The 57,671-nt window shown below is 72.9% G+C and carries 50 protein-coding genes and 2 tRNA genes (2 of these 52 only partly in view); 16 read left to right on the top strand and 36 right to left on the bottom strand.

What is annotated here, in order from left to right:
* Both F4692_RS01065 and F4692_RS20780 read left to right on the top strand, forming a co-directional pair.
* Positions 1-876: the 3' portion of an NAD-dependent epimerase/dehydratase family protein gene (locus tag F4692_RS01065; protein ID WP_179617805.1), read on the top strand. It extends 48 nt beyond the left edge of the window; only the last 876 of its 924 coding nucleotides appear in the window; the start codon falls outside the window, past its left edge; its stop codon occupies positions 874-876.
* Positions 877-883: 7 nt separating this feature from the next.
* On the top strand, positions 884-1,321 hold the full coding sequence (locus F4692_RS20780; protein WP_179617806.1) for an acyltransferase: 438 nt from the start codon (positions 884-886) through the stop codon (positions 1,319-1,321).
* On the opposite strand, the gene F4692_RS01075 is transcribed toward F4692_RS20780, so the two are convergent.
* On the bottom strand, positions 1,308-2,261 hold the full coding sequence (locus F4692_RS01075) for a Gfo/Idh/MocA family protein (RefSeq protein ID WP_179617807.1): 954 nt from the start codon (positions 2,259-2,261) through the stop codon (positions 1,308-1,310). The two genes, F4692_RS20780 and F4692_RS01075, sit on opposite strands and share 14 nt — an antisense overlap.
* A gap of 154 nt (positions 2,262-2,415) precedes the next feature.
* Between F4692_RS01075 and F4692_RS01080 the strand changes: the two genes are divergently transcribed.
* A complete protein-coding gene (locus F4692_RS01080; protein WP_218858119.1) occupies positions 2,416-3,399 on the top strand; it encodes a lysylphosphatidylglycerol synthase transmembrane domain-containing protein in 984 nt (327 codons plus the stop codon).
* A 24-nt stretch (positions 3,400-3,423) separates the two neighbouring features.
* On the opposite strand, the gene lhgO is transcribed toward F4692_RS01080, so the two are convergent.
* Positions 3,424-4,626: an L-2-hydroxyglutarate oxidase gene (gene lhgO, locus F4692_RS01085; RefSeq protein ID WP_179617809.1), complete on the bottom strand. Its 1,203-nt coding sequence runs from the start codon at positions 4,624-4,626 to the stop codon at positions 3,424-3,426.
* 74 nt (positions 4,627-4,700) lie between these two features.
* Between lhgO and F4692_RS01090 the strand changes: the two genes are divergently transcribed.
* Together F4692_RS01090 and F4692_RS01095 are read left to right on the top strand one after the other, a co-directional pair.
* Positions 4,701-5,276, top strand: coding sequence for a hypothetical protein (locus F4692_RS01090; protein ID WP_179617810.1), 576 nt, complete (start codon positions 4,701-4,703; stop codon positions 5,274-5,276).
* Complete coding sequence (locus F4692_RS01095) at positions 5,273-7,852, top strand: rhamnan synthesis F family protein (protein WP_179617811.1); 2,580 nt, start codon at positions 5,273-5,275, stop codon at positions 7,850-7,852. The genes F4692_RS01090 and F4692_RS01095 overlap by 4 nt, the downstream gene beginning before the upstream one ends.
* Here the strand turns inward: F4692_RS01095 and F4692_RS01100 are convergent.
* The 12 genes from F4692_RS01100 to F4692_RS01155 form a co-directional block, all read right to left on the bottom strand.
* Entirely contained in the window at positions 7,849-10,311 is a 2,463-nt protein-coding gene (locus F4692_RS01100; RefSeq protein ID WP_179617812.1) for a rhamnan synthesis F family protein, read from the bottom strand. The two genes, F4692_RS01095 and F4692_RS01100, sit on opposite strands and share 4 nt — an antisense overlap.
* Positions 10,308-10,838: a hypothetical protein gene (locus F4692_RS01105; RefSeq protein WP_179617813.1), complete on the bottom strand. Its 531-nt coding sequence runs from the start codon at positions 10,836-10,838 to the stop codon at positions 10,308-10,310. Before F4692_RS01105 ends, F4692_RS01100 begins: the two co-directional genes overlap by 4 nt.
* Before the next feature lie 20 nt (positions 10,839-10,858).
* Entirely contained in the window at positions 10,859-12,832 is a 1,974-nt protein-coding gene (locus F4692_RS01110) for a TIGR03960 family B12-binding radical SAM protein (RefSeq protein ID WP_179617814.1), read from the bottom strand.
* A gap of 121 nt (positions 12,833-12,953) precedes the next feature.
* A complete protein-coding gene (gene rodA / locus F4692_RS01115) occupies positions 12,954-14,126 on the bottom strand; it encodes a rod shape-determining protein RodA (RefSeq protein ID WP_179617815.1) in 1,173 nt (390 codons plus the stop codon).
* Between the two features lie 4 nt (positions 14,127-14,130).
* Positions 14,131-16,254, bottom strand: a complete 2,124-nt coding sequence (gene mrdA, locus F4692_RS01120) for a penicillin-binding protein 2 (protein ID WP_308645098.1) — start codon at positions 16,252-16,254, stop codon at positions 14,131-14,133.
* Complete coding sequence (gene mreD / locus F4692_RS01125) at positions 16,251-16,763, bottom strand: rod shape-determining protein MreD (RefSeq protein ID WP_179617816.1); 513 nt, start codon at positions 16,761-16,763, stop codon at positions 16,251-16,253. Before mreD ends, mrdA begins: the two co-directional genes overlap by 4 nt.
* Positions 16,760-17,698 (bottom strand): rod shape-determining protein MreC, encoded by a 939-nt coding sequence (gene mreC, locus F4692_RS01130; RefSeq protein ID WP_179617817.1) that lies wholly within the window; start codon positions 17,696-17,698, stop codon positions 16,760-16,762. The genes mreD and mreC overlap by 4 nt, the downstream gene beginning before the upstream one ends.
* Positions 17,698-18,741, bottom strand: a complete 1,044-nt coding sequence (locus F4692_RS01135) for a rod shape-determining protein (protein WP_179617818.1) — start codon at positions 18,739-18,741, stop codon at positions 17,698-17,700. The genes mreC and F4692_RS01135 overlap by 1 nt, the downstream gene beginning before the upstream one ends.
* A gap of 169 nt (positions 18,742-18,910) precedes the next feature.
* Positions 18,911-19,342: a nucleoside-diphosphate kinase gene (ndk, locus tag F4692_RS01140; protein WP_179617819.1), complete on the bottom strand. Its 432-nt coding sequence runs from the start codon at positions 19,340-19,342 to the stop codon at positions 18,911-18,913.
* 42 nt (positions 19,343-19,384) lie between these two features.
* Complete coding sequence (locus F4692_RS01145) at positions 19,385-19,780, bottom strand: DUF4233 domain-containing protein (protein WP_257029422.1); 396 nt, start codon at positions 19,778-19,780, stop codon at positions 19,385-19,387.
* Complete coding sequence (folC, locus tag F4692_RS01150; protein WP_179617820.1) at positions 19,777-21,135, bottom strand: bifunctional tetrahydrofolate synthase/dihydrofolate synthase; 1,359 nt, start codon at positions 21,133-21,135, stop codon at positions 19,777-19,779. Before folC ends, F4692_RS01145 begins: the two co-directional genes overlap by 4 nt.
* 103 nt (positions 21,136-21,238) lie before the next feature.
* Entirely contained in the window at positions 21,239-22,168 is a 930-nt protein-coding gene (locus F4692_RS01155; protein WP_179617821.1) for a GNAT family N-acetyltransferase, read from the bottom strand.
* A gap of 78 nt (positions 22,169-22,246) precedes the next feature.
* Between F4692_RS01155 and valS the strand changes: the two genes are divergently transcribed.
* The gene (valS, locus tag F4692_RS01160) at positions 22,247-24,865 is read left to right on the top strand and encodes a valine--tRNA ligase (RefSeq protein WP_179617822.1); all 2,619 of its coding nucleotides are present in this window, start codon (positions 22,247-22,249) and stop codon (positions 24,863-24,865) included.
* Positions 24,866-25,146: 281 nt separating this feature from the next.
* On the opposite strand, the gene F4692_RS01165 is transcribed toward valS, so the two are convergent.
* The 4 genes from F4692_RS01165 to F4692_RS01180 all read right to left on the bottom strand — a co-directional run bounded on the left by F4692_RS01165 (position 25,147) and on the right by F4692_RS01180 (position 28,801).
* Entirely contained in the window at positions 25,147-26,046 is a 900-nt protein-coding gene (locus tag F4692_RS01165) for a hypothetical protein (RefSeq protein WP_179617823.1), read from the bottom strand.
* A gap of 96 nt (positions 26,047-26,142) precedes the next feature.
* The gene (gene clpX / locus F4692_RS01170) at positions 26,143-27,423 is read right to left on the bottom strand and encodes an ATP-dependent Clp protease ATP-binding subunit ClpX (protein ID WP_179617824.1); all 1,281 of its coding nucleotides are present in this window, start codon (positions 27,421-27,423) and stop codon (positions 26,143-26,145) included.
* Between the two features lie 159 nt (positions 27,424-27,582).
* The gene (locus F4692_RS01175; RefSeq protein ID WP_179617825.1) at positions 27,583-28,191 is read right to left on the bottom strand and encodes an ATP-dependent Clp protease proteolytic subunit; all 609 of its coding nucleotides are present in this window, start codon (positions 28,189-28,191) and stop codon (positions 27,583-27,585) included.
* A gap of 4 nt (positions 28,192-28,195) precedes the next feature.
* Positions 28,196-28,801 (bottom strand): ATP-dependent Clp protease proteolytic subunit, encoded by a 606-nt coding sequence (locus F4692_RS01180; protein ID WP_179618959.1) that lies wholly within the window; start codon positions 28,799-28,801, stop codon positions 28,196-28,198.
* Positions 28,802-28,960: 159 nt separating this feature from the next.
* Here F4692_RS01180 and F4692_RS01185 point away from each other — a divergent pair, with 159 nt between their 5' ends.
* The 5 genes from F4692_RS01185 (at position 28,961) to F4692_RS21675 (ending at position 36,914) form a co-directional block, all read left to right on the top strand.
* Positions 28,961-29,809 (top strand): hypothetical protein, encoded by an 849-nt coding sequence (locus F4692_RS01185; RefSeq protein WP_179617826.1) that lies wholly within the window; start codon positions 28,961-28,963, stop codon positions 29,807-29,809.
* 90 nt (positions 29,810-29,899) lie between these two features.
* Positions 29,900-32,527, top strand: a complete 2,628-nt coding sequence (locus tag F4692_RS01190; protein ID WP_179617827.1) for a hypothetical protein — start codon at positions 29,900-29,902, stop codon at positions 32,525-32,527.
* A 42-nt stretch (positions 32,528-32,569) separates the two neighbouring features.
* Positions 32,570-33,559 (top strand): AAA family ATPase, encoded by a 990-nt coding sequence (locus F4692_RS01195; protein WP_179617828.1) that lies wholly within the window; start codon positions 32,570-32,572, stop codon positions 33,557-33,559.
* Complete coding sequence (locus tag F4692_RS21670; RefSeq protein WP_179617829.1) at positions 33,556-34,698, top strand: DUF58 domain-containing protein; 1,143 nt, start codon at positions 33,556-33,558, stop codon at positions 34,696-34,698. The genes F4692_RS01195 and F4692_RS21670 overlap by 4 nt, the downstream gene beginning before the upstream one ends.
* Entirely contained in the window at positions 34,695-36,914 is a 2,220-nt protein-coding gene (locus F4692_RS21675; protein ID WP_179617830.1) for a transglutaminase TgpA family protein, read from the top strand. Before F4692_RS21670 ends, F4692_RS21675 begins: the two co-directional genes overlap by 4 nt.
* On the opposite strand, the gene F4692_RS01210 is transcribed toward F4692_RS21675, so the two are convergent.
* Both F4692_RS01210 and F4692_RS01215 read right to left on the bottom strand, forming a co-directional pair.
* The gene (locus tag F4692_RS01210; RefSeq protein ID WP_179617831.1) at positions 36,907-38,466 is read right to left on the bottom strand and encodes a serine/threonine-protein kinase; all 1,560 of its coding nucleotides are present in this window, start codon (positions 38,464-38,466) and stop codon (positions 36,907-36,909) included. The two genes, F4692_RS21675 and F4692_RS01210, sit on opposite strands and share 8 nt — an antisense overlap.
* Positions 38,467-38,550: 84 nt before the next feature.
* Positions 38,551-38,979, bottom strand: coding sequence for a MarR family winged helix-turn-helix transcriptional regulator (locus F4692_RS01215; RefSeq protein WP_179617832.1), 429 nt, complete (start codon positions 38,977-38,979; stop codon positions 38,551-38,553).
* A 24-nt stretch (positions 38,980-39,003) separates the two neighbouring features.
* Between F4692_RS01215 and F4692_RS01220 the strand changes: the two genes are divergently transcribed.
* Positions 39,004-40,203 carry a phosphotransferase gene (locus F4692_RS01220; RefSeq protein WP_179617833.1) on the top strand — a complete coding sequence of 400 codons (1,200 nt, stop codon included), beginning with the start codon at positions 39,004-39,006 and terminating at the stop codon, positions 40,201-40,203.
* 315 nt (positions 40,204-40,518) lie between these two features.
* Here the strand turns inward: F4692_RS01220 and tig are convergent, their stop codons facing one another.
* The 13 genes from tig to F4692_RS01285 form a co-directional block, all read right to left on the bottom strand.
* Complete coding sequence (tig, locus tag F4692_RS01225; protein ID WP_179617834.1) at positions 40,519-41,940, bottom strand: trigger factor; 1,422 nt, start codon at positions 41,938-41,940, stop codon at positions 40,519-40,521.
* A 176-nt stretch (positions 41,941-42,116) separates the two neighbouring features.
* Positions 42,117-43,532, bottom strand: a complete 1,416-nt coding sequence (locus F4692_RS01230; protein ID WP_179617835.1) for a PepSY-associated TM helix domain-containing protein — start codon at positions 43,530-43,532, stop codon at positions 42,117-42,119.
* A 114-nt stretch (positions 43,533-43,646) separates the two neighbouring features.
* Entirely contained in the window at positions 43,647-44,312 is a 666-nt protein-coding gene (locus tag F4692_RS01235) for a hypothetical protein (RefSeq protein ID WP_179617836.1), read from the bottom strand.
* A 1-nt stretch (position 44,313) separates the two neighbouring features.
* A tRNA-Pro gene (locus tag F4692_RS01240) sits at positions 44,314-44,386 on the bottom strand.
* Between the two features lie 45 nt (positions 44,387-44,431).
* Positions 44,432-44,505 (bottom strand) — tRNA-Gly (locus tag F4692_RS01245).
* 73 nt (positions 44,506-44,578) lie between these two features.
* Complete coding sequence (locus F4692_RS01250) at positions 44,579-45,661, bottom strand: PP2C family protein-serine/threonine phosphatase (RefSeq protein WP_179617837.1); 1,083 nt, start codon at positions 45,659-45,661, stop codon at positions 44,579-44,581.
* Positions 45,662-45,677: 16 nt separating this feature from the next.
* A complete protein-coding gene (locus F4692_RS01255) occupies positions 45,678-46,562 on the bottom strand; it encodes an Fpg/Nei family DNA glycosylase (protein WP_179617838.1) in 885 nt (294 codons plus the stop codon).
* Positions 46,555-47,073 carry a ribose-5-phosphate isomerase gene (locus F4692_RS01260; RefSeq protein WP_179617839.1) on the bottom strand — a complete coding sequence of 173 codons (519 nt, stop codon included), beginning with the start codon at positions 47,071-47,073 and terminating at the stop codon, positions 46,555-46,557. The genes F4692_RS01255 and F4692_RS01260 overlap by 8 nt, the downstream gene beginning before the upstream one ends.
* Before the next feature lie 26 nt (positions 47,074-47,099).
* On the bottom strand, positions 47,100-47,885 hold the full coding sequence (locus F4692_RS01265) for a DUF3626 domain-containing protein (RefSeq protein WP_308645099.1): 786 nt from the start codon (positions 47,883-47,885) through the stop codon (positions 47,100-47,102).
* Positions 47,886-47,895: 10 nt separating this feature from the next.
* A complete protein-coding gene (locus F4692_RS01270) occupies positions 47,896-48,822 on the bottom strand; it encodes an alpha/beta hydrolase (protein ID WP_308645100.1) in 927 nt (308 codons plus the stop codon).
* On the bottom strand, positions 48,819-49,388 hold the full coding sequence (locus F4692_RS01275) for an LURP-one-related family protein (protein ID WP_308645101.1): 570 nt from the start codon (positions 49,386-49,388) through the stop codon (positions 48,819-48,821). Before F4692_RS01275 ends, F4692_RS01270 begins: the two co-directional genes overlap by 4 nt.
* Positions 49,385-51,190 (bottom strand): methionine--tRNA ligase, encoded by a 1,806-nt coding sequence (metG, locus tag F4692_RS01280; protein ID WP_179617840.1) that lies wholly within the window; start codon positions 51,188-51,190, stop codon positions 49,385-49,387. The genes F4692_RS01275 and metG overlap by 4 nt, the downstream gene beginning before the upstream one ends.
* 86 nt (positions 51,191-51,276) lie before the next feature.
* Positions 51,277-51,876, bottom strand: a complete 600-nt coding sequence (locus F4692_RS01285) for a mycothiol-dependent nitroreductase Rv2466c family protein (RefSeq protein ID WP_179617841.1) — start codon at positions 51,874-51,876, stop codon at positions 51,277-51,279.
* Between the two features lie 80 nt (positions 51,877-51,956).
* On the opposite strand from F4692_RS01285, the gene pepN reads away from it, so the two are divergent.
* Together pepN and F4692_RS01295 are read left to right on the top strand one after the other, a co-directional pair.
* Positions 51,957-54,509, top strand: a complete 2,553-nt coding sequence (gene pepN, locus F4692_RS01290; protein WP_179617842.1) for an aminopeptidase N — start codon at positions 51,957-51,959, stop codon at positions 54,507-54,509.
* A gap of 84 nt (positions 54,510-54,593) precedes the next feature.
* Positions 54,594-55,235, top strand: coding sequence for a transcriptional regulator (locus tag F4692_RS01295; RefSeq protein ID WP_179617843.1), 642 nt, complete (start codon positions 54,594-54,596; stop codon positions 55,233-55,235).
* Between the two features lie 29 nt (positions 55,236-55,264).
* Here F4692_RS01295 and F4692_RS01300 read toward each other — a convergent pair whose 3' ends face one another.
* Together F4692_RS01300 and F4692_RS01305 are read right to left on the bottom strand one after the other, a co-directional pair.
* A complete protein-coding gene (locus F4692_RS01300; protein WP_179617844.1) occupies positions 55,265-55,648 on the bottom strand; it encodes a DUF5130 family protein in 384 nt (127 codons plus the stop codon).
* On the bottom strand, positions 55,635-56,009 hold the full coding sequence (locus tag F4692_RS01305; RefSeq protein WP_179617845.1) for a hypothetical protein: 375 nt from the start codon (positions 56,007-56,009) through the stop codon (positions 55,635-55,637). Before F4692_RS01305 ends, F4692_RS01300 begins: the two co-directional genes overlap by 14 nt.
* 30 nt (positions 56,010-56,039) lie before the next feature.
* Here F4692_RS01305 and F4692_RS01310 point away from each other — a divergent pair, with 30 nt between their 5' ends.
* Positions 56,040-57,113 (top strand): mechanosensitive ion channel family protein, encoded by a 1,074-nt coding sequence (locus F4692_RS01310; protein WP_179617846.1) that lies wholly within the window; start codon positions 56,040-56,042, stop codon positions 57,111-57,113.
* Between the two features lie 57 nt (positions 57,114-57,170).
* Complete coding sequence (locus F4692_RS01315) at positions 57,171-57,548, top strand: globin (RefSeq protein ID WP_179617847.1); 378 nt, start codon at positions 57,171-57,173, stop codon at positions 57,546-57,548.
* Here F4692_RS01315 and F4692_RS01320 read toward each other — a convergent pair.
* A protein-coding gene (locus F4692_RS01320; protein WP_179617848.1) for an acyl-CoA thioesterase crosses the window boundary here: on the bottom strand, positions 57,532-57,671 show its end. It continues 718 nt past the right edge of the window; the window shows 140 of its 858 coding nt (coding positions 719-858); its start codon lies off the right edge, out of view; the stop codon is at positions 57,532-57,534. The two genes, F4692_RS01315 and F4692_RS01320, sit on opposite strands and share 17 nt — an antisense overlap.

The following is a 57,671-nucleotide window of genomic DNA, read 5'->3' on the forward strand; positions in this document are numbered from 1 at the left end:
GGCATGCACGTCGTGCCCATGCTGCTCGAGAAGGACTACAAGGTCCGCATCTTCGACAACATGTTCCGCGGCGACCGTGACGCCGTCGCCCAGCTCGGCGACGACGTCGAGCTCATCGACCAGGACGTGCGCTACGGCGGCGCGGTCCACGCCGCGATGAAGGGCTGCTCCAAGGTCATCCACGCGGCCGCGGTGTCGATCAACAAGAGCCAGGCGGACCCCTACGAGTCCATGGACATCAACATGATCGGCAACCACAACGTGTTCGCCGCGGCCGCCGACCACGGTGTCGACCGGCTGGTCTACTGCTCCTCCGCGTCCGTCTACGGCGACCCCGAGCGGCTCCCGATGCACGAGGACGACAAGCTCCTCCCGATCACCCCCTACTGCATCGCCAAGCGCGCCGGCGAGGACCTCCTCGGCTACTACCAGCGCCGCGCCGACCTGTCGTGGATCGCGCTGCGCTTCTTCAACGTCTACGGCCCCGGCCAGAAGACCACCGCCTACTACACGTCGGTGATCAACCACTTCGTCAACCGGATCAAGAACGGCGAGCCCCCGGTGATCGACGGCAAGGGCGAGCAGTCGATGGACTTCATCCACGTCCACGACATCGCGCGCTCCGTCGTGCTGGCCCTCGAGTCGGAGCAGGCCAACGTGCCGGTCAACATCGGCACCGGCATCGACACCTCCATCGCCGACCTGGCGCACATCCTCATCGACGCCGTGGGCGCCGACGTCGAGCCGCAGTTCAACCCCCGCGACGTGCTGGTGAGCCGCCGCGCGGCGGACACCACGCGCGCCAAGGAGGTCCTCGGCTTCGAGCCGACGATCGACGTGCGCACCGGCATGACCGAGCTCATCCGCGGTCAGTGAGCCTGCGGTGAGCGCGTCCTTCCCGCCCAACCCGTGGAACGAGCACGCGTGGGTGGTCGGCGAGCCGACGGTCGGCGAGGGCACCTGGATCGGCGCCTTCACGATGATCGACGGGTCGGGCGGGCTCACCATCGGCCGGGGGTGCGACATCTCCTCCGGCGTGCACATCTACACCCACTCCTCGGCGAAGCGCTGCGTCTCCGGACGGCGCTTCGCCGAGGTGGAGCGGCGGCCGGTCACCATCGGTGACCACGTGTTCATCGGCGCCAACGCCGTCGTCAACATGGGCGTGACGATCGGCGACGAGGCCGTCGTCGGCGCCGGCGCCGTCGTCACCGCCGACGTCCCGGCGCGCGCCATCGTCGGCGGCGTCCCGGCGCGCGTCATCGGCCGGGTCGACCTGTCCGACCCGACCGACCCCCGCTTCGGCGTCAGCGGGTCTTGAGGACCTCGTCCACCACGCGGTGGGCGGGGAGGATGCTGGCGCGCTCGGCGTCGACGTCGACCGAGCCGCCGACGAGGTCGACGAAGTGGTCGAGCTGCGAGACCAGCGGCTCCGCGCCGCCGATCTCGGGGACCTCGATCTCGGTGAACTGGCGGAAGCCGACGAACTCGTCGTCGGCCTCGATGCTGGAGTGCCGGTAGCTGGTGAGGCCGCGCCGGAGCAGGTCGATCTCGATCATCCGGTCCAGCTCCTGGATCACCATGGAGCGCACCTTGACCTGGCCGAGACGGCTGGCCGAGACCGACGCGATGCCGCCGCCGGAGAACCGGACGCCCGCCTCGACGATGTCCTCGGCACCCTCGACGCTGCTCGGGTGGAACTGGCCGACCTTCACGTCGAACGACTCGGGCTGCTCGCCGCCGAAGGCGCGCACGACCAGGTCGACGTCGTGGACCAGAAGGTCCCAGGCGACGCCGGTCTTGATGCGCGGGGCGTACGGCGAGTGGCGCTGCGCCCGGACGTAGAGCGGCGCCTCCACCATCTTCATCGCCGTCATCACGGCCGGGTTGAACCGCTCGAGGAAGCCGCACATCAGGGGGGTGCCGGCGGCCGCGGAGGCGTCGACGAGCTCCTGGGACTCCTCCAGCGACGGGCACAGGGGCTTCTCCACCAGCAGCGGCAGCCCGGCGTCGATCACCTGGCCGGCGAGCTCACGGTGGGCCTCGGTCGCCGCGGCGATCACGACGGCGTCGAAGGCCCCGATGCCCTCGAGGTCGGGCTGCCACGCCGAGTCGTACAGCCCGGCGACGGTCCGGCCGCTCTCCTCGTGGGGGTCGATGACCGCGGCCAGCTCGGTCCTGGCTCCGGTGGCGATGACGCGGGCGTGGTTGCGTCCCATGGACCCGGACCCGACGAGGGCGATGCGCAGTGGTTCAGCCATGGCCCGCACCTTATCGACGCCCGCTCATTTGGCCGCATCGCGCCCCCGTGGGGCAAGATGGCTGACCAGGGCCCGCCACACGACGCGCGCGGGCGCCTCCTCCCGGCGTTCCGCACGCGGCCGCCCGACGAAAGGATCCGCCACGTCCGCCGAAGTGCAGCCCGCGCACACCCTGCGCGGCCGGCTCATCCACTGGGCGCGCATCCTGCTCATCGTCGCCGTCGTCCTGGCCGCCGGCTACGCCCTCTGGTCCAACCACGAGGTGGTCCAGGAGACCCTCGCGCAGCTGTCGTGGCGTGACTGGCTCCCGTCGTTCGTGGCTCTCCCGATCGCGATCCTGCTCTCCACGTGGAGCTGGCAGCTGCTGGTCGACGAGCTCGGCAAGCCCATCGGTGTGGCGCGCGGGGCGCAGATCTTCCTCGTCGGGCAGCTCGGCAAGTACCTCCCCGGCTCCGTCTGGGCCTACCTCCTCCAGATCGAGCTCGGCCGCCGCGCCGGCCTGGCCCGTGCGCGCATCTTCACCGCGACGCTGTTCTCGCTCGCGGTGGCCGTCGTCGCCGCGCTGCTCGCCGGCTCCCTGGTGCTGCCCGGCTTCGTCCGCGACTACGAGGCCCTCCGCGGCCTGGTCTGGCTCTACCTCCTGCTGCCGATCGGCCTCGTGTGCCTGCACCCGGCGATCCTCCAGCGCGTCGTCTCGGTCGGCTTCAAGGTGCTGCGCCGCCCACAGCCCGACCACCCCGTACGCCTGCGCGCGGTCGCGCTCTCGCTGTTCGCCGCCGTGGCGTCCTACTGCTTCTTCGGGCTGCACCTGTGGCTGCTCGTGCGAGGCGTGTCCGACGTCGATGGCAGCGCGTCGTTCTTGCTCGTGTGCATCGGCACGATGGCGATCGCGATGATCTCCGGGCTGTTCTTCTTCCTGCTGCCCTCGGGCGCCGGCGTCCGTGAGCTCGTCATCGTCACCGCCCTGGCCCCCACCATCGGCTCGGGCGAGGCCATCGCGCTCGCGGCCGTGTCGCGGGTGCTCATCGTGGTCGCCGACCTGCTCACCGCCGCCTCGGCGGCCAGCCTGGGGTGGTGGGAGCGGCGCCAGTTCGGCCCGATCCCCCACGACCAGGGCGTCGACGACGACGAGGTCTGACGGGGCCTGCGGCCCCATCGACCCTCAGGCGGAGGCGCCGTCCACACGGTCGACGATCAGGCCGGCGATCGGCAGGGCCGACGTGGCCGCCGGGGACGGGGCGTTGACCACGTGGAGCGTGCGCGGCGTGTCGCGCATGAGGAAGTCGTGCACGAAGGACCCGTCGCGCATCACCGCCTGCGCCCGGATCCCCGCCTCGCGCGGGGTCAGGTCGTCGAGCCGCAACGACGGGCAGTACTTCTGGCACAGCCGGAGGTAGCCCCGCTTGGACAGCGAGTTGCGCAGCTCGCGCGCGCCGGTCCGCACGTTGGCCCGTGCGACGTGCCACATCCCGGGGAAGGTGACGATGTCGCGGAAGTCGCGACGGTCGAAGGAGAACTTCGGGTAGCCCTCGCGGGACAGTCCGAGCACCGCGTTGGGCCCGACGTTGAGGCCACCGTCGACCGTGGGTGTCAGGTGCACGCCGAGGAACGGCAGCTCGGGGTCCGGGATCGGGTAGACCAGGGTGTCGACCAGGTCGGCCCGCTCCGGGCGCACGTCGTAGTACTCGCCGCGGAAGGGCACCATCGCGAAGTCCACGTCGATGCCGGCCATCGCAGCCACGCGGTCGGCCTGCACGCCGGCGCAGAACACCACGTGGGCGGCGCGCACGTCGCCGCGGCTGGTGGTCAGCACGACCTCCTGCGCGGTCTCCCGGATGCCCAGCACGCGGGTGTCGCGCATCAGGGTGCCGCCGGCCTCCTCGACCAGCGTCGCGAGGCGCCGGTTGATCGCGCCGTAGTCGGTGATGCCGGTGGCTGCGACGTGGAGCGCGCCGAGGCCGGCGACGTGGGGCTCGCGCTCGCGCAGCTCCGCACCCGTGAGGACCGTGGCCTCGATCTGGTTGACGGCCGCCCGCTCGGCGAGGGCCTGCATCGCCGCGAGCTCGCGCTCGTCGGTGGCCACCAGCAGCTTGCCGATGCGCCGCCACGGGATCCCGTGCTCCTCGGCGAACTGCTCGGTGGCGGCCGCGCCGGCGCGGCACAGGTCGGCCTTGAGGCTCCCGGGGGTGTAGTAGATGCCCGAGTGGATGACGCCGCTGTTGTGCCCGGTCTGGTGGCGCCCGAACTCCGGCTCCTTGTCGAGCAGCAGGACCGTCCGGTCGGGGTGCCGCGTGCTGATCGTCCACGCGGTCGCGGCTCCCACGATGCCGCCGCCGACGACGACGTGGTCAAAGGTGTCAGGCACTGGGGGTCCTCCGAGGGCTGGTGCGACGTCGGCGACAGCATAGGTAGTCGCCCCCGAGGGTAGGGTGCTGCCCCGTGGAGAACCGGGGAGACGACACCGACCTGACCGCCCGGCTGGCGCGCACGGAGAAGGCGCTGCGCCAGTCCGGACGCGAGATGAAGTGGTGGCAGATCGAGCTCGAGCACACCAGGGAGTCCCTCCAGCGCGCACGACGCCAGCGCGCCCGGCTGCGTGACCAGGTGGACACCCTCTCCGACGTCCTCGCCACCACGCTCTCCGAGCGCTACTGGGCCCAGCAGGCGGAGCCGTCCGGCGTCGGCCGGCTGCTCGGTCGGCGCGGGGCGACCGAGCCCGAGGCCGAGCTGGTGCGCGCGGTCGAGGCGAGCGACCTCTTCGACGGCGCGTGGTACCTCCGCACGCACCCCAAGGCGGCCGGCACGGGGCTGAGCCCGGCCCTGCACTACGTCCGCAACGGCAACAGGAAGAAGCTGGACCCGGGTCCCGGCTTCAGCACCGCCGACTACCTCCAGCGGCACCCCGAGGCCGAGGGCGACCTCCCCGCGCTCCTGCACGCCATCCGGCACGACCAGCTCCACGACGCACCCGACGACGACGCGACCGCGTCCCCGGCCGGCGACCTGCACCTGTGAGCGCCACCACCGGTCCCCTGCCCCTGGCGGAGTTCACCTCGCGCTGGCGCGCCTTCGTGCCGCGCTGGGTCGCCGCGTCCGAGGAGGAGCGCGCGCGCCTGGTCGACGACGCGATGGCGCACGGGCTGCCGCCGGTCGACCCGGGCGCCGAGGTCGAGGCCACCGACCGCGACGCCGTGCTGGCCGCCGAGGTGGCGGTCATCCGGGCGAGCGGGGAGTTCGACGAGTTCGGCTACATGTGGCACAACCCGGACCTGCGCTGGCACCTGTGCACCGGCCCGGAGCAGGCCATCCACTTCGCCGAGCGCGGGTGGCACGAGATGCGCCACCCCTCCCCCGGCTTCGACCTGTGGCACTACACCAACGCCCACCTCGACCCCGAGGACGACGAGGTCAACCCCGTCGTGCACCACGCCCTCGAGGGCAGGCGCCACGGCCTCGAGACGCTGCCCCGGGTGCGCGACCTCCCCGCCCCGACGGAGCCTGCCGGGTCCCCCCGCCGGGTCTGCCTCTACGCGGCCTTCGACATCGACGGCATCGTCGACCCGACCGTGGTCTCCTACCTCGCCGACCTCAGTCGCTTCGCCGACATCTACTACCTCGCCGACTGCGAGCTCGAGGACGGCGAGCTCGAGAAGCTGGCGCCGTACACCAAGGGCGCCTGGGCGATCCGTCACGGGCGCTACGACTTCGGGTCCTACTCGATGCTCGCCACCGACCTCGTCGGGTGGGACGTCATCGACCAGTACGACGAGATGATGCTGGCCAACGACTCGTGCTGGCTGGTCCAGCCGCTCGACACGGTCTTCGCCAAGATGGACGCCACGGCGTGCGACTGGTGGGGCCTGCAGGCGACCTACGAGGACTTCGGCATCCGGGAGTTCGAGCAGCTCGGCCGCCCGCTGGCCCTCGACGACGTCGAGGAGCAGATGCGCCAGCAGGACCTGTGGCGCTACTCCGACTTCATCCACGTCGGCTCGTACTTCCTGGTCTACCGCCGGCGCGTCCTCGACGACCCGGAGTTCCGTCGCCGGCTCGAGACGGTGGCCAAGCAGCGCGACAAGACCGCGATCATCCTCAAGTACGAGATCGGCTTCTCCCGCTACCTGATCCTCGGCGGCTACCACCTCGCGACCTTCGTCGACGGGATCCTGCCCTACCACCCGGTCTACCGGGCCTCGGCGTTCGACCTCATGGCCGAGGGCTTCCCGCTGCTCAAGCGTCAGTTCCTCTACGAGAACCCCTTCTCCGCACCCGACCTGCGGCTGTGGAAGGAGCGGGTGCTCGAGCACGTGCCGGACGCCGACGTGGACGCGATGGAGTCGAACCTGCGCCGGATCGCCCCCGCGTGGAGCCTGCACCGCAGCTTCGCGATCCGGTCGGGCCCCGACGGCAAGGCGGTGCTGCCCGAGCCCCTCGGCTCCGACACGTTCCCCGACGAGGACAAGTGGGTGCCCTCCTTCGACCACTGGTGGGGCTTCCCCGCCGACCCGCGCACCGGTCTGCTCAGCGGGGCCGTACGCGCGGTGTTCGACGCCGTGCGCGACGACCCGTCGGTGAAGAAGATCGTGCTGGAGGGCTCGCGACCGCTCGACGCGTCGGGACAGAACGTGGTCCGCGTCGCGACCGAGAGCCCGCCCGGCCAGATGTACGGCCTCCGGATGGGGACGGTCCTCACCAACGTCGGGCCGCGCAGCGACGTCAACCACCCGCTGTCGCCGCGCTACCACCGCTTCCTGCAGCTCGGGCGTGCCACGGGGCTGACCTCCCCCGACGTCGGCCTCGACGGCAGCGGCGACACCTGGGGGCTGCGTGACCGGAGCGCCCTCGACCTCGACGACACCCTCACGCGGGCGATCGTGGTCGCCGGGACGCACGGCGCCGACGCCGCCGCGGCGCTCCCGAGGCTCGACGACGACGGCGTGTGGCAGCTCGGCTCGCCGCGCATCGACCTCCTGGTCGCCGACGAGGCCGACCTCGCCAAGGCCCACCGCGCCGAGCTCACCCGGCTGCGTCGCGTGCTGGACGGACGCCGCCTCGTCGTCGTGGAGCCGTGGGGCGCCGAGGTCGACCTCGTCGCCCTCGCCACCTGGGCGGCCGCGCACCCCGACGTCGCCGTCGGCGTGCGCCGAGGGGGCACCTCGACGTCACCGCTCGCCGAGCCCCTGCTCGACCTCTCCGACGAGACGCTGATCTCCGACTCGCCCCAGACGCTGATGCCGGTGCACCCCGAGACCGCCTGGCGGCTCGCCTCCGTGCTGGTGTCGGGCTCCGCGGCCGACCTCGCCGACTGGGCAGTGCTCGGCCGACCGGCGCTCAACGTCGTCGACGGGGCGGACGGCGACGTCGTCCCCCTGGCGCGCACCGCACCGGACGGCCTCGGGGAGGCGCTCGACGCCGCCCTGGCGGGCGCCGCCGACGCCGACTACCTCGCTTGGGGCCGCGACCTGCACGCCGCCAGCGACGGTCACGCGGCCGAGCGCGTCGTGCTGGCGATCAAGCGGACCTACCTCCCGGTCGACGCGTGGCTGGCCGAGGACGAGGAGTCGGACGTGTCGGAGTCGTCCGAGGCCTAGGAGCGGGCCAGCTCGGCGAGGCGGACCCGGTGGGCGAAGCGGGCCGCGGCACGGCCATCGAGGGCGACCTCGGGCCGACGGTCGTCGGGCGTCGCCGTCCACCCGGCCCCGGCGAGGTCCGCCAGCCGGTCGAGCAGCGGGTCGAGCGGGTCGCCCCACCGGTGCACGAGCAGCGCGTGGCCGGCGGCGTGCGCATCGAGCGCCCCGCTGGCGGAGGGGCTCACCACCGCCGACGCGGCGCGCAGCACGACGGCCTCGGACACCACGCTGCGGTCGCTGAGCCCGAGCGGGGCAAGCGGCTGCAGGGCCCGGGTGAGGCCGTCGGGGGCGTCCGGCCGGCCCTCGCGCACCCCGATCACCACGCCGGCGTCGCGGGCCCACGCCCCGAGCCGGGCGACGTCGTCGGGCGAGCACGCCGACCCCCCGGCCCCGGTGACGAGCACCAGAGGCCGTCCGTCGAGCCGCTCCCGCAGCCGCGCCTCGGCGCCGGCGAGGTCTGCCGGGAGAACCTCGGCGGCCAGCAGGTCGTGGCGGGGCAGGCCGGTGAGCCAGGTGTCGTCCGCGCCCAGCCCGGGGTCGGCCACCCGGCGAGCGGCCGCCTCGAAGGGGGAGGCCACGGCGACGGAGTCCACGGCACCCAGCGCCGGCGGCGTGGCGGCACGGTCCAGGGGAGCCCAGGGCGCGCCCACGTGCCGGACGCGGTGCCGGGCCGGGAGCGGGGCGTGGGGCAGCGCGGCGTCCAGGGGGTCGCCGACGACGATCACGCCGCACCGCACCACGGCCTCCTGGCCCCCGAGCGTCGCGATCGGGACGACGGTGACGCCCTCGCCCGCCACGTCGTCGAGCAGGGGCCGCGTCCGGGTGAGCACGACCTTGCGGATCGAGGGGTCGTGGCGCACCTGCTCGAGGACGGCGCGGACACCCGGGTCGAGCCGACCCGACGGTCCGGCGGCGAACGCCCACCAGTGGCCGAAGGACGGCGTCTCGCGGTCCATCCGGCGGAAGGGGTGACCGGCGAGCGCCGACGTGCGCACGGTGCGCCTGCCGGTCGCGGGGTCCTGGACGACGTCGTACGCGTCGTGCAGCCGTGCCGGGTCGGTGACCCGGGCGATGTTGGCGGCCATCTCGTCGATCCGTGCCTCCGGTGCCAGCTCAGCGAGCCGCTCCCGCCACCGGCCGACGTCCGGCGCGCGGCGCGGGTTCTCGCCGAGGAAGTTGCGCTTGGCGAGCGGGAAGCCCGTGCCGACCAGGTCGAAGACGTGGCGCGAATAGAGCGGGTGGAAGGGCTGGAGGTCGGGCAGCCAGGTGTCGAAGTCGTAGCCGGCGTCGGTGAGGTGCCGGCTGATCCCGATCTCGTACTTGTGGACGACCAGGCCCTTGGCCTCCTGCGGCACGACCGTGTCGAGCCGCCACCGGAAGCCGGGGTCGGCGACCACGGGCCGCCGGAACGCCAGGAAGTAGGAGCTGAGGTGGAGGTAGCGCACGTCGCTGAAGTGGCGGGGGCCGAGGAAGCGCCGCTTGGCCTCGGCGAGCGGGATCGCGGCGTCGTCGCGGAAGTAGTTCTCGTCGTGCTCCATCGACGTGGCCTGCAGGCTCCACCAGTCGCACGCGCGGGCGTCCATCGTCGCGAACACCTCGTCGAGCGGGCGCAGCAGGAAGCAGGAGTCGTTGGCCAGCAGCAGCTCGTCGTAGCCGTCGACGACGTCCCAGCCGACGAGGTCGCGCGCGAGGAGGGAGAAGGAGCCGAAGTCGTAGCCGCCGTGCGGGATGCTCCACGCCCCGGCCGTGACGTCGGCTAGCCGGTCGAGCTGCCCGGGCTCCAGCACGCCGTCGGCGAGGTAGTAGACGTCGGCGTGGCGGGACAGCTCGCGCAGGTAGGTCACGACGTAGTCGTCGACGAGCCCGTCGGCGTCGTAGGCGGCGAACAGGCAGATGCGCCGCGGGGGCGCGCCCGCCTCCGGGCGGACCGGCGTGCGCGCGGGCGGCGGCCCGGGCACCGGTCCCCAGCCCAGGTGGCGGCCCACGACGAGCCAGTGGAGCAGGGGGTCGGCGCCCTCCGTCGTCGGGTCGAGGTGGTCGACCCAGTAGGACCACAGGTCGAAGCGCGGGCTGGGGTTCTGCAGCATCCGCCAGCCGGTCTCGACGTGGTGGCGGTAGGGGTCGGTGCCGCGACGCAACCGGTGGCGCACGGCGTACTCCTCCGGGTCGAGGAAGCCGCTGGCCGCGACGACGGCGCGGGCGGCGGCGAGCGAGGCCCGCTCCGGGGCCCGGTCGGCCCGGTCCTCGGGCAGCCCGTCGCGCAGGACCTCCTCGACGAGGGCCGAGGCGGCCTCCGGGCCCTCCGCCGCGGCGCGGCGCCAGCGACGGACGTACGCCGACCAGCGCTTGTGGAAGTCCTCGATCGCCGCGCGGCGATCGGCCAGACGCTCGTCCAGCGTCGGCGGTCCGACGCGCGTCACCGGCGGGCCGGCGGGTAGGCGTCGGCGCCGTCGGACTCCGCCGAGGCGAGGAAGTGCACCAGCGGGTTGACCCGCTCGACGAGCACCTCGGGGTGGTCGAGGACGTACTGGGCGATGTCGAAGGCCTCGCTGGGCTTGCGGAAGGGGTGGTCCCAGTGGCGCAGGAAGTGGACGCCGGGGTCCTCGCCGCGCCGCGCCACGTCGAGGTGGCTGCGCAGGTAGTAGGCCGCGTCGAAGAGCGGCGACTGGCGGATCAGCTCGAGCTGTCCGGCCTCCTCGGGCGTCACGGACGTCGAGCCGCGCCTCCACCAGGAGCGCTCCCCCGCCCCGGCCACCGCGGTCTCGCCGCGCAGCCGCTCGGCGAGCAGCGTCGACAGCACCTCGGCGGCCTTGACGGCGCGGTCCCGCGACTTGCGGAGGCGGGCCTCGCGCTCGCCGACGGTCTCCTGCTCGGCGCGCACCGCGGCCAGCTCGCGCCGCAGCAGGTCGACCTCAACCTGCAGGTCGTCGGTGGTGGGCTCGCTCACGCGCCGCACTCTAGCGAGCCTCAGACGACGCTGAGCGGCAGCAGCTTCTGACCGGTCGGGCCGACCTGGATCTCGGTGCCCATCTCCGGGCAGACCCCGCAGTCGTAGCAGGGCGTCCAGCGGCAGTCCTCGATCTCGATGTCGGCGCCGTCGGCGGCCGCGAGGGCGTCCTCCCAGTCACCCCACAGCCAGTCCTTGTCGAGCCCGGAGTCGAGGTGCTCCCACGGCAGCACCTCGTCGTACTCCCGCTCGCGGGTGGTGTACCAGTCGACGTCGACGGGGGTGTCGGCGAGCACCTTCTCGGCCGACGCCATCCAGCGGTCGTAGGAGAAGTGCTCGCTCCACCCGTCGAACCGGCCGCCGTCGCGCCAGACCTGCTCGATGACGGCGCCGACGCGGCGGTCGCCTCGCGAGAGCAGTCCCTCGACGATCCCGGGCTTGCCGTCGTGGTAGCGGAAGCCGATCGCGCGGGCGTACTTCTTGTCCTCGCGGACGACCTCGCGCAGCAGGCGCAGCCGCTCGTCGGTGGCCTCGTGGTCGAGCTGGGGAGCCCACTGGAACGGGGTGTGCGGCTTGGGCACGAACCCGCCGATCGAGACGGTGCAGCGGATGTCGTTGCGGCCGGAGACCTCGCGGCCCTTGGCGATGACGCGCTTGGCGAGGTCGGCGATGGCGAGGACGTCCTCGTCGGTCTCCTGCGGGAGGCCGCACATGAAGTAGAGCTTCACCTGGCGCCAGCCGTGGGAGTACGCCGCCGCGACGGTGCGGATCAGGTCCTCCTCGGTGACCATCTTGTTGATCACCTTGCGCATCCGCTCCGAGCCGCCCTCGGGGGCGAACGTCAGGCCGGAGCGGCGGCCGTTGCGGGAGAACTCGTTGGCGAGCGTGATGTTGAAGGCGTCGACGCGCGTGCTGGGCAGCGAGAGCGAGACGTTGGAGCCCTCGTAGCGGTCGGCGAGGCCCTTGGCGACGTCGCCGATCTCGGTGTGGTCGGCGCTGGACAGCGAGAGGAGGCCGACCTCCTCGAAGCCGGACTTGCGGATGCCGTTCTCGACCATGTCGCCGATGGTCTTGATCGAGCGCTCGCGCACCGGGCGGGTGATCATGCCGGCCTGGCAGAAGCGGCAGCCGCGGGTGCAGCCGCGGAAGATCTCGACCGAGAAGCGCTCGTGGACGGTCTCGGCGAGCGGGACCAGCGGGTTGGCCGGGTAGGGCCACTGGTCGAGGTCCATGAGCGTGTGCTTGCGGACCCGGAACGGGATGCCGGGCCGGTTGGGCACGACGGCCTCGATCGCGCCGTCGGGGGCGTAGGCCACGTCGTAGAAGCGCGGGACGTAGATGTTGCCGGTGACCGCGAGGCGGCGCAGCAGCTCCTCGCGCCCGCCGGGGCGGTCCTCGGCCTTCCACTCGCGCACGACCTCGGAGATCGCGAGCACGACCTCCTCGCCGTCGCCGAGCACGGCGGCGTCCACGAAGTCGGCGATCGGCTCGGGGTTGAACGCCGCGTGGCCGCCGGCGATGACGACGGGGTCGTCCTCCCCGCGGTCGGCCGCGTGCAGCGGGATCCCGGCGAGGTCGAGGGCGTTGAGCATGTTGGTGTAGCCGAGCTCGGTGGAGAAGCTGAGCCCGAAGAGGTCGAAGGCACCGACCGGGCGGTGGCTGTCGACCGTGAACTGCGGGATGGGGCCGTGCTCGTCCCCGTCGCGCATCACCTTCTCCATGTCCGGCCACACCGAGTAGGTGCGCTCGGCGAGGATCCAGTCGCGCTCGTTGAGGACCTCGTAGAGGATCTGGACGCCCTGGTTGGGCAGGCCGACCTCGTAGGCGTCGGGGTACATGAGGGCCCACCGGACGGTCGGGCCGCCGGTCTCGGACGCCTCGCCGCAGTCCCAGTCCTTGACGACCGAGTTGAGCTCGCCGCCGACGTACTGGATGGGCTTCTGCACGGACGGCAGCCTCGCCTCCAGGCGCGGGAAGACCGACGCGACGGACATGCGCTGAACACCTCGACAGGGATCGGGACCAGGGGAAGGGCACGGCGCAGCGACCGCGCCGACCCTCAAGGTTACGTCGCCGCCGGTGGTGCGGCCTACTCGACGGCCGGGCGGCCGTGCGTCAGCGGCGGGGCTTCCCCGCCGAGCGGAGGTGGATGTTCTGGAGCAGCCCGAGCGCGAGCATGCCCGCGAAGAGCGAGCTGCCGCCGTAGGAGACGAACGGGAGGGGCACGCCGGTCACGGGCATGATCCCGAGGCACATGCCGATGTTCTGGAAGGCCTGGAACCCCCACCAGCAGGCGATGCCGGCCGCGGCCACCCGCCCGAAGAGGTCGCCGGCCTGCGCCGAGATCGCCAGCGCCCGCCAGATGACGACCGCGACGAGGAGGATGAGGATGCCCGCCCCGACCAGGCCGAGCTCCTCGCCCGCGACGGTGAAGATGAAGTCGGTGTGCTGCTCGGGGACGAAGCCGGAGCGCGTCTGCGAGCCCCCGAACAGGCCCTGGCCGAACAGGCCGCCGTTGCCGACGGCGATGCGCGCCTGCTCGACGTTGTAGCCCGCCCCGCGCGGATCGAGGTCGGGGTTCGTGAAGGCCATGAAGCGGTCGACCTGGTAGGGCTTCAGCACGCCCATCGACACCGCTGCCACTGCGCCGACGACGCCCGCGAGGGTCAGTCCGCCCAGCCAGAGGCGGCCGGCGCCGGCGATGGCGAGCACGCCGAACACGGTCGCGGTGAGCACCAGCATGGTGCCGAGGTCGGGCTGCAGCAGGATCAGCGCCGCGGGCACGCCCGCGATCGCCAGCATCGCGACGACCTCGAGGCTGCCGACGCCGCGGCCCCAGCGTCGCTCGGTGCGCTCGGCGACGACCAGCGCCATGCCGATGACGACGGCGAGCTTGGCGAACTCCGACGGCTGGATCGACATCCCGCCGACCTGGAGCCACGACCGGGACCCGTTGATCGTGCTGCCGGCGACCAGCACCATGGCGAGCCCGCCGACGCTCGCGAGGTACGCCAGGGGCGCGAGGATGCGGACCCAGCGGTGGTCGGTGGCGAGCACCGCGACCATCAGCACCAGGCCGATGGCGACGTTGACCAGCTGCTTGCGCAGGTAGGCGTTGGGGTCGCCGCCGGTGAGGTCGGCGCGGGTGGAGGTGGCCGACCACACGAGCAGGGAGCCCAGGGTCACGAGCGCGAGCGCGGCGATGACCAGCAGCCAGTCGAGGCCGGGCGCACGCAGGCTCGCGGTCGGCTGGCCCGTCCGGGGCGCGCGGGTGGACAGGACGGTCATCGGCTCACTCCCCCGCCTTCTGCGGGACGGGCGGCATGATCGAGCCGTCGTCGAGGAACGCGGGCAGCTTCGCCGGCGGGACCGTGCCGGGCGTGGCGGCGCGCGCGGGGCGTACGGACTCGCCCTCGATGCCGTAGAGCGCCTCCCAGATCGCGCGGATGCCGTCGCCGGTCGACCCGGAGCCGGTGCCGCCCTGGCTGATCATCATCACCACGACGTAGTCCTCGCTGTAGGACGCGACCCAGCCGGTGGTCTGCTTGCCGTAGACCTCGGCGGAGCCGGTCTTGGCGCGCACCGTGACCTGGTCGAGGGGGAACCCGCCCATCTTCCACGCCATCGTGCCCTGCCGGGTGACGCCCTTGAGCGCCTCGTCGATGTAGTCGAGGTAGCGGCGGGGGACGTCGAGCTGCGCCGCCTTCTGCGGCGCGATCCGGCGCAGCACCTTGCCCTCCGGGCTGACGACGGCCTTGGCGACCGTCGGCGACCAGAGCGTGCCGCCGTTGCTGAGCGCGGCGTACGCCCGCGCCAGCTGGAGAGGCGTGACGATCGTGTCGCCCTGTCCGATCGAGAAGTTCACCGCGTCGCCGGCGCGGTAGAGGTTGCCCTCGAGGCAGAACTCGCGGGCGAACCTGTAGACGAAGTCGCTGGTGTCGGCGGTCTGCGGCTTGTCGGCGAGGTCGCAGTAGTAGCCCTTCTGCGACTCGTAGTAGGCCTGCTTCCACGTCCGGTCCGCGATGCGGCCGGGGGCCTCGCCGGGCAGGTCGATGCCGGTGCGGGAGCCGAAGCCGAAGTCCTTGGCCTCCTCGACGAGCGGGTCCTTCGCGTCGATGTCGGCGGGGTCGCTGCCGTACCGCTGCCAGAAGTCGTAGCCGATCCGGTAGAAGAACGTGTTGCAGGAGACCTCGAGCGCCTTGGCGAAGCCGATGTTGCCGTAGGCGCCGGACTCGTAGTTCTTGAAGACGCGGTTGCCGACCTGGAAGCCCGACGAGCAGGGCAGCGTGGTGTCGGTCGAGTAGCCGTTGGTCAGCGCGCCGGCGGTCATGAACGGCTTCCAGGTCGATCCCGGTGCGAACTGGCCCTGGGTGGCGCGCGAGAGCAGCGGGGTGCCGGCGGCCTCGGAGTAGAGGTGGGCGAGCTGGGACTCGCTGATGCCGCCCGTCCACACGTCGGGGTCGTAGGTCGGCTGGCTCGCCATCGCCACGACGCGGCCGGTCTTCGCGTCGAGGACGACCGCGGCGCCCGAGTCGGCGACGTACTTGCGGCCGGTGACGGGGTCGGTCTCGAGGCGCTGCGCCTTGATCCGGGCGGCGAGCTGCTTCTCGACGACGGCCTGCACCTTGGCGTCGATGGAGGTGACGAGGGTGTCGCCCGGGGTGCTCTCGACGACGGAGTCGTCGCCGAGCACCCGGCCCATCGAGTCGACGGCGACGCGACGGTAGCCGGGCAGCCCGCGCAGCCACTCGTCGTACTGCTTCTCCACGCCGGCGCGGCCGACGACGGAGGCGCCGTTGAGCGAGCGGTCGTCGCGCTCGGAGGCGAGGTCGTACTCGTCCTCCGTGACCGGGCTGAGGTAGCCGAGGACGTGGGCGAGGTTGATGCCGTACGGGCGCGGGTAGGACCGCACGCTCTGCTGCTCGGCCAGCACGCCGGGGTAGTCCTCCGGCTGCTCCAGCACGCGGAGGGCGACGTCCTTGGAGACGTCGGAGGCGACCGGGACGGGCTGGTAGGGCGAGCCGTTCCAGCACACGTCGCGCACGCTGCCGGGGTCGCCGCAGGTCACCAGCCGCGCCTCGACGTCCTCCGGGGTGGCGTCGACGACGACCGAGACCCGGCGGACGAGCTCGGTGCGCTGGTCCTCGTCGAGCTTGCCGAGGAGCGTGCGGTCGACGGAGATGACCCACGAGGTGCGGTTGGCGACGAGCGGGCGGCCCTGGCTGTCGACGATGAGCCCGCGCTGGGGCTGGACGACGATGTCGCGCACCGACTGGTCGGCGGCCTGCGCCTGGTAGCCCTCGCCCCCGATGACCTGGAGGTAGTAGAGCCGGACGAAGAGCGTGGCGAAGAGCGAGAAGACGAGGGCCTGCACGACCACCAGGCGCATGCGGGAGGTCGTCGTCGAGCGGCTCACGAGGTCGCCCACTGCGGGCTGAGTCGCGCGAACAGCTTCATCAGCGGGGGCAGCACGAACGGCGTCAGCAGGACGTCCCAGACGACGGCGACGAGCACGACCTCCAGCAGGCCGGCGACCGACATCGTCGGGTCTTGGAGCAGCACCCCGCTCAGGGCGAACAGGGACGTGGCGACGAAGGACGCCGCCGCGACCGTGCCGACGACGGCCAGCGCCGAGGGCTTCTGGTCCTGGCGCACGCGGGCGGCGAGGAAGGCCGCGATGGTCAGCGCCAGCGCCCAGCGTCCGGCGACGTGGTCGGCCGGGGGCGCGAGGTCGAGGGTGAGACCGGCGGCGAACCCGAGGACCAGCGCGAACGGCGCCTCGACGGTCAGCGCGGCCGCGACGACCACCAGCAGGCAGAGGTTGGGCACGATGCCGTGCCACGCGATGTGCGGGAACAGCGAGACCTGGACGACGAGGGCGACGACCACGGCCGCGAGCGCGGCGACCCAGCGGAGGTGGGTCATCGCAGGCTCCCGTCGGCCTCGATCACGGCCCGGTCGCTCTCGGCGCCGCTGGGCACCATCACGCCGACCACGTCGAGGGCGGAGAAGTCGACGAACGGCTTGACGACCGCGCGCTGCGTCGCCTCGCGCAGGCTGCTGTAGACCTCGGTGATGGTCCCGATCGGGACGCCGGGGGCGTACGGCCCGGTGGCGCTGCCCCACGTGACCACCGTGTCGTCGCGAGACGGCACGGAGGCGTCGTCGACCAGGCGCAGGTCGAGGCCCGCCTCCTGGCGCAGCGAGCCGCTGCCGGTGACGAAGCCGATCTCCATGCTGGAGCCCACCCGGCCGCCGACGGTCGAGTCGGGGTCGATGACCAGCAGGACGGTGGCGGTGCTGCGCGTGACGCGCAGGACCCGGCCGACCAGGCCGTCGTTGTTGACGACCGTCATGTCGGGTCCGACGCCGGCCTCGGAGCCGGCGTCGATGGTGACGGTGAAGCTCTGCGACTGGCGCGAGCCCAGCGCGACCACGCGTGCGGGGACCAGCGCCGACCCGAGGTCCTCCGCGGCGGTGGTCAGGCCGTCGTACTGCTCGAGACGGTTGCGGTCGAAGCCGGCGAGCTCGACCTGGCCGCGCAGCTCGGCGTTGCTGGCCTCGAGGTCGCGCAGCTCGTCGGCGAGGTCGTCCTTGCTGCGGAACCAGGCCGGCACCGCGGTGAAGGGGCGTACGGCGGCCGCGACGGCGGACTCGGCCGGGCCGAACGCCTCGCCCACGACGCGGCGGGCTGGCTCGAGCGGCGAGCTGCCGCCACCGGAGACGTCGAGGGTGATGAGCGTGATGCTCGCGAGCACCAGCGCCACGAGCAGCGAGCGCGGCGGGCGGTTGCGGGACTCGAGACGGTCGAGGCCGGTCCACCGGCGCTCGCGGCCGTCCTGTCCGGAGAAGCCGCGCATCAGAACCGCCGCACGTCGGACACGAGGACCTGCTGGAGGGCCTCGAACTCCTCCACGCACCGGCCCGCGCCGTACGCCACCGAGGACAGCGGGTCCTCCGCGACGTGCACAGGCATGCCGGTCTCGTGGCGCAGCCGCTCGTCGAGGCCGCGGAGCATCGCGCCGCCGCCGGTGAGGACGATGCCGCGGTCCATGATGTCGCCGGCGAGCTCGGGCGGGGTCTGGTCGAGGGTCGTGCGGACGGCGTCGACGATGTTGTGCAGCGGCTCCTCGAGCGCCTGCCGGAGCTCGGAGGACGACACGACGACCGTCCGGGGCAGGCCGGAGACCATGTCGCGGCCGCGGATCTCGGCGTCGGGCTCGCTGGGGAGCGGGAAGGCCGACCCGAGGGTCATCTTCATCTCCTCGGCGGTGCGCTCCCCCAGCATCAGGGAGTACTCCTTCTTCATCCACGCGATGATCGCCTGGTCGATGTCGTCGCCCGCGGTGCGCACCGACAGGCTGGTGACGATGCCGCCGAGGCTGATCACCGCCACCTCGGTCGTGCCGCCGCCGACGTCGACCACCATGTTGCCGGTGGCCTCGTGCACGGGGAGCCCGGCGCCGATCGCGGCCGCCATCGGCTCCTCGACGATGTAGACCCGCCGGGCGCCGGCCTGGTAGCCGGCCTCCTTGACCGCGCGCTGCTCGACGGCGGTGATGCCGCTCGGCACGCAGATCACCATGCGGGGCTTGGCGAAGTAGCGGCGACGGTGGACCTGGTGGATGAAGTAGCGCAGCATCTGCTCGGTCGCCTCGAAGTCGGCGATGACGCCGTCCTTCAGCGGCCGGATGGCGGCGATGTTGTCCGGGGTGCGCCCGATCATCCGCTTGGCCTCGTGCCCGACGGCGAGCACCTCGCCGGTCGTCGTGTTCATCGCGACGACGGACGGCTCGTCGAGCACGACACCCTTGCCGCGGACATAGACCAGCGTGTTGGCGGTGCCGAGGTCGACGGCCATGTCCCGGCCGATGAGTCCCCCTGTGGTCCTGCTCAGTGCCATGCCGCTGGTGCCCCCGCTGCTCGGGTCGATCTGGGAAGTGGGGTCAGCACTCCCGCCGACCCACGCTCAGGTTAAGGAGCGGGAGCGGAACTTCCGGGCAGGACACGCGCGGGGCGAGTGGGGCGTGTGTGGTCGCAGTGGAGGTCCTGGCGACAGGAGGTACGACGGGTCAGGCGCCGAGGTCGGCGAACCAGATCCCGATCTCGCGCTCGGCGGACTCGGGCGAGTCGGAGCCGTGGACGAGGTTCTGCTGGACGGCGAGGCCCCAGTCGCGGCCGAGGTCGCCGCGGATGGTGCCGGGCGCGGCGACGGTGGGGTCGGTGGCGCCGGCGAGCGAGCGGAAGCCCTCGATGCAGCGGTGGCCCTCGACGACGACGGCGAGCACGGGGCCGGAGAGCATGAACTCGACGAGGGGGGCGTAGAACGGCTTGCCCTCGTGCTCGGCGTAGTGGGCGGCGAGGATCTCGGGGGTGGCGTCGCGGAGCTCGACGGCCACGAGCGTGTAGCCCTTGGCCTCGATCCGGCGGAGGATCTCGCCCGAGAGGCCGCGGCGCACGCCGTCGGGCTTGACGAGGACGAGGGAGCGCTGCACGTCGGTCATGCGAGCAAGCCTAGCCAGCGGCCGGGGCCGCGGTGACACGGGTCACTCGGAGCGGGACTCGTCGGCGAGGTACGCCGCCCACGCCTCCGCGCGCTCGCGCTCGATCTTGCGGCCGAGGAGGTCCGCCCCCGCCCACAGCGCGGCGAAGATCGCCCCGAGGCCGAACATGACGGGGACGACGAAGCCGAGCGCGACGGCGGCGGCCTGGACGACGTAGCCCGCGGCGTACGCCCACTCCGCGCGCAGCATGCCCGCCAGGAGCAGGCACACCACTGCCAGCCCGAGGCCGACCGCCACGGCGGTGCCGGCCGGGACGTCCGCGATCGTGATCATCACCGGGGTCGTGAGCCCGAGGGTGATCGCCTCGAGGCTCAGCACGGCCGCGCACATGCCGCGGCGCGGCGAGCGCTCGGTCCCGGCCGGGGCCTGCTCGCTCATCGCCGCCCCATGAGCAGCCCGCGCGCCTCGCCGACGGTGACCACCGAGCCGGTGACGAGCACCGCCCCCGCGCCGATCGAGACGTCGACGGCCTCCCCCGCCTCGGCGAGGGTCGCGGCGCGCTCGATCGCGTCGGCCAGGTCGGGGACGACGCTCACGCGGTCCTCCCCGAAGACCTCGACCGCGGCACGGCCGAGCGCGGCAGCCGACATCGAGCGCGGCGTGGAGTTCTGCGTGCAGACCAGGTGCGCCAGGTGCGGCTCGAACGCGGCGAGCACGCCCTCGTAGTCCTTGTCCTCCATCACGCCCATGACGCCGACGAGCGGGCTGAACGAGAACGAGTCCTCCAGGGCCTCGCCCACCGCCTCCGCCCCGTGCGGGTTGTGGGCGGCGTCGAGCAGGATGGTCGGGCTGCGGCGCACGATCTCGAGCCGGCCCGGCGAGGTCACCTCGGCGAAGGCCGCCCAGACCAGGTCCTCGTCGAGCTCGCCGCTGCCGAAGGCCTCCACGGCCGCGAGGGCCACGGCGGCGTTCTGGGCCTGGTGGGCGCCGTAGAGCGGCAGGAACACGTCGTCGTAGCGACCGCGCAGCCCCTGCAGGGAGACGACCTGCCCACCCACGGCCGGGGTGCGGGAGACGACGCCGAACTCGATGCCCTCCCGGGCGATCGTCGCGCCGACCTCGGTCGCACGGGCGAGGAGGACGGCGGCGACCTCGGGCGTCTGCTCGGCCAGGACGGCCACCGAGCCGGGCTTGATGATCCCGGCCTTCTCGACCGCGATCGTGGCCGGGTCGTCCCCGAGGTACTTCGCGTGGTCGACCGCGATCGGCAGCACGACGGCCACGTCGGCGTCGATCACGTTGGTGGCGTCCCAGCTGCCGCCCATCCCGACCTCGACGACCGCGACGTCGACCGGGGCGTCGGCGAAGGCGGCGTACGCCATCCCGACGATCGTCTCGAAGAAGCTGAGCGGGTGGTCCTGCTCGGCGTCGACGAGGTGGGTGTAGGGCGCGACGTCGTTGAACGCGCGGACGAACGCCTCGTCGTCCATCGGCTCGCCGTCGATCGTGATCCGCTCGCTCATCCGCTCCAGGTGCGGGGACGTGAAGCGGCCGGTGCGCAGGTCGAGCGCGCGCAGCAGCGTCTCGATCATGCGGCTGGTGCTGGTCTTGCCGTTGGTGCCGGTGAGGTGCACCGAGCGGAACGAGCGCTGCGGCTCGCCCAGCAGCTCGGTGAACGCCTCGATCCGGTCGAGGCTGGGCTCGAGCTTGGTCTCGGGCCAGCGGGAGAGCAGGGCGTCCTCCACCTCGGCGAAGGTCTCGGCGAGGCGGGGCGAGTCGGGGGCGTCAGTCATGGCGTTGCGAGTCTATTGACCTGGTGAGCAGGTGACGATCCGGCGCCACCGGTGACGTACGTCGACGAGCCCTGGCCTGCAGGACCCGACGCCTCCCGGCAGGTCAGGGCTCCGCCGGGAGGCTGACGAGGTGCTCGGCCATGTCCGCGACCGGCTCGTAGCCGAGGCCGGCGTAGATCTTGTTGGAGGTGGGGTTCGCCCGGTCGGTGAACAGGCACATCCGGTGGCCGGCCTCCAGGCCACGCCGGGTCAGCTCGCCGACGACGTACGAAGCGATGCCGCGTCCGCGGTGCTCCCGCGGCGTGTAGACGGGACCGATGCGCGAGACGCCGTACGACGGGAGCCCGCAGCCGGTCAGGTGCGCGACGGCGCCGTCGGGGAGCTCCCACAGCCACTCCACGCCCTCGCGGATCCGCACCAGGACGGTGTCGAGGGTGTTGTGCTCGCCCGACGTCGGGTCGGGCTCGCGGCCGGCCTGCTCGTCGGCCTCGGCGTGGAACGCGGTGAACCAGGCCAGCACCAGCTCGGCATCCGCCTCGGCCGCCGGGCGCAACCGGCCCTCGGGCGCCGGCGGCACGTGGAGCGTCGTGCACTCCCAGAGCCGGGTGGCCTTCTCCGACACCATCTCACCGCCGCTCAGCTCGGCCGTCGTGCGGGCGAGGACCTCCGCGCCCGGCAGCGCGCCGTTCGCGCCGCCCAGGTGCTCGCCCCGGTCATGGAGCGCGACCGCCAGGGCACGCGCCGCGTCGTCGGGCATCGGGAGGCCGAAGGTCGGGTGGGGCGCGAACGGAGCGGTGCGCATCGCCGCGCTCACCGGCTCGCCCGAGCGGTCGCGCACGACCACCCACCAGCGCGGGAACGGCGCCCCGACCTCGGCCCACGAGTCCATCCCGTCGGCGAGCTCGCGGACGGTCCGCGAGGTCACGCTGGCGATCACGCTGCCGAGCACCGGCTGCGCGGCGAGCAGGTCGCCGGCGGCGTCGAGGAACGACTGCGGGGCGTCGTGGAACTCCAGCGTGAACGTGTCGGCCATGGCACGCACGCTAGGGCGTACGACGCACGCGTCCCCACTCGTTTTCGCAGGCAGGAGGCCCCTCCCTAGACTCTGGCCATGACTGACGCCCCCAGCACCCCGACCACGGACACGACGAGCACCGACCCGCGTGCCGTCGTCGTACCCGAGCGGCCGGCGCTCGAGGGCCTGGAGGCGAAGTGGTCGGCGGCGTGGGCCGAGGACGACACCTACGCGTTCGACCGCACCCAGCCGCGCGAGAACGTCTACTCGATCGACACTCCCCCGCCCACGGTCAGCGGCTCGCTGCACGTCGGCCACGTCTACTCCTACAGCCACACCGACCTGATCGCGCGCTACCAGCGCATGCAGGGCAAGGCCGTCTTCTACCCGATCGGCTGGGACGACAACGGGCTGCCGACCGAGCGCCGCGTGCAGAACTACTTCGGCGTGCGCTGCGACCCGACCCTGCCCTACGAGCCCGACTTCACCCCGCCGGAGAAGCCGGACCCCAAGAAGCAGGTCGCGATCAGCCGGCCCAACTTCATCGAGCTGTGCGAGCAGCTCGTCGTCGAGGACGAGAAGGCCTTCGAGGCGCTGTGGCGCCAGCTCGGCCTGTCGGTCCAGTGGAACCCGACCTACACCACGATCGGCGACCACTCGCGCACCGTCAGCCAGCGGGCGTTCCTGCGCAACTTCGCCCGTGGCGAGGCCTACCTCTCCGAGGCGCCGACGCTCTGGGACGTCACCTTCCAGACCGCCGTCGCGCAGGCCGAGCTGGAGGCGCGTGACTACCCGGGCGCCTACCACCGCGTGGCGTTCCACCGTCCCGACGGGACGCCGATCCACATCGAGACCACGCGTCCCGAGCTCATCCCGAGCGTGGTCGCGCTGATCGCGCACCCCGACGACGAGCGCTACCAGGACGTCTTCGGCACGACGGTCACCTCGCCGGTCTTCGGCGTCGAGGTCCCGGTCCTGGCCCACCCCGCCGCCGAGCCCGACAAGGGCGCCGGCATCGCGATGTGCTGCACCTTCGGCGACCTCACCGACGTCATGTGGTGGCGCGAGCTCAGCCTGCCGGTGCGCACCGTCGTCGGTCGCGACGGCCGCCTGACCCGCGAGACGCCCGAGTGGCTCTCCGCGGAGCCGGCCGCGACGGCGTACGCCGAGATGGCGGGCAAGACGACCTTCAGCGCGCGCGAGGCGATGGTCGGACTGCTGCGCGAGTCGGGCGACCTCGACGGCGAGCCCAAGCCCACCCAGCGGATGGCGAACTTCTACGAGAAGGGCGACAAGCCGCTCGAGATCATCGCGACGCGCCAGTGGTACATCAAGAACGGCGGGCGCGACGCGGCGCTGCGCAAGGAGATGCTCGTCCGCGGCGAGGAGATCACCTGGATCCCCGCCCACATGAAGCACCGCTACGACAACTGGGTCGGCGGCCTCAACGGCGACTGGCTGATCTCGCGGCAGCGCTTCTTCGGCATCCCGTTCCCCGTCTGGTACCCCCTGGACGCCGACGGCGAGCCCGACCACGACCACCCGCTGATGCCGAGCGAGGCCCAGCTCCCGGTCGACCCGTCGACGCAGGCGCCCGAGGGCTACACCGAGGACCAGCGGGGCAAGCCCGGTGGCTTCATCGGCGACCCCGACGTGATGGACACGTGGGCGACCTCGTCGCTGACCCCGCAGATCGCCGGCCAGTGGGGCGTCGACGACGACCTGTTCTCCCGCGTCTTCCCCTTCGACCTCGCCACCCAGGCGCACGACATCATCCGCACCTGGCTGTTCTCCCGCGTCGTCCGTGCGGACTTCGAGCACCAGGTCGTGCCGTGGTCGCACGCGATGATCTCCGGCTTCATCGTCGACCCCGACCGCAAGAAGATGTCGAAGTCCAAGGGCAACGTCGTCGTCCCGACCGACATCCTCGACAAGTACGGCGCCGACGCCGTCCGCTGGCGCGCCGCCATCGGCCGCCCCGGCATGGACTCGCCCTTCGACGAGTCGCAGATGAAGGTCGGCCGCCGCCTGGCGATGAAGGTCCTCAACGCCTCGAAGTTCGTCCTCGGCAACGTCGGCGCCACCGAGCTCAGCCCGGCCCTGGTCAGCGCGCCGGTCGACTGCGCCCTGCTGGGGAGCCTCGAGATCGTGGTCCGCCGGGCGACCGAGGCCTTCGACGCCTACGACTACACCACCGCGCTCGAGGTCACCGAGAAGTTCTTCTGGGAGTTCTGCGACGACTACCTCGAGCTGGTCAAGGAGCGGGCGTACGACTCCGAGGGCGGTCCCGGCACCGACTCGGCGCGCGCCACGCTGGCCATCGCGCTGCACGTCCAGCTCCGGCTGCTGGCGCCGTTCCTGCCGTACGCCACCGAGGAGGTCTGGTCGTGGTGGCAGGAGGGCTCGATCCACCACGCCGCCTGGCCGACCGCGTCCGACCTCGGCTCCGCCGCTGCCTCGCAGCCGCTGGTGCTCGAGGCCGTCGCGTCGGCGCTGACCGGGATCCGCGGCGCCAAGTCGCAGGCCAAGGCCAAGATGCGCGCGCCTCTCTCCCGGGTGGAGATCACCGGCCCCGCCTCGCTGGTCGACGCCGCCGCGCAGGCCGCGGACGACCTCCGCGCGGTCGGCACGATCGTCGGCGACCTGGTCTTCACGGCGGACGAGTCGGCCACCGAGCTCCGCGTGACGGCCGAGCTCGCCCCCACCGAGGACTGACCGGCTCCGAGCCCCCGTCCGATTCCCCGTCGCGCCCGGCGCGGCGGGGGATCTGCGCTGCCCGGTCGGGCGTACGGCTCCAGCGGTGCGTGAGCCACGTTCCGGGGGCGTGGAATGTGGCTGGGGCACCGCTCGCCGGTGCGCCACCGTACGACTCGCGGTCGGGCGGTGCGTGAGCCACGTTCCGGGGGCGCGGGACGTGGCTGGGACACCGCTGGAGCGGTGCGTGAGACATGTTCTGGTGACGCAGAACCTGCGTCACTCACCGCTGCCCGGGGGTGTCAGTGCTGGTGCGGGCCCTTGCCCGGACCGTTGCCCGGACCGTTGACCGGTGCGTTGCCCGGACCCTCGGGCGGACCCTGCGGTCCCGGGTGGGCGCCCTGGCCGGGTCCCTTCGCGGCATCGCGCTCGGCCTTCTCCGCAGCCTTCGCCGCGTCCCGCTCGGCCTTCTCCGCAGCCTTCGCGGCATCGCGCTCGGCCTTCTCGGCAGCCTTCGCCGCGTCACGCTCGGCCTTCTCAGCAGCCTTCGCCGCGTCGCGCTCCGCCTTCTCAGCAGCCTTCGCCGCGTCGCGCTCGGCCTTCTCCGCAGCCTTCGCCGCGTCGCGCTCGGCCTTCTCCGCAGCCTTCGCCGCGTCCCGCTCGGCCTTCTCGGCAGCCTTCGCGGCGTCACGCTCGGCCTTCTCGGCAGCCTTCGCCGCGTCGCGCTCGGCCTTCTCAGCAGCCTTCGCCGCAGCCTCGTCCGACTCGTCCGACTCGTCCGACATGTCCGACGTGTCCGACGTGTCCGAGTCGTCCTGCTCGACGGCCTGCTCGTCGGCCACCGCGGACGTGGCCGGCTGGGCCGTCGCCCGGCCGGTGGCGGAGCCCGTCGCCACAGTGGGCACCGGACCGCCGGAGGCGGACGTGCCGAGCGGCTGCGTGCTTAACTCGGTGGGCAGCGAGACGTTCTCGGGTACGGCGGGGGCGCTGGCGGGCGGGTCCGTCGGGCGCGGTGCCGCCGGAGCGGCGATCGGCTTGCCCGGGCGGATGAAGTCGAGGCCGAAGCCGCGGTTGACGGTGACGGCCATCAGCACGGCGCACAGAATCGCGACGAGCACGAACGCGACGAGCGGCCGCTTCTGGTCGACCCCCACGGTGTCCCCTTCCCACATGATGACGAGACGCAAGTCTGACCGGGCCATGACGCCTGCTCGCGGTCGATAGTCCGATATGGCCCGAAATGACCAGACCGGCATGGCCCGGATGGGCCATGCCGGTCTGAGCCGACGATCGAAACGTCAGGCGGACTTCTTCTTGCGCCCCTCGGACTCACGCGGGACCAGGGTCGGCGCGACGTCGTCCTCGACGACCTCGCGCGTCACGATCACCTTGGCGACGTCACCGCGCGAGGGGACGTCGTACATCACGTAGAGGAGGACCTCCTCGATGATGGCGCGCAGGCCACGGGCGCCGGTGCCACGCTCGAGCGCCGCCTCGGCGATGGAGTCGATCGCCTCGGGGGTGAACTCGAGCTCGACGCCGTCGAGGTCGAAGAGCTTCTGGTACTGCTTGATGAGTGCGTTGCGCGGCTCGGTGAGGATCTGGACGAGCGCCTCACGGTCGAGCTTGCTGACGCTGGCGATCAGCGGCAGGCGGCCGATGAACTCCGGGATCAGGCCGAACTTCGTGAGGTCCTCGGGGCGGACCTGGGCGAGCAGGTCGTCGGACTCGCGCTCGGCGGCACCGCGGACCTCCGCGGTGAAGCCGAGGGACTTCTTGCCGACCCGCTGCTCGATGATCTGCTCGAGACCGGCGAAGGCACCACCCACGATGAACAGGATGTTGGTGGTGTCGATCTGGATGAACTCCTGGTGCGGGTGCTTGCGACCACCCTGCGGGGGCACCGACGCCGTCGTGCCCTCGAGCATCTTGAGCAGCGCCTGCTGCACGCCCTCGCCGGAGACGTCGCGCGTGATCGAGGGGTTCTCCGCCTTGCGGGCCACCTTGTCGATCTCGTCGATGTAGATGATGCCGGTCTCGGCCTTCTTGACGTCGTAGTCCGCGGCCTGGATGAGCTTGAGGAGGATGTTCTCGACGTCCTCGCCGACGTAGCCGGCCTCGGTCAGGGCGGTCGCGTCGGCGATCGCGAACGGGACGTTGAGCATGCGGGCCAGGGTCTGGGCGAGGTAGGTCTTGCCGCAGCCGGTCGGACCGATCACGAGGATGTTGGACTTCGCCACCTCGACCACGTCGTCCTTGGCCTTGCCGGTCACCGGCTGCAGGCCCGCCTGGACGCGCTTGTAGTGGTTGTAGACCGCGACGGCGAGGGACTTCTTGGCGTGCTCCTGGCCGATGACGTAGGAGTTGAGGAACTCGAAGATCTCGCGGGGCTTGGGCAGCTCCTCGAGGCTGACCTCGGAGCCCTCGGCGAGCTCCTCCTCGATGATCTCGTTGCAGAGCTCGATGCACTCATCGCAGATGTAGACGTTGGGGCCAGCGATGAGCTTCTTGACCTGCTTCTGGCTCTTGCCGCAGAAGTTGCACTTGAGCAGGTCGCCGCCGTCACCGATACGTGCCACGAGTCGTGTCCTCCAGTCTCACCGGAAGGGGGTCCCGGTATCCAACGCCTTGCACCGTGCTGCCCCCTGAGGGGCCGTACGACGGTACCCCGTGCCGGCCCCCGGCGGGGGCCGGACACGAGATGTCGTCGACCATCATTTCGCGTCGCGGGCCCGTCCTCAGGCGAGGGCGGGCGCACCCTTGCGGGACTCGATGACCGCGTCGATGAGGCCGTACTCGACGGCCTGCTCGGCGGTCAGGATCTTGTCGCGCTCGATGTCGGCGCTCACCTGGTCGATGTCCTTGCCGCTGGAGTCGGCGATCATCCGCTCGAGCAGCTCGCGCATGCGCAGGATCTCGTTGGCCTGGATCTCGATGTCGGAGGTCTGGCCGAACGTGCCCTCGGTGTAGGGCTGGTGGATCAGGATGCGGCTGTTGGGCAGCGCCATCCGCTTGCCCTTGGCCCCGGCGCCGAGCAGGATCGCCGCCGCGGAGGCCGCCTGGCCCAGGCACACGGTCTGCACGTCGGGCTTGATGAAGCGCATCGTGTCGTAGATGGCGGTCAGCGCGGTGAACGAGCCACCCGGGCTGTTGATGTAGATGCTGATGTCGGTGTCGGGGTTCATCGTCTCCAGGCACATGAGCTGGGCGATGACCGCGTTGGCGACGTCGTCGCTGATCGGGGTGCCGAGGTAGATGATGCGCTCCTCGAACAGCTTGGCGTAGGGGTCGATGCGGCGGAACCCGTAGGAGGTGCGCTCTTCCCACTGGGGGATGTAGTAGTTCATGTCCTCAGTCCTTGGTCCGGGCCGGGCGGCCCTCGTCTGCGGCCTCGCGGGCGCTGGTGATGACCTGGTCGACGAGGCCGTACTCGACGGCCTGGTCCGCGGTGAACCAGCGGTCGCGGTCGGCGTCGGCGACGACCTGCTCGACGGTCTGGCCGGTGTGCTCGGCGATCAGGTCGAGCAGCACCTTCTTGATGTGGAGGGACTGCTGGGCCTGGATCTTGATGTCCGAGGCCGAGCCGCCCATGCCCGAGGAGGGCTGGTGCATCATGATGCGCGCATGCGGGAGGGCGTACCGCTTGCCCTTGGTGCCGGCGCAGAGCAGGAACTGCCCCATGGAGGCCGCGAGGCCCATGCCCACGGTCGCCACGTCGTTGGGGATGTAGTTCATCGTGTCGTAGATCGCCATGCCGGCGTCGACCGAGCCGCCGGGGCTGTTGATGTGGAGGAAGATGTCGGCCTCCGGGTCCTCCGCGGAGAGCAGGAGGAGCTGCGCGCAGATCGCGTTGGCGTTCTGGTCGCGGACCTCGGAGCCGAGGAAGACGATGCGCTCACGGAGGAGGCGCTGGTAGATGTGGTCGTCGAGGCCATACATCCCACCGGCGCCGTTCATCTCGGGCGAGAGGGCTGGGCTGGAGTTCTGGTTCACGCTGGCGACCATAGCCGGAAGGTCGGACACATCCACGCGGTAACCCGCCTTGTTCGCCCACAGCGGAGCGACGCCCGTCGGCGACGGGGTGGCGACCGGGTCCCGTGTGGTCTACTCGGGCCCATGTTGCGGGTCACGCTGCGGGGGGCGGGCCTGCCGACCGTCACCCTCGGCACGGGTGAGCGGCTGGTCTTCGGTCGAGCCCCCCACCACGCCACGGTCGCCGACGACCCCGAGCGCGCGCTCGACGTCACGGTGCTCGAGCTGCCCCGGTGCGCGCCCCACGTCTCGCGCCTGCTCGGCGCGCTGGAGGTGGGTGAGGAGATCGCCCGCCTGCGCTGGCACGGTGCCGGGGAGACGCAGGTCGCGAGCCTCTTCGACGCCCCGGGCGGCGCGCGGCGCGTCACCCTCGTGGAGGGGATGTCCCTCCTGCTCGACGAGGGCGAGAACCACCTCGTGGTCCTGCGCGGGCGCGAGGTCGGCCCCGACACCTGGGAGGACCTCACCCTCGTGGTCGAGGTCAGCACCCCGTCCGAGCAGCGGGCGCCGCGCCCCGGCCCCGCGCCCGACGGCCTCGCCCGCGACGAGGGCGCGACCGCCCCGTCGCCGGGCCTCGTGCCCCGCACCCGGGAGTGGTACGTCGCGCTGGCGCTCGCCGAGCCCTGGCTGGTCGGCACCGACGACTACCCCCGCCCGCCCACCAACCGGGAGGTCTACGAGCGCGTGCTGCGCTGGCACGGCTACGCCTGGAACCTCGAGCGATCGCAACGGGTCGACGACGCGATCAAGGCCATCTCCGCACTCGCGTTCAGCAGCCGCGACGACCCGTTCCGCGCGCCCGCCGGCCGGGCCAGCAACGTCCGGTTCGCCGTCGGCCGGCGCACCGCCGAGGTCCGGCTCGTGACCGCCGACGACCTGGCGGAGGTCGAGCGCACCGCCCGCGCCCGCCGGGGACCCGACCCGAGCGCCTGATCCGGAACGTTCCGCCCCCTTGTTTGGCGCCGTGGCGCGCGGGGCAACCGGTCTGTGAGGATGACGACGCCGGGGGACGAGGGGGGATCGATGCGGGCAGCCAGAGGGGCGCCGGGGCGTACGCCGCGCGCGTCGCGCCTGCGGCGCATCGTCTCGCGGCGCCAGTCGCGTGGCGCCGCGGAGCTGTCCGTGGTCCTGGTCGTGGTCTCGCTCGTGGCGGGCGTGCTCTTCGGCAACGGGCTCAGCCGCACGGCGGTCGAGCTGGTCGACGGGCTGACGTGGCTCGCCGACGACCCCAGCGGCGAGGTGATCCAGGTCAACCCGGCCCTCGGCCGCGCCGAGGTGCGGCGCTCGGTCGCCGCTCCCGGCAACGACCTGAGCCTGGCGCAGTACGACGGCTTCCTCTACGTCGTCGACAACACCGACGGCGTCCTGTCGGTCATCGACGTCAGCACGCTCGACCAGGCGGGCCGCCGGGGCGTGCCCGGCGGGGGCGCGGCCGAGACGCTGACCGACGGCACGACCGTCTTCCTCGTCGACCGGACCGAGCACACCGTCGCCGCGATCGACCCCATCACCGCCGACGAGATCGGCCGGGTCTGGGTGGAGCGGCGCGGCCTGGCCGACGTCGCCGTCGACGGCCAGGGCACGCTGTGGTCCCTCGACCGCACGGGGCGCCTCGCCGCGCTGCGCTGGTCGAGCACCGCCTCGGAGTTCGTCGAGCAGGACTCCCACCGCGTCGACACCCGCGGCGACGCCGTCGTCGTGGCGCACGACGTCGGCGTGACCGTGGCGGGCAGCGACCCCGGTGTCGTCCAGCAGGTCGGCACCAGCAGGGACGTACGCACCACGACGGACGCGCTCGACGGCGAGCTGCTGGCCCCGCTGCGTACGCCCGAGCAGCTCACCGCACTGGCCTCCCCCGCCACCTCGACCGTCGCCGTCCTGGCCGAGGGGCGGCTGGCCGAGGTCGCGGTCGCTGCGTCCGGGTGCGCGTCGCCCGGACGGCCCGAGGTCTTCGCCGGCAGGGTCTACGTGCCGTGCGCCGGCGCCGCGCAGGTGCTGCAGCTCGACGCCCGCGGGCAGCTCGCCGGCCCTGCGATCCGCACCCCGCGCGGCGAGGACCCCGAGCTGGTCCTCGACGGCGACACCCTGCTGATCAACGTCCCCGGCGCCCGCACCGGCGTGGCGGTCGACGAGGACGGTTCCACCCGCGAGTTCTCCCGGGTCGGCGACGAGGACGCGGTGAGCGACCCGCAGGAGCTCCGGCTGCCCGAGACCGAGACGGACACCGAGGACTCCGACGACCGCGAGCCGGACCCCACCAGCACCCCGGACGCCGAGGACGGTGACAGGGGACGCGACGGCGACCGCGACGGTGGCCGTGACGGCCAACCGCCCCGATCCACCGACACCCCGACGGCGACACCCACGGCGACCCCGACCCAGACCCCGACGCAGACACCCACCCAGACACCCACCCAGACACCCACCCAGTCCCCCGGCGTCCTGTCGGCCCCGACCGACGTGCGCGCGACCGTCCTGGGCAGCGAGCTCGTCCAGGTCGACTGGTCCTACTCCGGCCCGGCGCCCGAGTCGTTCACGGTGGCCCCCGTGGGCGGCGCCGCCGTGGCCACCGTCGGCGGCTCGGAACGGCGAGCACTCGTGGCGGTCACCCCGGGCGAGAGCACCTCGTTCGTGGTGACGGCCGTGCTGGGCGGGCGCACCGCCACGTCGGCCGCGTCGAACACCGTCACCACCCAGCCCGACCCCGTCCTCGGCACGCCCGCCTCGGTCCAGGCCTCGGTCGTCTCCAGCACCCAGGTGCAGGTGGGCTGGTCCTACACCGGCGACGTGCCCGACGAGTTCGTCGTCACGACCACCGGCGGCAGCGAGGTCGGCCGGGTCGGCGGCGCGCAGCGTCAGGCGGTGCTGACCGTCGCGGCGGGCGAGCAGGTCGCCTTCCGGGTCACCGCCCGCCTCGGGGGCGAGTCGGCCACGTCCGGCGCGTCCAACACCGTGACGCCCGCCGAGGCACCGGGCCAGGCACCGGGCCTGTCCGTCGCAGGCGTCTACGCCGGGACCTGGCAGGCCCCCACCTACACCGTCACCGCCACCTGGGGCGCCGCGCCCGCCAACGGGTCCGCGATCACCGGCTACCGCGTGACCATCTCGACCGGCACCCGCTCCGAGACGGTCACCCTGGGGCCGGGCGTACGCTCCCACACCCTGGCGAGCTCCTGCGACCGCACGGCCGACGCGTCCTGCTCCCCCGGCGGCAACGGGACCGCGACGGTCACCGCGATCAACGGCGTCGGCACCGGCTCGCCGTCCTCCGGCGGGGCCTCCGACTCCGGGAGCATCCCCGTCGAGCCGCTCCCCGGTGGCGGCCGGCAGCACGTCACCAACCAGTCGGGCGGCCGGCTCTCCATGGAGGGCATGGGCTCCTCGACCCTCCAGCTGTCGCCGGCGGGTGACTGGGCGGGCTTCGGCGGGACGTGCTCGGTCGACGACGGGTCCGGATGGGCACCCATCGCCTGCAACGCCGCCACGTGGGAGGTCCAGCACAACGGCAGCTACATCTGGGAGCCCAACTCCGGGACCCGCTCGCACTCGGTGCAGTTCCGCGCCACCAACTCGTCGGGGAGCGTGCTCAGCGCGACCTACACCTGGCAGACCACCCAGCCGACGCTGTGCGAGGGCTGCCAGATCCCCTGACCGGACGACCCGCCCACCACCCCACCCCTGGAGCCACCACCCGTGACCACCCTCGCCACCAGCACCGCCACCACCGAGCAGGAGGTCGCGGAGCTGCGCCGGGTCCACCAGCGCCTCGGCGACGCCGTCGAGGTGGCGGTCCGCGGCAAGCGCGGTGTCGTCGACCTGGTGCTGACCTCGGTCCTCGCCCGGGGCCACGTGCTGGTCGAGGACCTCCCCGGCACCGGCAAGACCACGATGGCCAGGTCCCTGGCCAAGGCGCTGGGCGGGAAGATGCACCGCGTGCAGTTCACCCCCGACCTGCTGCCCAGCGACGTGACCGGCACCAGCGTCTTCGACCCGCGCGACGGGCAGGTGCGGTTCCGCCCCGGCCCGGTCTTCGCGCACGTCGTGCTGGCCGACGAGATCAACCGCGCCGCCGCCAAGACCCAGTCGGCGCTGCTGGAGGTGATGGAGGAGCACACCGTCAGCGTGGACGGCACCGCGCACCGCGTGCCCGAGCCGTTCACGGTCGTCGCGACCCAGAACCCCGTCGACCTCGACGGCACCTACCGGCTGCCCGAGGCCCAGCTCGACCGCTTCATGGTGCGCGTCAGCCTCGGCTTCCCCGACCGCGAGCACGAGCTCGACGTCCTGCGTCCCGGCAGCACCGCCGGCAGCATCGACGACGTGCCGACCGTGAGCGACCCCGCCGAGATCGCCCGGCTGGCCGCGATCGTCGAACGCCTCCACGTCGCCGACCCGATCCTGGCCTACGTCCGCGAGGTCGGCGTCGCCATCCGCGAGGACCGGCGGGTGCGGCTCGGCGCGAGCACCCGCGGCCTGCGCGCGCTCGTCCGTGCGGTCCAGGCGTACGCCGCCTCGTGCGGTCGCCACTACGTGATCCCCGACGACGTGCGCCGCCTCGCCGAGCCGGTCCTGGCCCACCGCACCGTGCTCACCCGCGAGGCACTGCTGGAGGGGCACGCCGGGGCCGCGGTCGTGCGACAGGCGCTGGAGGACGTCGCACCTCCCCAGCCGGACCGCCCGTGACGCCCTGGCGCGCCACGACGACCCGCGGGCGCTGGGTGCTGGTCACGGGTCTCGCCCTCGCGGCGGCCGGGGTGCTGCTGCGCTACCCCGTCGTGGCGGCCCTGGGCGCGGTCCTGGCGACGCTGGTCGTCGTCGAGGTCGCGCTGGTGCTGCGGCGTCCGCCCGTCCGGGTGCAACGCACCGTCGAGCCGTTGGTGGTCGTGCGGCAGGAGTCCTGCACCGGCCGGCTCCGGCTCGCCGGCGGCCGGGGCGGCCTGGTGCGCACCCTCGCCCGCGAGAGCATCGACGGCCGGCTCGGGGAGCCGTTCGAGCTCGACCCGCAGGGCGCCGAGACCACCTACGTGATCCCCACCACCCGGCGCGGCCTCGTGGACGTCGGTCCGCTGCGGCTCGAGCGCGCGTCGCTGTGCGGGCTGTCGGCGAGCGCGACCGACGCGGGCGAGGTCGTACGCCTGCGGGTCCTCCCCCGGCGCGTCCCGCTGACCGCCCTCCCCACCGGGCACCGCAGGGCCGCGGTCGGCGGCGGGGAGAGCATGGAGCTGGGCGGGACCGACCTGGTCGGCCTCCACGAGTACGCCGTCGGTGACGACCTGCGCCGGCTCCACTGGGCCACCAGCGCCCGCACCGGCACCCTGATGGTCCGCGAGGACGCCGACCCGGCGCAGCCGCACGTCCACGTGCTGCTCGACGACCGCAGCGAGTCCTACGCCGCTGCGGACGACTTCGAGGAGGCCGTCGAGGTGGCGGCCGCGCTCTGCCGGGTCGCCGTCGAGGCGGGCGACCCGCTGCGCTTCCGCACCACCAGCGGTCGCCACGACGTCACGGTGCCCGGCTCGACGACGCGCCAGCCCCTCCGCGAGGCGCACGAGCTGGAGTGGCTCCTCGCCGAGATCGACGCCGGCCCCGACCGCACCCCGGTCGCGGCCCACCACCGCGGGCTCGACGTCGCCGTCGCGGTCACCGGCGCGCGGGCCGACCACCGCGGGCTCGCGCTCGACGTGGGTGGCGCGCTCGACGCGACGGTGTGCGTGGTCGACCCGGACCCGGCGGCCGGTCCGGGCGTCCTCGGCGCCGCCACCGTGCTGCGCGGTGCCGGGTCGGACGCGCTGGCCCGGCTGTGGGACGGGCGGCACCGGTGAGCACCACCGCCCCGGCTCCCCCGCGCCGCGCCCCCGCCCCGCCGTCGACGCCGGTGGATGCGCGGCAGGACCCGGCTCCCGGGCGTACGTCCGTCGCCCGGACGGCAGCCTGGGCCGCCGCGCTCCTGGTGCTGGGCAGCCTGTCCCTCGCCACGGCGTGGAGCGGGGCCGTCCCCGTGCTGGCGCTCGCCGCGGCCGCCGTCCTGCCGCTGGCGGTGTGCCGGGCAGTCCTGCGGCTGGGCGTGTCCGCCTGGGCGACCTCCGCCGCCCTCGCCTCGTTGCTCGTGCTGGCCGCCTACGTCCTCGCCGCCGACGCGCGGACGTCGTTCTCCGAGACCGTCGCCGACGCCGTTCCTCGACTGCTGACCACGGCGCGTCCGCTGCCGGTCGCGGCGGACGTGCTGGTCGGACCGCTCCTGCTCACCGCCCTCGTCTCGCTCCTCGTGGCGCTCCGGCTGGAGGCCCGCGGGCGGGTCGCCCCCGTCGTCGGGGCGCTGGCGCTCTACGTCGCTGGCGCGCTGCTGACCACCGGGGAGGGCGACCCCCACGGCCTGCTCGCGGGCGGCACCGTGGCCGGCGCGCTCGTGGGATGGGTCGTGCTCGACGAGCAGCGGCACCGCACGGGCCGGCGGGTGCTCCTCGCCCTCCTCGTCGCCGCGGTGGCGACCGCGGTGCTGGTGGTGTCGACCGCGGTGCGCTGGGACCAGCCCTTCGAGCCGCGCTCGCTCGTCGACCCGCCCACGACCGACGTCGTCGCCAGCAACCCGCTCGCCCAGCTCGGCGCCTGGGCGGCAGACCCCGACCGCGAGCTGCTCGAGGTGACCGGCCCCGTCGTGCCGCTGCGGCTGGTCACGCTCGACACCTACGACGGCGCGCAGTGGAGCACGCGCACCCGCTTCGAGCCGGTCACCGAGGACCTGGCGGGCCGCACCGCGGCAGGCGGTGCCGACGGTCCGCTGCTCGGTGGCAGCACGCGCACCCGGACCGCCGAGGTCGAGGTCCTCGACCTGCCCGGCCGGTGGCTGCCGAGCCCGGGGTGGCCGACGGCGGTCAGCCTGCGCGACGCGCTCGTCGAGCCAGTGTCGGGCAACCTCTACCTCCCCGTCGAGCCGGGCACGGACGGTCCCGGCAGCGGACCGGGCGCCACCAGCGGCGTGTCCTACACGGTGACCGCGGTGGCCGACGAGCCCGACACCTCCCGGCTCAGCAGCGCCTCCGTCCCGTACGGCGACGCGATGGAGCCCTACCTCGCCCTGCCGCCGCTGCGGCAGCCGCTGCGCGACCTGGCGGACCGGGTCGTCGAGGGAGCGGTGACGCCCTACGACCGGGCCGTGGCGATCGAGCGGGCGATCCACGAGCGCGGCCGCCTGTCGGCGACGGCGGTCTCGGGGTCGCAGCTGTGGCGCATCACGACGTTCCTGCTCGCCGAGCCGGGCGCCCCCGGGGCCCGGGTCGGCACCGCCGAGCAGTTCGCGACGTCCTTCGCCGTCCTGGCGCGTCACGCCGGCCTGCCGACCCGGGTCGTCGTCGGCTTCGAGCCCGACCCCGAGCGCAGCCCCGAGCGCAGCCCCGAGCGCCGCGGTGACACCGGGTGGACCGTGACCGCGGGCGATGCGTCGGCGTGGGCCGAGGTCTACTTCCAGGACCTCGGCTGGGTGGCCTTCTCCCCGACCGACGCGCGGCGCGCGCCGGAGACCGAGGAGACCGTCGAGCGCGGTGACGAGGGCGACGGGCCGGGCCTCGGCCCGGAGGACGGGACGACCGGCACCGACGGGGCGGAGGACGACGCCCCAGCGGCCACGCCCGTCGACCGGGCGGGGGTGTCGCCGGGCGCTGTGGCAGCAGCGGCCGGGGTCGCACTGCTGCTGGTGCTCGCCGTGCTGCTGCTGGCCCGCGCGGTCCGGTCCGCGCGCCATCGCCGGCGAGGACCGGCCGGCGCGTGGGCGGAGGGTCGCGACGCGCTCCGTCTCGCCGGCGTACGCGCGCCCGCCCACCTCACCGCCGACCAGGTGGCGGCGCTGGCCACCGACCGGATCGGCGCCGGGGCCGCGCACGACCTCGCCGCCGCGACCCAGCGCTCCGCGTTCGGCCCGCCCGGCACGAGCGCCGCGGACCCCGGCACCGCGCTGCGGGAGGTACGCCGCGCCTCCCGCGCCGCGGTGCCCCTGTGGCGCCGCTGGTGGTGGCCGTTCGACCCCTCGGTGTTCCTCAGGTGAGGGTGACGCACCGCTGGCGGCTCTGGCCGTAGGCCCCGTCGGGCATGACCGCCACCATCACGAAGCAGGTGTAGCCCGGGGGTTGCGACAGGGTGAACGTCGCGGTGGTGGCCCCCCGCGGGAAGCCCTGCACCGGACCCTGGCGGGGGCTCGTCTGGACGATGTGGAACGACGCGGCTCCGTCGCTCGGGTCGGTCCACTCCACGGTGACCTCGCCCGCGCGCTGGCGCAGGTCGACCATCCGGAAGTCGAGAGCGGGGTCGGGGACGTCGGGCTGCGCGCCACCCGCCTCGACCAGGTCCTCGGGGGCGACCTGCGTGGGCTCCGCGGGCGGGTCCTCGCGCAGGAGCGCGCCCGCGAGCCCGAGCGCGGCCCCAGCCACGAGCGCCGCCGCGCCGAGCAGCACCACGGCGCGACCGCGCCGGCGTGGTGCGCGAGCCGGGTCGCCGTCGGACGCCCCGGACGCCCCGTCGCGGCCCGGTCGCAGGTGGGTGTGCTCGTGGGCGGGATCGTCGGACGCGGCGCTCATCGCCGGCGCGGGGGTGGGTGCCGCCACCGGGGTGGGCGGCTCGACGGGGCCCGGTCCGGCCGACGGGGCGTCGGCCGACCCGCGTCGGCGCGTCTCCTCGCGCGGCGCCGCTGCAGGGGCCGGCGGGGCCTGGGCGGCGTCGGAGCGCCTCGGCTCCCACGCGCCGTGGCGCAGCCGTGACAGCGCGTCGTGGACCTCCTGGACCGACGACCAGCGCTCGGACACGTCCTTGGCGAGGCACCGCGAGATCACCGCGCCCAGCTCGCCGGGGTCGCGGGAGAACGGTCGCGGCGGCTCCGTGCGGGCCCGTCGGAGGTAGGCGAGCGCGGAGTCGTCGTCCGGGTCGTCGCTGGAGAAGGGCGTACGGCACTCGAGGAGCGTGTAGAGCGTGGAGCCCAGCGACCAGATGTCGTCGGCCTGGGTCGGCGGGTACCCGTCGAGGATCTGCGGTGAGGCGTGGCGGTAGGTGAACGCCTCCACCGACGAGGTGTAGTCGGCGTCCACCAGTCGCGCGATGCCGAAGTCGGCCAGCACCCACGAGGTCGGCAGCACGAGGACGTTCTGCGGCTTGACGTCGCGGTGCAGGAACCCCTGCGCGTGCGCGAAGGCGAGCGCGTCCGACAGCACGAGCCCGATGCGTACGACCTCCTCGGCGGGGAACGGGCCCCGCTCGCGCAGCTGGTCGTTGAGCGTGCCGCCGTCGTAGTACTCCATGACGATCGCCGGACGCCCGGAGGACGTCGTCCCGGTGGCGAGCACCGTCACGATGTTGGGGTGCTGACGGCCGAGGCCGACGGTGATCTCGATCTCGCGCGCGAAGCGTGCCGCGCTCTCGACGTCGTCGACGAGGAGCACCTTGACGGCGACGTCGCGGCCCAGCCGCGGCTCGCGGGCGCGGTAGACCACGGACTCCCCGCCGCGGCCGACCACGACCAGGTCCTCGTAGCCGTCGAGCAGCTCCGTCGGGCGGGCGCCGGGGTCGGGCGGGCGCCAGGGATCGTGGCTGCTCGCCCCGTCGACCATCCCCCGTGTCCCCCTGCTCGCGGTGCCCGGCCTCCGTCGACCGGCCCCGGTGATCGTACCCACTGGCCGCCCGCGGCGGGGGCGTCACGATCCGAGCGCGACCTCCTCGAGGACCTCGCGGAAGACCCGCCACCGCTCCGGCCCCACCTGCGCGGCCCAGGCGTCGTCGCACGCCCGCAGCACCGCGGACGAGCGGACGAGGGCCTCCCGGCCCCGGTCGGTGATGCGGACGACGCGGGCGCGGGCGTCGTGGTGGGCGACCGTCACCTCGACCATCCCGAGGGCGTCGAGCTGGCGGACGAACTGCCCGCATCCCTGCGTCGTCATCTCGGCGCACTCCGCGAGCTCGGTGATGGTGAGGCCCTCGTCGGGCAGCCACTCCAGGACCCGCAGCTGGGAGGGGCGGAGGTCCGGCGCGTCCTCGGCGAGCTGCGCCCGCAGCCGGGCGAACACCATCCCCATCAGCATCGGCAGGTGCGGCTCCACGGCGGGGAGCCTCTTGACGCCAGTCATGAAAGCAACTTACCTTTCATGACCATGAAAGCAACTTTCACGCCCTCGCCGGGGGTCGCGCGGCGTGAGGTGCTGCAGGACGACGACGTCAGCGACGACCGTCTCGCCGCGATGGTCGCGCACCTCTGGGGGGTCGACTCCGTACGCCTGCTGGAGTCCGCCGCCGAGCCGGTCGCCTACGACGTGCCCTCGATCCTCACCGGTGCGCGGACCTGGGTGCGCGGTCACGCCGACGCCGGCGACGGGCCGCGCCCCTTCGCGATCTTCGTCAAGCGCGTCCACAGCTGGCGGCACTCCCCCGCCTTCCAGTTCGTGCCGCCGGACTTCAGGGAGTGGGCGGCCGCCTCCGTGCCGTGGCGGGCGGAGCCCCTCGTGTACGCCTCCGACCTCGCCGACCGCCTGCCGGACGGGCTGACGATGCCGCGCGGCCTGCACGTCGAGGTGCGTGACGACGACACCGCCGTGGTGTGGATCGAGGCCGTCGAGGCCGCACCGGCGGCGTGGTCTGTCGAGGACAGCGTGCGAGCCGCCCGGCTCCTCGGCCGGCTCTCCGCCAGTCCCACAGTCGCTCCGCTCGCCGCGATCGACCCGCAGCCGTGGCACGTCGACTCGTTCGTGCGCGGACGGCTGGCCTTCACCGTGCTGCCCGGCCTCCACGGCGAGGCGACCTGGCGGCACCCGGCGGTGGCCGAGCACTTCGGCGGCCTGCGCGACGGACTGGCCGCAGCGGCCCGCGACCTCGACGCCCTCGCGCAGGAGTTCGTGTCCGCGCGACACCTCGCCTCGCACGGGGACGCGTGCCCCAACAACCTGCTGCGCCGCGGGGACGACCCGTCGTTCACGATGATCGACTTCGGCTTCTGGCGTCCGCAACCGGCGGGCTTCGACCTCTCGCAGCTGCTCGTCGGCGACATCCAGATCGGGCGCCAGGGCGTCGCGGACCTGCCCGGGCGGGCCGCGGCCTGCATCGAGGCGTACGCCGCGGGACTCGCCGACGAGGGTCTCGAGGTCCCCCTCGCCGAGGTGCGCCGCAACCACGCGGTCAGCCTGATGCTGTTCAACGGGCTGCCCAGCCTGCCGCTGGAGATGCTCGCCGAGGAGACGGCGCTCGCGGCTGCGGGCGGCGTCACCGACGAGTTCCGGGCCGCCCTCGACCACTGGGCGCGGCAGCGCGCCGGGATCGCGGCGTACGCGCTGGACGTGCTCGCCGACACCGCGGCCTGACCCGGCCTGACCCGGTCTGACCCGGCCCGACCCGGCCGGTCGCGGCGCGCGCCGGGCCGACGGCGGATGCCGCCGACGGCCCGGGCGCCGCTGTCTCGGTCCCACGACCGAATCGGCTCCGACGCCCCCGCGCCGGGCCGCACCCCATGATCGTTCTCCCTGTCCGGGACGACCAGATGCTCCCAGCCGGGCGCGGGCGGTGTCAGTGGTGGTGGCACGAGGACTGGACCGCTCGTCGGCAGGTGGTCGCGGAGACGCAGACCGGCGCCCACCCGTGGGGTGGACGCCGGTCGTGTGCTGTCGTGCGAGCGGGGCTCAGGCCTTGTCGGCGTCGCCCTCGGCCTCGGCGCCCTCGGCGTCCTCGGCGGACTCCTCGGTGTCGGCCTCGTCCGCAGCCGCCTCCGGCTCACCGATGGTGCCGTCGGGGCGGAGGTTCTTCAGCTCGACCACGTTGCCCGAGGCGTCCTTGACGGTCGCGGCCTCGACGATGGTCGCGAGGGCCTTGCCGCGCAGGATCTCCTGCACGAGCTCGGGGATGTGGTTGTGCTCGAACATGTGGTTCGCGAACTCCTGCGGGTCCTGCCCGGACTGCTGGGCACGGCGCACGAGGTGCTCGGAGAGCTCGGCCTGCTCGATGCCGAACTCCTCCTTCTTCGCGATCTTGTCGAGGATGAACTGCGCGGCGACGGCGTCGCGGACCCGGCGCTCGAGGTCGGCCTCGAACTCCTCCTGGGTCTGGCCCTCGTCCTCGAGGTACTTCTCCATGCTGATGCCGGCGAAGCCGAGCTGCTGCTCGACGTTCTGGCGGCGCGCGTTGAGCTCGTCGGTCACCATGACCTCGGGCAGCGGGATCGAGACCTTCTCCAGCAGGGCCTCGAGGACCGCGTCGCGGGCAGCGGCGGCCTGCTCGAGGCGCTTGCCGCGGCCCAGGCGCTCACGCACGTCGGCGGTGAGCTCGTCGGCGGTGTCGAACTCGGAGGCGAGCTGGGCGAACTCGTCGTCGTAGTCGGGCAGCTGCTGCTCCTGCACGGCGGTCACCGTGACGGTCACCTGGACCGGCTCGCCGACCAGGTCGCCACCGACGAGCTCGGAGTCGAAGGACGCCTCCTCGCCGGCGGACAGGCCGACCAGCGCCTCGTCGAGACCGTCGATCATGCCGCCGCGGCCGACCTTGTAGGACATGCCGGTGACCTCGCCGCCCTCGACGGCCTCGCCGTCCTTGGCCGCGACCAGGTCGATGGTCACGAAGTCGCCGTCGGCGGCCGCGCGCTCGACCGGGACGAGGGTGCCGAAGCGCTCACGCAGCGCCTCGACCTGCTCGTCGACGTCGGCGTCGGTGATCTCGATGTCCTCGACGCTGGCCTCGAGGCCGTCGTAGGAGGGGAGCTCGAAGTCGGGCTTCACGTCGACCTCGGCGGTGAACTCGAGCACGTCGTTGTCCTCGAGCTTCGTCACCTCGATCTCCGGCTGGGCCAGCGGCTCGAGGTCGTGCTCCTGGAGCGCGGCCATGTACTGCTGGGGGACGACGGCGTTGATCGCCTCGTCGAGGACCGGACCGCGGCCGACCTGTCGGTCGATGACCGCCGGCGGCACCTTGCCCCGTCGGAAGCCCGGGACGTTGATCTGCTTCGCGATCTTCTGGTACGCCGCGTCGAGGCTCGGCTTGAGCTCCTCGAAGGGCACCTCGACGGTCAGCTTGGCCCGGGTCGGGCTCAAGGTCTCGACGGCGCTCTTCACAAATGTCTCCTGATGCATGTGGTTACGAGTAGGTGCTGCGTCATGGGTGTACGTCGCGGGACACGTCGCAGGGGAAGGGAGGCGTCCGCAAACCTCGTCAGTCTATCGACGGTGTGGGCGCAGGCCGAATCACGCCCACACCGTCGACGGGGAACCCCGCGACGCCCAGCCCCCCGTCAGTCCACGGTGTCGAACGCCGCCCGCAGCCGGGGCACCCGGCGCAGCATCAGCTGGTCGAGGAGCAGCACCGCCAGGAGCGTGATCCCGAACAGCGGGAGGACGATCCCGAGCACGACCAGCGCGGCCGCGAGCCACCACGTGGCCCGCACGGGCATCCGCCCCCGCGGGGCGCCGACCGACCCCGAGCGCGCTGGACGGCGGCGCCACCACATCAGCGGCCCGGTGACGCACATGAAGAGCACGGCGAGGCAGAACAGCAGCGCTCCCCAGAAGCTGACCAGGCCGAGGCTGCGCCCCTCGTGCAGACCGATGCCCTGCGAGACCGCCTTGGCGACGAGGGGGTAGTCGTCGAAGCCGTAGTCGGAGCGCACCTCGCCGGAGAAGCGGTCGACGTGGACCGTGCGCTCGCGGCTCGGGTCGTCGAACGCGTCGCCGATCACGGAGAAGACCCCGTCCTCCCCGCTCGGCAGCACGACCGTCATCGGGTGCGTGAGGCCCTCCCGCTCGGCGACGTAGACGGCGGTGTCGACGTTCGCGACCGAGCCCCGGTCGCCGTCGGGGTCCGACGAGGGCACCTCGGTCGCACCCTGCGCCCACGGCACCTCCCGCACCGCGTGGCTGTGCGGCAGCGACTCGTCGAGCCGGGAGCCCGGCTCGGACTGCGCCCCGTGGTCCAGGCTCCACAGCGAGGTCCCGGCCGCGGTGGCGAGCTCCTGCACCTTGGCGCCCCAGAAGCCGGTCCACGGCAGGCCGGTCACGACCATGGCGAGCAGCCCGACGCCGGCGACCGACCCGACGAGGGCGTGACGGCTGCGCAACCGCGAGCCCGGCGCCCCCTTGGCCCGCCGCCGCTGGCGGGCCCTCCGGCCCGCGAAGAACAGGTAGTAGCCGGTCAGCGACATCACGATCGCCCAGCAGACGGCGACCTCGATGAGCCGGTCGCCGAAGAGGCCGGCCATCAGGTCGGCGTGCAGCCGGATGGCGTACCCCGAGAGCGTGGTGTCGGGGTCCAGCGCGCCGAGCACTTCGCCGCGCCACGGGTCGACGAAGACGTCGACGGTGGCGCCGTCCTCGGTCACGGCGAACGCGGTCGTGTCGTCGGGGTCGCGGCCCTCGCGGACCAGCCCGACCTCGGCGTCGGGGTAGGCCTCCTCGACCAGCGCGAGCTGGTCGGAGAGGACGTACGGCAGCTCTTGCCCGGCGGGCGCCTCGGCGCGCATGAGGTCGGCGTGCAGCATCGGTTCGAGCTGGAACCGCAACAGGTAGATGAGGCCCGTGACGGCCAGGACGGCGAAGATCGGCACGACCACGAAGGAGGCGTAGAAGTGCCAGCGCCAGAAGGCGCGGAAGAGGCCGGACGGTGTGGAGCGCGGACGCGGGACGGGCGTCCGGGCGCGCTGGAGGGTGGTCATGGTGGTGCTCCTCGCACGAGATGACGGTCCGCGCCGGACCGACGGGGGTCGGCCGGTGCGGCGGTGGCAGCGCTCACCCGAGGGGCCCGGTCGTGTGCGGCCGGCCGGACAGGCTCAGTGAGGGAGGAGCGCGAGCGGTGGACCCCGTCGCACCGGGCCGCGCGACCACACGGGGAGCAGCGGGAGGGGGTCGACGCGGACGGCGCCGACGCGGGTGCGGCGCGGGAGGGACAGGAGCACCACGGGGTGCAGGCCGAGGGCGCGCACAGCGCGCGCCAGCACCGTGCGTGCGGTGCAGCGGGCGAGGCGTACGAGCGTCCACAGCGCGCGCTCGCCCACCGCGAGCCACAGCCCGACCACCACCGCGGCGGCGACGTGCGCGGCCGCCATGGTGGGGTGCGCGAGCACGTCCTCGAGCCCGTGGGCGAGCCACGCGGGCACCGGCGCACCGGACCCCGTCCCCTGCCCGGGGTGGACCATGCCGCCGTGCGGGCCGTGGGCCATCGCGGGTGCGGCCGTGTGGCCCGCGACCGCGGACAGCGCGCCGTGCACGGCGACCTGCCCGCCGACGGTGAGCGCGACCAGGCGCGGCGCGGACGCCTCCCGGCCGAGGACGGCGGCGCACCCGGCGGCGACGACGGCGTACAGCGTCAGCGTGGTGGCCGTGCCCGGCATGACGCCGCCTGCGGAGGCGTGCGCGAAGGACCCGACCGCGACCACGACCGCAGCCAGCAGCGCCGCACGCAGGCAGCGCACGAGCGGCGTGGCTCGGAGGTCCATGTCGGGGCGACAGGACTCGAACCTGCGATCTCCTGCTCCCAAAGCAGGCGCGCTAGCCACTACGCTACGCCCCGCCAGACGGTCCCCCGGACCTCCGCGAGGAGGTGCGCGAGCCTGCCTGGAGCGGATGACGGGAATCGAACCCGCGTAGCCAGTTTGGAAGACTGGGGCTCTACCATTGAGCTACATCCGCGTGCGCCCGCGACGCGAGGCCGCCGGTGCGGGTGTCATGGTGCCACACGAGCACCGCCGTCGCGCACACCGGATCAGCGCCGGTGGACGAGCAGCAGCGCCCGGTCGTCGTTGCGGGAGCCGAGGGCCTCGACCAGCCGGGTGGCGCCGCCCTCGAACTGGCCGCGCAGGAGCCGCTCCGCCTGGCCGAGCATCCGGTCGATGCCGAGGCTGATGTCGCGCGTGCGGGTCTCCACCATCCCGTCGGTGTAGAGCAGCAGCGCGTCGCCGGGGCGCATCTCCCCCGACGTCGCCGGGAACTCGGGGTCCTCGAGGATGCCGAGGATCGGCCCCTCCGACTCGAGCACCTCCCAGCGGCCCGATCCGGCGTGGCGGAGCGCGGCCGGGGGGTGCCCCGCGCTGCGGATGTCGTAGCGACCGGTCCGCAGGTCGAGCGAGAGGTGGATGGCGGTCGCGAACCCCTCGTCCCACTCCTGGTGGAGCAGGAAGCGGTTGGCGCCGGCGAGGAACTCGCTGGGCGGCAGGGCGCTCAGCAGGCCACCGATCGCCCCGCAGAGCAGCAGCGCCCGGGTGCCCGCGCCCTCCCCCTTGCCGGAGACGTCCACGACCGCGACCTCGAGCCGGCCGTCGACGCGCGAGGCGACAACGAAGTCACCGGCGAACGGCGTGCCGCCGGCCGAGCGCAGCTCGCTCGCGGCGTACCAGCCGTCGGGCAGGTCGGGGATGCCGCCCTGGCTCAGGATCCGGTCGCGCAGGTCGACGAACATCGTCTCGCCGCGGATCCCGGCCACCCCGAGCCGGTTGCGACGGAACGACGACATCAGGACCAGGAAGCCCAGGCCGAAGATGATGATGACGGTCATCACGATGCGCGGGCTGATCTCGCGCTGGCTCGGCACCACCACGGCCAGCACCAGCAGGTCGAAGACGACGAACCACGGCAGCTGGCGCGGTCCGAGGACCAGGCTGGAGACCACGAGCGGCACGAGCAGCGTCACCAGCGGGATGTCCTCGCTGAGCCGCCAGATCCCGACGCCGATGAGCACGGTCGTCACCACGAGCAGGAGCAGCGGGCCCGACCCGCGGGGCACGACACGGTTGAACGCGGACTCCAGCCGCTCCCCAGCGGCCACGCGCATGTCACGGGGAGAACTCATCGACCGAGCTCCCTCCCTAGGCCCCGGTGTGCTTGCTGGCAGATCGTACGGCGCGCGAGCGGAACTTCGGCTGGCATCGGGGGCACCAGAACGTGTTGCGTCCGGCAAGTTCCCCGGTCTTGATGATCGAGCCGCACACCAGGCACGGCAGGGAGGTGCGTCGGTAGACGTAGACCTCGCCCCCGTGGTCGTCGCGGCGCGGTGCCCGACCCATCGCCTCGGGCGTGTGCTCGGGGCGCACCGTGTCGATCCGGCCGGTGCACACCCCCTCGGCCATGAGCACCACGAGGTCGTCCCACATCGCTCGCCACTGCCCGACCCGCAGCGTGCTGCCGGGCCGCAGCGGGTGGATGCGGTGCCGGAAGAGGACCTCCGCGCGGTAGACGTTGCCGACGCCGGCGAGCACGGCCTGGTCCATCAGCAGGTCGCCGATCGGCCGCGGGCTCCGCGAGATCCGGCGCCAGGCGAGGTCGGGGTCGGCGTCGGCGCGCAACGGGTCCGGTCCGAGCCGGGCGAGCACCTGGGCGCGCTTCGTCGGGCCGACGAGGTCGCACAGGATCGCCCCGCGCAGGTCGGCGTACGCCGTACCGCGCGGGTCGGCCGGCTCGGGGACGGTGACCAGCCGGAGCCGTACGGCACCCACCGGCCCGGGGACCTCGTCGACCTCCGCGTGGACGTCGAGCTGACCGATCAGGCCGAGGTGGACGTGGACGAACCGCTCGCCCTCGAGCTCGACGAAGAGGTGCTTGCCCGCGGACTCCGCGCCGAGCAGGCGCGTGCCGTCGAGCTGCTCCGCGTCGGCGGCGAAACGACCCTGGGGCGAGCTCACCCGGACCCGTCGCCCGGCGAACGCGGCGGTCAGGTCGTCGGCCAGCTTGCGGAGGGTGTGACCCTCAGGCATCCCCGTCCCGCCCGGCGCCGCGCAGCGCCGACTCGGGCAGGGGCGGGAGCTCCTTGGTCTCGTCGTAGGCCGAGACCTGCCCGATGCGGCGCACGTGGCGCTCGTCGTTGCTGAAGGGCGTCGTGAGGAAGACCTCGACGAAGCGCGTCATGTCCTCCACGGAGTGCATCCGGCCACCGACCGAGACGACGTTGGCGTCGTTGTGCTGGCGCGCCAGGGCCGCGGTCTCCTCCGACCACGCCAGCGCGCAGCGGATGCCCTCGACCTTGTTGGCGGCGATCTGCTCGCCGTTGCCCGAGCCACCGATGACGACCCCCAGGCTCGTCTGCCCGTCGGCCTGGTCGGCAGCCACCGCCTCGCCCGCGCGCAGGCAGAAGACGGGGTAGTCGTCGACCGCGTCGTAGGCGAACGGACCGTGGTCGACCGGCTCGTAGCCGTGGTCGAGGAGCCACGCCATCAGGTGGTCCTTCAGCTCGAGGCCGGCATGGTCGGAGCCCAGGTGAACGCGCATGGGAGGAGTGTCCCAGAGGGCGGCCCTCACGGGTCTCGGCGGTCACCACGCAGTCGGCCGAAGCGCGCGAGGCAGTGCCACAGCCACTTGAGCGCCTGCGGGTCGTGGTCCCCCGTCCGCTGGGCGGTCGACAGCGCAGCCGGGGTGACCTCGTCGCCCAGCCGCCCCGCGAGCGCCACCGGCACCTCGCCCCGGTAGCCGGGGTCGATGTCACGTGCCGACACCCGGTAGCCGGGGTGGACCTCGACGGGGAACGGCAGCCGCCCGAGCGGCCGGCGGTGCGCGTCGAGGTCGGAGGGGTCGACGACGACCGCCTCGACGTCGCGGGAGAGCAGGACGCCGCCGTGCATCTGGGCCTCGACGTAGTCGTCGAGCGGGTCGGTGAGGAGCCCGCCCGCGTCGGCGAGCGCGCACAGCTCGTCCAGCCGGTCCGGACCGCCGAACGCCTCCGGTCGGTGGACGCTGTCGGGCCAGCAGAAGGTCGCGCGGTCGACGGCGGCGGGACGCAGCCGGAGGTACGCCGAGCCGAACCGCGGCGCTGCGCCGTAGGCGTCGCCGTGCCGGTTCCACGCGCCGTAGACCGGTCGGTCCCCGGGCGGCGAGTCGTCGTACCTCCCGGCGAACAGCCGGCTCTCCCACGCCCACCGGTCGCCGCCGGGGTGCGCCGCCAGTCCGCCGTTGGACGTCCCGGTCACCCACTGGCTGACGTAGGCGCCGGACTCGACGAGCGCGTCGATGACGGTCGGTCCGCCGGCGCGACCGGTCGCCCCCCAGCCCGGGTGGAAGTGCAGCACGAGCGCCGGCTCACCCACCTGCGCTGCCTCAGCCCGCGACGAGGTGCTGGTCCAGCCAGCCCGCGACCGTGCGCACGAGCGGCTCGGAGGCGGTGAACTGCGCGTGACGCCAGAACCCGTGGGTCTGGCCGAGGCACCGGATGCCCACGGTCTCCACGCCGGCCTCGGCGACCCGGCGGGCCAGCTCCTCCCCCTCGTCGCGCAGCGGGTCGGCCTCGGCCGTCGCCACGAACGTGGGCGGCAGGGTGTCGAGGCGCTGGGAGAGCAGGGGCGCGAGGTCGGGGTCGTCGAGGTCGGCCTCGCTGCGGGCGTACTGCTCCCAGTACCAGGTCGCCTCCGAGGGGTCGAAGCCGTTGGCGGCCCCGAGCTCCCACGACGCGAAGCCGTTGCGCGGGTCGAGGAAGGGGTAGACCAGCGCGACGGCGGCGAAGAAGCCCGGGTTGCGGAGCGCGGCGACCAGGGCGAGGTTGCCACCCGCGGAGTCGCCGTGCGCGGCGTACGGCCCGGGCAGGCCGCGTCCGGCCCCCTCGCGCCGCAGCCAGCCGACCACGGTGTCCATGTCGTCGGGGGCCGCGGGGAACCTGTCCTCCGGGGGACGTCGGTACTCGACGCTGAGCACCGGCCGACGCAGCCGGTTGGCGAAGCGGCGGCAGATCCCGTCGTGGACGTCGACGTCGTTGAGCACGAACCCGCCGCCGTGGGCGTGGACGACGAGACCGGGCCGGACGTCGGCCGGGACGAACAGCCGGCAGCGCACGCCGTCGGCGTCGACGTCCTCGACCGACGCCACGTCCTCCCGGGGCTGGCGGAGGTTGAACAGCCGCACCTGCTCGCGGTGGGCGGCGATGTCGAACCCGGGGGCCGTGAGGTCGGGGCCGCGCTCGGCCTCGACGGCAGCGCGGACCTCGGGATACATCACCGGACGCTGGTCCGGGCCCCGGTCGGGGTCGCTCACCGCGACATCAGGGCGTCGAGACCCACGGCGATCGCGGCCGCGACGCGGAAGTCGACGCGGGGGTCGGGCACCTCCACGCGGTAGCGGTCACCGATGGACATCTTGCGGTCGACCGAGAACAGCGGCGCACCCGCGCCGTCGACGAAGTCGAAGTGGATCGGGATGAAGTCGAGCTCGGTGAAGCGGCGCAGCAGGCCGGCGACCTGGTTGCGCTCCTGTCCGGTGCCGGTGTACCCGGGCCCCTCGACGTGGAAGGTGGAGCGGAGCAGCGAGGCGCCGAAGTCCTTCTTGAAGAAGCCGATCTGCTCGCCCGACTCGTCGGTGATGTCGTAGCCGGCGTTGAGGTCGAGCTTGCGCCGCGCCTTGAAGCCGAACACCGGACGCGACTTGCCCGCGTCCGCGTAGAACGTCACCTGCTCCTTGAACGCCATCCGCTTCTGCTCGGCCAGCGCCATGAGCCGCGTCGGGTTGCCGGACACGTCCGTCTCGGAGATCTCGTAGCGGTTGACCATCATGGTGAGCTTCTGCTTGACCATGAAGTGCGGCAGGTACATCTCGGCGCTCACTCGGCGGCTCCTCGCGACAGCTCCTCCTCGACCACCGACGGGTCGAGCTTGGTGAAGATCGGCGTCGGCTTCGCGACCGGGGCCCCGACGAGGACCGGGCGCGACTCCCAGGCGGGCGTCGCGGTGTACTCACCGGTGATGACGGAGTACGACGTGTGGCCGGCGCCGTTGCCCGGCTCGAGCTCGTCGACCTGCTCCACCCGCGGCATCGGCATGAGCTCGCCCTCGCCGCCCAACGTGCGGTGGACCTCGTTGGCCGCGTGCGGCAGGAACGGCGCGAGCAGCAGGTTGCAGTCGCTCACGCACTGCGCCGCGACGTGCAGCACGGTACCCAGCCGCTCGCGCTGCGACTCGTCCTTCATCTTGTAGGGCTCGGTGACCGTGAGGTACTTGTTCACCTCGCCCACCACCCGCATCGCCTCGGCGATGGCCGCGCGCAGCCGGTGCTTCTCGATGAGCTCACCGACGCCGGCGAAGCCTCCTCGCACCGTCGCCAGCACCTGCTGGTCGACCTCCTCGAACGGCCCCGCGGCGGGGATCTCGCCGAAGCTCTTGGCGATCATCGTGGCGGTCCGGTTGACGAGGTTGCCCCACCCCGCGACCAGCTCGGAGTTGTTGCGCGTCACGAAGTCGGCCCACGTGAAGGCGGCGTCCGAGGTCTCCGGACCAGCCGCGCAGATGTAGTAGCGCAGGGCGTCGGGTCCGTAGCGTGCGAGGAAGTCGCCGACGTAGATCACGTTGCCACGGCTCGTCGAGAACTGTGAGTCCCCGAAGGTCAGGAACTCGCTGGAGACCACCTCGGTGGGCAGGTTGAGCGTGCCGAACGGACCGGGCTCGCCGCCCTTGGCGCCGGCGCCGTTGTAGGCGAGCAGCTCGGCCGGCCAGATCTGGGAGTGGAAGACGATGTTGTCCTTGCCCATGAAGTAGTAGGACTCGGCCTCGGCGTCGTTCCACCACTCGCGCCACTTGTCCGGCTCACCCAGCCGTCGCGCCCACTCGATGGAGGCCGACAGGTAGCCGATGACGGCGTCGAACCAGACGTAGAGCCGCTTCGTCGGCTGGTCCTCCCAGCCGGGGACCGGGATCCCCCAGTCGATGTCGCGGGTCATCGCGCGCGGCCGGATCTCCTTGAGGATGTTCTGGCTGAACTTGATGACGTTGGGCCGCCAGAGGCCGGTGGCCTCGCGCTGGTCGAGCCACTCCCCCAGCGCGTCCGCGAGCGCCGGCAGGTCGAGGAACCAGTGCTGGGTGTCGCGGAACTCCGGGGTCTCGCCGTTGATCCGCGAGCGGGGCTCGATCAGGTCGGTCGGGTCGAGCTGGTTGCCGCAGTTGTCGCACTGGTCGCCGCGCGCCTCGGGGTACTTGCAGATCGGGCAGGTGCCTTCGATGTAGCGGTCCGGGAGCGTGCGTCCGGTGGACGGGCTGATCGCGGTCTGCGTCGTCTCCTCGACCATGTAGCCGTTGCGGCGGCAGGTCTCGAACATCTCCTGGACCACGGAGTAGTGGTTGCCGGTGGTCGTGCGGGTGAAGAGGTCGTAGGACAGCCCCAGCCCGCACAGGTCCTCGACGATGACCTGGTTGTACTTGTCGACGAGCTCGCGCGCCGGGAGGCCCTCGTTGTCCGCGAGCACGAGGATCGGGGTGCCGTGCTCGTCGGTGCCGCTCACCATCAGGACGTCGTGGCCCGCCATCCGCATGAACCGGCTGAAGACGTCGGAGGGCACGCCGAAGCCGGCGACGTGGCCGATGTGGCGGGGGCCGTTGGTGTACGGCCAGGCGACGGCGGACAGGACACGAGTCATGGCGCAAGCCTAGTGACAGGACGCCACCCGGTTTCCCCGGGTGGCGTCCGTGATCACGCTGGGTCCGTGCAGGTCCCGCTGGTTCCTCAGCTGAAGTCGAGGTCGCCCGTGCGCGTGCGCTTGAGCTCGTAGAAGTGGGGGAACTTCGCGACCGCGACCACGCCGTCCCACAGCTCCCCCGCCTCCTCGCCGCGCGGGATGCTGGACAGCACCGGACCGAAGAAGGCCGAGCCGTTGACGTGGATCGTCGGTGTGCCGACGTCGTCGCCCACCGCGTCCATGCCCTCGTGGTGGCTCGTCGCGACGGCCTCGTCGAGCGACGCGTCGTCCCACGCCTCGATGAGCTCGGCCGGCAGGTCCACGTCGGCGAGCGACGCGACGACCGTCTCGCGGGAGAGCTCCTCGCCGTTGTTGTGGCGCCGGGTCCCGATGGCGGTGTACCACTCGCCGAGCCGGGCGTTGTCGTGCTCCTGGGCGATCCTGATCGCGACGCGGACGGGCTTCTCGGTGCCCTCGAGCATCTCGCGGTACTCCGCGGGGATGTCCTTGTCCTTGTTGAGGTACGCCAGGGACATCACGTGCCACTGCACGTCGATGTCGCGCACCTGCTCGACCTCGCGGATCCAGCGCGAGGTGATCCAGGCGAACGGGCAGAGCGGGTCGAACCAGAGGTCAGCAGTAGCCATGTCGAGCACAATGACACCGGGCCTGCGCCTATTCCCCACCGGTGTGGGCCGCACCACAGGCCCGGTGGCAGGATGCCCGCATGCCTGGAACCAACCTCACCCGGGACGAGGCCGCCACCCGCGCCGCCCTCCTGGACGTCACGGCGTACACCGTCGACCTGGACCTGACGTCAGCCACCGATCCCGACGAGACCACCTTCGTCTCCACGACCACGCTCGAGTTCACCTGCCGCGAGCCCGGCAGCGCGACCTTCGCCGACCTCGTCGCGCCGACCGTGCGCGAGATCACGCTCAACGGCCGCGCCCTCGACCCGGCGACGGCGTACGCCGACAGCCGCATCGCGCTCGACGGCCTCGAGGCCACCAACACGCTCGTCGTGACGGCCGACTGCGCCTACTCCAACACCGGTGAGGGACTGCACCGCTTCGTCGACCCGGCCGACGACAAGGTCTACCTCTACAGCCAGTTCGAGGTCCCCGACGCTCGCCGGGTCTTCACGACCTTCGAGCAGCCCGACCTCAAGGCCGTCTTCACCTTCAACGTCACCGCCCCCTCGCACTGGGTCGTCGTCTCCAACGCGGCCACCCCGGACCCGGAGGCCGCCGCCGACGGCGCCTCGGTGTGGCGCTTCCCGACCACCAAGCGGATGTCGACCTACATCACCGCGATCGTCGCCGGCGAGTACCACGGCGAGTTCGACACCTACGAGGGCAAGTTCGGCACCATTCCCCTGGGCCACTACTGCCGCCAGTCGCTCAAGGAGCACATGGACACCGCCGAGCTGGTCAAGCTCACCAAGCAGAGCTTCGCGTGGTTCGAGGAGCAGTTCGACTACCCCTACCCCTTCGGGAAGTACGACCAGCTCTACGTCCCGGAGTACAACGCCGGGGCGATGGAGAACGCCGGCTGCGTGACGCTGCGCGACGAGTACCTCCCCCGCAGCCGTCAGGCGCGCTCGTTCTTCGAGTTCCGCGCCTCGGTGATCACCCACGAGATGGCCCACATGTGGTTCGGGGACCTCGTCACCATGAAGTGGTGGGACGACCTCTGGCTCAACGAGTCGTTCGCCGAGTGGGCCTGCTACTGGTGCGAGGCCAACGCCACCGAGTTCACCGACGCCTGGACCGGCTTCGCCAACGCGCGCAAGCAGACCGGCTACCGCGCCGACCAGCTCCCCTCGACGCACCCGATCGCGGCCGACAACGTCGACCTGCACGCGGTCGAGGTCAACTTCGACATGATCACCTACGCCAAGGGCGCCTCGGTGCTCAAGCAGCTCGTCGCGTGGGTCGGCATCGAGCCGTTCCTGGCGGGCCTCCGGGCGTACTTCAAGGAGTGGGAGTACGGCAACCCGGAGTTCAAGGACCTGCTCGGCACGCTCGAGAAGGAGTCCGGTCGCGAGCTCCAGGGCTGGGCGCAGGAGTGGCTCCAGACCGCCGGTGTCAACACCCTCGCCCCGGCCTTCGAGCTCGACGGCGACGGCGCGTACTCGTCCTTCTCCGTCAGCCAGACCGCGCACGCGGACTGGCCCACGCTGCGTCGCCACCGCCTCGGCATCGGCCTCTACGACACGGTCGAGGGGCGCCTCGTGCGTCGCGACTACCTCGAGATCGACGTCGAGGGCGCCAGCACCGACGTCCCGGAGCTGGTCGGCGTGAAGCAGCCCGACCTGCTGCTGCTCAACGACGAGGACCACGCCTACGCCAAGATCCGCCTCGACGAGCGCTCGCAGGCCACGGCGATCTCGGCGCTCTCCACCTTCGAGGACTCGCTGCCGCGGGCGCTCGTGTGGGGTGCCGCGTGGGACATGACCCGCGACGGCGAGATGCGCACCCGTGACTGGACCGACCTGGTCCTCGCCAACATCGGCGCCGAGACCGACGCGTGGGCCGTCACCCGGATCCCCGCATCGACGGCGCTGGCGGTCGCGTTCTACTCCGACCCCGAGCACCGCGCCGAGCTCAAGCAGACGTGGGAGTCCGGCCTGCGTGAGCTGCTGCTCGCCGCCGAGCCGGGCAGCGACCACCAGCTCACCTTCGCCCGGTCGTACGCCGCCGCCGCGCACCGCGACGCCGCGCTCGACGACCTGATCCACCTGCTCGACGGGTCGTTCACGGTCGAGGGCCTCGCGATCGACCAGGACATGCGGTGGGCCCTGATCACCGCGCTGGCCCGGGCCGGCCGCTTCGGCGACGCCGAGATCGACGCCGAGCTCGAGGTCGACAGGACCATCTCCGGGCAGGAGCAGGCCGCCGCGGCCCGCGCCTCGCAGCCGACGCCCGAGGCCAAGGAGGCCGCCTGGGCGGCGATCCTCGACCCGTCGACGCCCAACGAGACCTCGCGCGAGATCGCGTTCTCGATCTTCCGGTTCGGCCAGGAGGACGTGCTCGAGCCCTACCTCGAGAAGTTCCTCACCGCCTCGGAGACGCTCGTCGACGTGCTCGGCTTCCACAAGGCCTCGACCGTGCTCGAGTACGGCTTCCCCAAGCCCCTCGGCTCGGCCGCGACCCTGGCCCGGCTCGACGAGTGGCTCGCCGACACCACCGCGCCCAAGCAGGCGCAGCGCTACATCGGCGAGGCGCGCGCGGAGATCGCCCGGGCGTTGGCCGCCCAGGCCTGCGACGCCAGCTGACCGGACGCCACACGACGACGCGGAGCCCCGAGGTCACCCCCGGGTGACCTCGGGGCTCCGCGTGGGTGTGGGGAGGATGGCCGGGTGGATGCTCACCGGACCTCCGACCCCGTCCTGCTGACCCTCCATGCGGTCCGGGTCCTGGGCTTCGCGAGCTCCGGTGCCGTCGCAGCGCGTTCGGGACTGGCCACGGCGGACGTGGAGGAGCGACTCGAGGACCTGCGTGCGCGCGGTTGGACCACCCGCAGCGAGTTCGCCGGGACCGGCGGCTGGTCGCTCACCGACGCCGGTCGCGCGGAGGACGAGCGGCTGCTCGCCGACGAGCTCCACGAGCGCGGGGCACGCGACGTCGTGGCCGACGTGAACGAACGGTTCGGACCGCTGAACGCCCGCTTCCTGGCAGCCGTGACGAAGTGGCAACTGCGCCCCGTCGGGGGCAACGCCTTCGCGCCCAACGACCACACCGACTTCCGGTGGGACGACCGGGTGACCGCCTCGTTGCAGTCAGCCGGGCGGCAGCTCGGCACGCTGGAGGGTGAGCTCGCAGCCGTCCTCCCACGCTTCGCGGGCTACGCCGGGAGGTACGACGCCGCGATGGGGCGGGTGCTCGCCGGGCAGCACCGATGGGTGGACGGCGTCGGCATCGACTCGTGCCACATCGTGTGGATCCAGGTCCACGAGGACCTGCTCGCCACCCTGGGCCTCGAGCGCGGCACCATCGGCTGACGCCAGCGCCGCACCCACGCCGTACGACGTCAGGCGTGCAGCGTGTTCTGCGGGCGGGCGTGCTCGGCGAGCATCGCGATGCCGCGCTGCAGGCCGCCGAGGATGCTGCCGCCGGCGAACTCCGAGGACATCGCCAGCACGGCCAGCTCGACCTCGGCGTCGGTGAGGTGCCGGCGCACCTCACCGCCCGTCACGACCTCGATCACCCGGCGGCGCGGGTCGACCAGGAGCAGCACGCTGCGGGCCGGCGCCACGAGGCGGTTGTGCAGGCGCGTCGCCCACGCGCGGGTGTCGTCGCCCTCGACGGGGCCGACGTAGACGGAGAACTCGAAGCGGGAGGACTGCTCGGCGACGCGGATCGTCTTGTCGAGCGCCAGCCGGTCGGCCTCGCTCAGCGGGTCACCAGCGGCCACTGGCGCCACCCGCTCGGGAGTCCTCGCCGTCGGGGGCGGGGAGCTCGGCGATGCCCTGGCGGGGTCCGCCGATCCACTGGCCCTCGCCACCGGAGTGGTCGGGCAGCAGCTTCTCGCCGCGGACCATGGCCGGGAGGTAGACCGCGACGGCGATCAGCACGAAGAGCAGCAGCGGTGCACCGAGGAAGAGGCCGAGCGCGTGCAGCGCGTCCAGGCCGGTGTGGGTGGTCTGGCCGCCCCACCCCTCGGGGACGTCGGCGTGCGCCGGCCCGGCCAGCAGCGCCGCCGCGGGCGCACTGGTCAGGAGCAGGGTGCGAAGACCCCGGCGGGACGAGCGGGGACGGCTGGCGTGCGTGCTCACGGGTACAAGGCTATCTGCATACTGGCGGGCATGCCTCACCCCCTCACCACCCCGATCATCTCTGTGACCGAGGTCTCCGGGAGCGAGACCGTCCCCTTCGACACTCCCCTCACCACCTGCACCGACGGGGTGCTCTGCACCTGGGTCCGCGACGCGACCGGCAACGAGGGCCTCGCCAACGCGACCGACTGGATCGTCGGCAAGCCCTCGGCGCTCGTGGGACTGATCCTCATCGGGCTCCTGGTCCGGTGGGTGCTCCACCGGGTCGTCGACCGCGTCGTCAGGCGCGCCGAGACCGGGGTGCTGCCCGACCGGCTCAGCCGCCGGATCACCGGCGGCCGCGTCGGCGCCGCCATGGGCCTGCAGGAGGACCCGGGCTACACCCGCAGGGTGCAGCGCGCGGCGACGATGGGCACGCTGCTCAAGAGCATCATCAGCGGTGTCGTCATGACGGTGATCGCGCTGATGTTCATCTCCGAGCTCGGCTACGACATCGCCCCCCTGATCGCGAGCGCCGGCATCATCGGCGTGGCGCTCGGCTTCGGCTCGCAGACGCTGGTGAAGGACTTCCTGTCGGGGATCTTCATGATCTTCGAGGACCAGTACGGCGTGGGTGACGTCGTCGACGTCGGGGAGGCCTCCGGCACCGTCGAGGCCGTCAGCCTGCGCGTCACCCGGCTCCGCGACGTCAACGGCACCGTCTGGTACGTCCGCAACGGCGAGATCCTGCGGGTGGGCAACATGAGCCAGAACTGGGCGCGCACCGTCATCGACGTCACCGTCGGCTACACCGAGGACCTCGTGAAGGTCCGCCGCGTCCTGCAGGAGGTCGCCCACGACCTGTGGGACGACGAGGACTTCCGCGGCCTGATCATCGAGGAGCCCGAGGTCTGGGGCGTGGAGTCGATGGGCGTCGACGGCGTCGTGGTCCGCGTGACCCTCAAGACCGCCCCGATGGAGCAGTGGGGCATCGCCCGGGCGATGCGGGAGCGGGTCAAGGCGCGCTTCGAGCACGAGGGGATCAACCTCGCCGTGGCCCAGCGGGTGCAGTGGCAGGAGAGCGCACCGTCCGCCGCGTCCGCCGAGCCGGCCGCGGACGCCTGACCGGCCCGGCGTGACCCCGGCCGGGGTCGCGCTGGCCCGGCGCGGGAGGATGTCACCGTGACGACCACGTTCTACGACGAGATCGGCGGCGAGGCGACGATCCGCACGATCGTCCACCGCTTCTACGCCGGCGTGGCCGAGGACGAGCTCCTGCGCCCGATGTACCCCGAGGAGGACCTCGGGCCCGCGGAGGAGCGCTTCGCGTTGTTCCTCGTGCAGTACTGGGGCGGGCCGACGACGTACTCCGACAGCCGCGGCCACCCGCGGCTGCGGATGCGCCACGCGCCGTTCAAGGTCACGCCCGACGCCGCGCAGCGCTGGCTCGTGCACTTCCGCGCCGGGCTCGACGAGGCCGGACTGACCGAGGAGCAGGACCAGCGCTTCTGGGACTACGTCACCCACGCCGCCCAGTTCATGGTCAACTCGATGGAATGAGCGCCCGCAGCTCGTCGGGGACCGGCACGGGGCGCCCGGTGGCGCTGTCCATGCACACCCCGACGACGCGGGCGCGGGCGAGCACCTCGCCGCCGGCGCGCTCGTCGCGCACGACCGACTCGA

This window comes from Nocardioides cavernae (genome assembly GCF_013410035.1).
Taxonomy (GTDB): Bacteria; Actinomycetota; Actinomycetes; order Propionibacteriales; family Nocardioidaceae; genus Nocardioides; species Nocardioides cavernae_A.

Coding starts and splice junctions, on each gene's coding strand:
- F4692_RS01075 (WP_179617807.1), bottom strand. CDS start 2,261: ATGGCTGAACCACTGCGCATCGCCCTCGTCGGGTCCGGGTCCATGGGA.
- F4692_RS01110 (WP_179617814.1), bottom strand. CDS start 12,832: ATGTCCGTCGCGTCGGTCTTCCCGCGCCTGGAGGCGAGGCTGCCGTCC.
- rodA (WP_179617815.1), bottom strand. CDS start 14,126: ATGACCGTCCTGTCCACCCGCGCGCCCCGGACGGGCCAGCCGACCGCG.
- mreD (WP_179617816.1), bottom strand. CDS start 16,763: ATGACCCACCTCCGCTGGGTCGCCGCGCTCGCGGCCGTGGTCGTCGCC.
- mreC (WP_179617817.1), bottom strand. CDS start 17,698: ATGCGCGGCTTCTCCGGACAGGACGGCCGCGAGCGCCGGTGGACCGGC.
- F4692_RS01135 (WP_179617818.1), bottom strand. CDS start 18,741: ATGGCACTGAGCAGGACCACAGGGGGACTCATCGGCCGGGACATGGCC.
- ndk (WP_179617819.1), bottom strand. CDS start 19,342: ATGACCGACGTGCAGCGCTCCCTCGTCCTCGTCAAGCCCGACGGCGTG.
- F4692_RS01145 (WP_257029422.1), bottom strand. CDS start 19,780: ATGAGCGAGCAGGCCCCGGCCGGGACCGAGCGCTCGCCGCGCCGCGGC.
- folC (WP_179617820.1), bottom strand. CDS start 21,135: ATGACTGACGCCCCCGACTCGCCCCGCCTCGCCGAGACCTTCGCCGAG.
- F4692_RS01155 (WP_179617821.1), bottom strand. CDS start 22,168: ATGGCCGACACGTTCACGCTGGAGTTCCACGACGCCCCGCAGTCGTTC.
- valS (WP_179617822.1), top strand. CDS start 22,247: ATGACTGACGCCCCCAGCACCCCGACCACGGACACGACGAGCACCGAC.
- F4692_RS01165 (WP_179617823.1), bottom strand. CDS start 26,046: ATGGCCCGGTCAGACTTGCGTCTCGTCATCATGTGGGAAGGGGACACC.
- F4692_RS01175 (WP_179617825.1), bottom strand. CDS start 28,191: ATGAACTACTACATCCCCCAGTGGGAAGAGCGCACCTCCTACGGGTTC.
- F4692_RS01180 (WP_179618959.1), bottom strand. CDS start 28,801: ATGAACGGCGCCGGTGGGATGTATGGCCTCGACGACCACATCTACCAG.
- F4692_RS01185 (WP_179617826.1), top strand. CDS start 28,961: ATGTTGCGGGTCACGCTGCGGGGGGCGGGCCTGCCGACCGTCACCCTC.
- F4692_RS01190 (WP_179617827.1), top strand. CDS start 29,900: ATGCGGGCAGCCAGAGGGGCGCCGGGGCGTACGCCGCGCGCGTCGCGC.
- F4692_RS01210 (WP_179617831.1), bottom strand. CDS start 38,466: ATGGTCGACGGGGCGAGCAGCCACGATCCCTGGCGCCCGCCCGACCCC.
- F4692_RS01215 (WP_179617832.1), bottom strand. CDS start 38,979: ATGACTGGCGTCAAGAGGCTCCCCGCCGTGGAGCCGCACCTGCCGATG.
- F4692_RS01220 (WP_179617833.1), top strand. CDS start 39,004: ATGAAAGCAACTTTCACGCCCTCGCCGGGGGTCGCGCGGCGTGAGGTG.
- F4692_RS01230 (WP_179617835.1), bottom strand. CDS start 43,532: ATGACCACCCTCCAGCGCGCCCGGACGCCCGTCCCGCGTCCGCGCTCC.
- F4692_RS01235 (WP_179617836.1), bottom strand. CDS start 44,312: ATGGACCTCCGAGCCACGCCGCTCGTGCGCTGCCTGCGTGCGGCGCTG.
- F4692_RS01250 (WP_179617837.1), bottom strand. CDS start 45,661: ATGAGTTCTCCCCGTGACATGCGCGTGGCCGCTGGGGAGCGGCTGGAG.
- F4692_RS01255 (WP_179617838.1), bottom strand. CDS start 46,562: ATGCCTGAGGGTCACACCCTCCGCAAGCTGGCCGACGACCTGACCGCC.
- F4692_RS01260 (WP_179617839.1), bottom strand. CDS start 47,073: ATGCGCGTTCACCTGGGCTCCGACCATGCCGGCCTCGAGCTGAAGGAC.
- metG (WP_179617840.1), bottom strand. CDS start 51,190: ATGACTCGTGTCCTGTCCGCCGTCGCCTGGCCGTACACCAACGGCCCC.
- F4692_RS01285 (WP_179617841.1), bottom strand. CDS start 51,876: ATGGCTACTGCTGACCTCTGGTTCGACCCGCTCTGCCCGTTCGCCTGG.
- pepN (WP_179617842.1), top strand. CDS start 51,957: ATGCCTGGAACCAACCTCACCCGGGACGAGGCCGCCACCCGCGCCGCC.
- F4692_RS01310 (WP_179617846.1), top strand. CDS start 56,040: ATGCCTCACCCCCTCACCACCCCGATCATCTCTGTGACCGAGGTCTCC.